A 57,671-nucleotide genomic window follows, 5' to 3' on the forward strand; every position below is an offset into this window, starting at 1 on the left:
TGGAAATACCGGAAGTGTAGCGCTTTGTCCCATGTTCGTGGGGAGTTTGAACGTACAATGCGCTCTATGACTACACCTGAAATTAACCTCGCTACGACAGAGGGTATATCCGCTGGCGCTTTAGACAGTGCCGCTCCGGATTCGTCGCCCCACGCATTTGCAGGCTTGACGCCGGAATGTGTGCTGGACGCGATGCATGAAGCGGGTTTTCACTGCGATGGCCGTTTATTGGCGCTGAACAGCTATGAGAACCGTGTCTATCAGCTTGGCATGGACGACGGCCCGCCGGTGATCGCCAAATTTTACCGGCCGCATCGCTGGACGGATGAGGCGATTCTTGAGGAGCATGCCTTCGTAAGTGAGTTGCATGCGCTGGAGATCCCGGTGGTTCCCGCCTTGGTCTCTGCGGAAGGTCGCAGCCTGCTGGCGCATCAGGGCTTTCGCTTTGCGGTTTTCCCAAGGCAGGGTGGCCGTGCGCCGGAGCTTGATCAGGCCGATACCCGTGAATGGCTGGGGCGTTTTATCGGTCGCATTCATGCGGCAGGTGCACAACAGAGTTACCCGCACCGGGGCAATCTCGATCTCCATAGCTTCGGGCATGAGCCGCGTGCGTATTTGCTGGCGCAGCAGTGTATTCCGACGGATCTGGTGGCGGCTTATACAAGTGTCAGTGGTCTGGTGTTGGATGGTGTGGCACGTTGCTACGAGCGCGCAGGCGAGGTGGCGATGATTCGTTTGCATGGCGATTGCCATCTGGGGAATGTGTTGTGGACCGACGCCGGTCCGCATTTTGTCGATTTTGACGATAGTCGTATGGGGCCGGCGATTCAGGATTTATGGTTGCTGCTGTCTGGTACACGCGCCGAGATGACTGCGCAGTTCAGCGATATTTTGTTTGGTTACGAAGATTTTGCCGAGTTTCAGCCGCGTCAGTTGCATCTGATCGAGGCTCTGCGCAGCTTGCGTATGTTGCATTATTCCGCCTGGCTGGCACAGCGCTGGGATGACCCTGCATTCAAGCAAGCATTCCCGTGGTTTAACACCCAGCGTTACTGGCAAGACCGGATATTGGAACTGCGAGAGCAGGTCGCCTTGATGGATGAGCCGCCATTGGTGGTTTGAGGCGGATATCGAGGGATTGTGCAGATTTTCTGCCAGCTTATGGTAATCACCAGAGTGTGATCCGTTAAAATGCTGCCATTCCCTTACTTTTGAAATGCGCATCATGACTCAGGACGAACTCAAACTAGCCGTTGCCCAAGCCGCCATTCATTACGTTGTCGAAGGCAGCATTGTCGGCGTCGGCACTGGCTCTACCGCCAATTTTTTCATCGATGAACTGGCCAGTATCAAACACAAGATTAAAGGTGCTGTCGCCTCCTCAGAAGCTACCGCAGCACGCCTGCGCGCTCATGGAATCAGCGTATTCGATCTGAATGAGGTTAGTTCAATGCCTGTATATATCGATGGCGCAGACGAAATCACGCCGCAAGGTGCCATGATCAAAGGCGGTGGCGCAGCGCTCACCCGTGAAAAAATCGTGGCGTCGGTCGCTGATAAGTTTATCTGTATTGCCGACGGGTCGAAACTGGTTGATCTGCTGGGTAAATTCCCCTTGCCGGTTGAGGTCATCCCGATGGCGCAAGCCGTCGTTATGCGCAAACTGAATGCCATTGGTGGCGAAGCGCGTTTGCGCTCAAAAGATGGCCTGCCTTTATTGACAGATAACGGCAATGTGATCATCGATGTGCATGGACTGCACATTGCCGATCCAGTCGTGATGGAAGCTGAGATGAACAATATTGTCGGTGTGGTGACGGTGGGGCTGTTTGCGAAGCAAGGGGCGAATGTGTGTTTGCTGGGGACTTCTGAGGGCGTCAAGTCGCTTACTTTTTAGTCGCTCAAAATGGTATTGAGAGACATTGAAATGCGTTGAGATGCATTGGGAATAATTTGCCAATAAAAAAAGCCCCGCCGAAGCGGGGCTTTTTATCAAAAGCTTAATCAGTGAGATTAAGGATTTTGGATGTTGGAAGCTTGCTTGCCTTTAGGGCCTTGCGTGACTTCGAACTGTACTTTTTGACCTTCTTTGAGGGTCTTGAAGCCGTTCATTTGGATTGCGGAAAAGTGGGCGAACAAATCCTCACCGCCGTCATCCGGAGTGATAAAGCCGAAGCCTTTGGAATCATTGAACCACTTGACGGTACCTGTTGCCATAATGCATCTTTCAAATATAAACTAATCACACGAGCCGTAAAAGCAAGAAACCTAGCGTAACGCCGCCTCCTCCTAAACTTGCTCACTTCTATTGACTAATTACTACGTTGTCTTGTCAATAAATATCATTCTTGGCGGAAAAAAAAGTAAAGTCAAGAGATTTTGTTGCTATATGTAACACTGTTGTTTTTTTATTTAATGACAATAATCCGAGGCAATCTCTGGTTTGCATAAGCTTGCTGTAAAAAGCTACAAAAATTGACAGTATTTTAATAAATTTACCCTGTCAAAGAGTGCGGCGCAGCAAAATGCTCGGACTTCGCCCGAAAAAGGTAGGCTTTTTTTTCGGGTCAATGAATTACGATATAACTCGGGCTTGAGTAATTGATTTTAGGCACCATCTGCGAAAAACACTGAAAACGCGTAACATCTGAGAAGAGTCAGACTTAATCATGTCTCATTGATCAATTAAGCCTCTTTTTATTCGTTTATTATTTGACTCTCGACCAGATCAACGTACTAGAATAGACGTATGGGAAACAAGCAAGGAAACGGTACTTTATTGGAGAAGCAGGAGCAAAAGCTCAAGCCGCCCTCCATGTACCAGGTAACACTGCTCAATGATGACTACACGCCAATGGAATTTGTCGTGGCCATCATTCAGGAGTACTTTAATAAAGACCGCGAAACCGCGATGCAGATCATGCTCAAGGTACATCGAGATGGTAAAGGGATATGCGGAGTGTATTCGAAGGATATCGCTTTAACCAAAGTGGAACTCGTGTTAACGCACGCTCGTAAGGCAGGGCACCCCCTGCAATGTGTGATGGAGGAAGTATGATTGCGCAAGAACTGGAAGTCAGCCTGCACATGGCGTTTGTAGAAGCCAGGCAGGCTCGTTATGAGTTCATCACGGTGGAGCACCTGTTGCTTGCCTTGCTGGATAATCCTTCCGCTGCCGAAGTAATGCGAGCTTGTGCCGTGAATATTGAAGATCTGCGCAAATCTCTCAGCAACTTTATCAGCGATAACACGCCGACCGTGCCTGGCACGAGCGAGGTGGACACGCAGCCTACCCTGGGTTTTCAGCGTGTGATTCAACGTGCGATTATGCATGTTCAGTCTGCGTCCAATGGCAAAAAAGAAGTGACTGGCGCAAATGTCCTTGTCGCTATTTTTGGCGAGAAGGATTCGCATGCCGTGTACTACCTGCATCAGCAGGGCGTAACACGTCTGGACGTCGTCAATTTCATTTCCCACGGAGTGCGCAAGGATCAGCAGGCTGAGCCGCAAAAAGCGCCAGAGGGCAGTGAAGAGGCGCAAGCAGAAGGTCAGCCAAAAGAAAATCCTCTCGATCAGTTTACTCAGAATTTGAACAAAGCGGCAGCTGAAGGTCGCATCGATCCTCTGATCGGTCGCGACAGCGAAGTTGAGCGTGTCATTCAGATCTTGTGCCGTCGCCGTAAAAATAATCCTTTGCTGGTCGGTGAGGCTGGCGTGGGTAAAACAGCGATTGCTGAAGGCCTGGCATGGCGCATTACGCAAAGCGATGTTCCTGACGTGTTACAAAATGCTGTTGTGTACTCGCTTGATATGGGGGCGTTGCTAGCCGGTACCAAATACCGTGGAGATTTTGAGTTGCGTCTCAAAGGGGTGCTCAAACAGTTGAAAGATACGCCTAACGGCATTCTCTTCATCGACGAGATTCACACCATTATTGGGGCAGGCTCTGCTTCTGGCGGTACCTTAGACGCGTCCAATTTACTAAAACCGGCCTTGTCGAACGGCCAGTTGAAATGTATCGGTGCGACCACATACACAGAATATCGCGGTGTCTTTGAAAAAGACCACGCACTATCGCGTCGCTTCCAGAAAATCGATGTCAATGAACCGACGGTGGAGCAAACCGTGCAGATCTTGCGCGGCCTCAAATCGAAGTTCGAAGAACATCACAACGTTAAATATTCAGCATCCGCACTGACAACGGCAGCAGAATTGTCAGCACGCTTTATCAATGATCGTCATTTGCCCGATAAAGCAATTGACGTGATTGATGAAGCAGGTGCAGCGCAGCGCATATTGCCAAAATCGAAGCAAAAGAAAACGATCGGCAAGGCTGATATCGAAGACATCATTGCCAAGATCGCCCGTATCCCGCCACAAACGGTGAATCAGGATGATCGCAGCAAATTGCAGACGATTGACCGTGACCTGAAAAATGTTGTATTCGGCCAGGAGCCTGCGATCGATGCCTTGTCGTCAGCGATCAAGATGGCACGTGCGGGTCTGGGTAAAACAGATAAACCAATTGGCTCCTTCTTGTTCTCTGGTCCGACTGGTGTCGGTAAAACAGAGGTCGCCAAGCAACTGGCATTCACGCTTGGTATTGAACTGATCCGTTTCGACATGTCGGAATACATGGAGCGCCACGCAGTCAGCCGTTTGATCGGCGCGCCGCCGGGTTATGTCGGTTTTGATCAGGGTGGCCTGCTGACTGAGGCGATCAATAAAAAACCGCACTCCGTTCTGTTGCTCGACGAGATTGAGAAAGCGCATCCGGATGTATTCAACATCCTGTTGCAGGTCATGGATCACGGTACTCTGACCGATAACAATGGTCGTAAGGCAGACTTCCGCAATGTGATCATTATCATGACCACCAATGCGGGTGCGGAGAGCTTGCAGAAGCGTTCTATCGGCTTCAACGACAGCAAAGAAGCTGGCGATGAGATGGCCGATATCAAACGTATGTTCACGCCAGAGTTCCGTAATCGGTTGGATGCGATCATCAGCTTCCGTGCACTCGATGAAGAAATCATCCTGCGTGTCGTCGATAAGTTCCTGATGCAGTTGGAAGAGCAATTGCATGAGAAAAAAGTCGAAGCAACTTTCACCGAGAATTTACGTAAATTCCTTGGTAAAAAAGGATTTGACCCATTGATGGGTGCAAGACCAATGGCACGTTTGATACAGGATATGATACGTAAGGCGTTGGCGGACGAGTTATTGTTTGGTAAGCTCGTCAGTGGCGGTCGTGTTATCGTTGATCTGGATGATAAAGATCAGATCAAACTTGAATTTTCAGAAGGCGATGCAACTCCACCTGCAGCATCTCAGGAAGTGGTAGAAGTCGAATAGCTTAGTTTTTGTTGTATGTTCCGGCAGTGAGATTTACCTGGTTTTGGTGTAGCAACAATTAAAATTATTTGTGCTAAGGAGAAAAATATGGGCGGTCTCACGCTACCAACGTACGTACTGGAATATACAGCGAAGACAATAGATTCGGTACTGTCACAAGCTGCGTTAGAGGGCAGTCAGGTTGAAGTCGATGTCTATGAGCGACATGATGTGTCTAAGAAGCACGTTGCTTTGGGACAGAGACTCAAAGATGAGGATGATACTTTCAGGGTGAGTGTTAACACCGATTCAGGCTTGCATAACGATGAATGGAATTACACCATATTGCGTGAATCTGCTGGCCGCAGTCGTAAGATGAAGAAATAGTAGCTTTGGTTGTAAGCAGCCAGCAATAAAAAAAGCCTTTGAATGTGAATTCAGAGGCTTTATTTTTTAGTATGAAGCAACAGTTTATGTAGCTGTTACCTTACTCTGTCTTCATTGAGTTAAATCTGAATAAGCAACTGTCTTCCCCGTGAATTTTTATGTCAGTAGACTCGACTACATATCCCAGAAATTGAGTTAAGATTTTGCGCCAGAATTTTTCTGCTATCGCATTTTGACGGAGGGAGTAAATTTCCCAATTACCTTTAAACTGATTCAATAGTAATTCGATAGCAGCTTGCGCTATGCCTTTGCCACGATAGCGTCGTAAGATGAAAAAATAGTCAAGATTGTAATTGCTACTGTCATGGGTGAGCTCATCATCTATCACCGCAAATCCAGCCAGCTTGTCATTCATTTTGATTAGAAATGGCTTTACATTAGATTGGCTCCAGTATGCTTCTTTGGGTTGTAGCCGAAAGAGTCCTGTCTCACTTAAATCAATGTCATGCCATTCGCTAAAATCATAGTTGTAGAACTGCATCATGTTCTCTATACGATACAGATCTGCTTTGGTGGCAACGCATATGGCAACCTGATTGTCAGTGAAGATCATTACGCTTTTTTCATCTGAGCGCTGGTAATGCCAAGGCTTAATGTTTCCCCGTACTGCCAAACCCACCTTCGCCACGCTCGCTGTCGCCGAACTCTTCGACAATATTGAAGCCGACTTGTAATACCGGAACGATGATCAGTTGCGCGAGTCTTTCCATTGGTTGCAAGGTGAATTCATGTTGTCCGCGATTCCAGGTTGATACCATGAGTTGTCCCTGATAATCAGAATCGATCAGACCGACCAGATTGCCCAGTACGATGCCGTTTTTGTGGCCCATTCCGCTGCGTGGCAATATCATTGCTGCGTAGCCGGGATCGCCAATATGGATCGCCAGACCAGTTGGAATTAATACGGTCTCGCCTGGTTTAATCGTGACGGGGGCATCGATGCAGGCGCGCAGGTCGAGGCCAGCGCTGCCAGGTGTGCCATAAGCTGGCAATTGGTCTTTCATGCGGGCGTCGAGAACTTTGAGGTCGATATTTTTCATTCTGTTATTTCTGCGTAAAGTGTTTGTTTGATTTGAGCGTTCAGATATTGCGATTTACTTCGATATTCTTTGAGTGATTTCTTGAATTAACTGAATCGCGAGAGTGTGCTTATCCGCACGTGGTAAGGCTTTGTGGCCGTTTACGTCGAATAAAACTAATTCATTTTCATCTTTGCCGAACGTGTGATGACCAATATTGCCGACTAGCAGCGGTACGTTTTTCTTTGCCCGCTTTACTGCGCCATATTCCAGCAGATTTTCTGATTCTGCTGCAAAGCCGACACAATAGGGCGGTTCAGCGAGGGCGGCGACGCTGGCGAGAATATCGGGATTTTGTGCGAATTGTAGTTGCGGCGTATCGCTGTCACTGGTTTTTTTAATTTTTTGAGAGCTGGCATTGGCTACTCGCCAGTCGGCGACGGCGGCAACGGCAATGAACACGTGCTGGTGATGCGCCGCAAGCTCGACCATCACAGCGTCATGCATTTGCTGCGCAGTCTGTGTCTGCACCTTGCGCACGCCATACGGCGCATCTAAGGCAGTCGGCCCAGAGATTAACGTGACGTCAGCGCCAGCCTCCCACGCAGCCTGTGCAATCGCGTAACCCATTTTCCCCGAAGATAGATTAGTGATCCCTCTCACTGGATCAATCGGTTCAAATGTAGGCCCCGCAGTGATCAGAACAGATTTTCCTGCCAATGTTTTGGCTTGAAACGATGCAATAATTTCAGTCAGCAGTTGATCTGCCTCCAGCATGCGTCCCATGCCGACTTCGCCACAGGCTTGCTCACCGGCGGCTGGTCCCAGCACCTTGATGCCGTCAGCTTTGACTTGCGTGACATTGCGCTGGGTTGCCGGATTGAGCCACATTTCTACGTTCATTGCTGGCGCAATCAGGAGGGGAACATGATGTGGTCTGGCGACACACAAGGTGGACAGCAAATCGTCGCATGCACCGTGCGCCAGCTTCGCAATAAAATTTGTACTACAGGGTGCAATCACAATCGCATCAGCACCGCGTGTCAGGTCGATATGCGGCATATTGTTAGGGATGCGTGCATCCCATTGGTCGGTATAGACGGTATTGCCGGACAGGGCCTGCATCGTTACCGGCGTAATAAATTGTGTGGCGCTCTGTGTCATGACGATGTGCACGGATGCGCCAGCCTTGGTAAGGCCACGCGTCAGCTCTGCGACTTTGTAGCAGGCAATACCGCCGGTTAAGCCTAGGACAATTTTTTTGCCAGCGAGTCGCATGATGGTTCCTTATTTTTTGACGCGGCGTAATTCATCGAGAATAAACAAGGCAGCACCGATACAGATAGCACTGTCCGCAATATTAAAAGCAGGGAAGTGATAAATTTCTTTGTAGTGAAAGTCAAGAAAATCAATCACATGACCATACATCAAGCGGTCGATCACATTGCCCAGTGCACCACCCATAATCAATGACAGTGCCCAGCAAAATAAACGTTGTCCCGCATTTTGTCTGATTAGATAAGTAATCACCAGAGCTGCAACGACTCCGATCGCCGTGAACAGGTAGCGCTGCCAGCCAGATTCAGCAGCCAGAAAGCTGAATGCAGCCCCTTTGTTATAAGCAAGCACCAGATTAAAAAAAGAAGTCAGCGGCAGCGCTTCGCCCAAAGTAAATAACTTGGTGATCGTAATTTTGCTGAGTTGATCAAGCAAGATAATGATGCTTGCCAGGCCGAGCCACGGCACTAGTGAGCTGCCAGAAGATTTGGAGACGGTAGAAAACGAATTACGTTTTTTAGTTGCCATAGAGTGAGATGAAATGTATTCCGGTAAGGGAAATGCGCAGACATGTTGTCACGTAATTCCCTTATCCCAGCCCTCTGTCGCTGTTGCGAAAGAGGGAGCTAAAAACCTTGAAGCGACGATCTTGAAACAGTAATCTCGCAGTATCACGCAAATTGACGTGCTTCGCCTGTACCGAACAAATTACTGACACAGCGACCGCACAAGCCTGTGTGCTCCGCATGCGTGCCAACGTCCGCACGATAGTGCCAGCAGCGTTCACATTTTTGATTTGCTGATGGAGTCACGATCACGGCTTCTTCTGCCTCTGACGCGACCTGCTCTACCGTTGCAGCCGAGGTAATCAACACGAAGCGCAGGTCATCTGCAAAGCTTTGTAGCAAATCGAATTTTGCACCGCTTGCTTTAATCGTCACCTCCGCTTGCAGCGAGGCACCGATGCCACCGGCAACACGAACCTCTTCCAATTGTTTGGTGACGTCTGTACGTATCGTACGCAAGGCTGTATATTTTTCCATCAGTGCAGCCGCATTATCGATCACGGGCAGAGCGTAATACAGTTGCGTGAAGATAGTTTCATCACTGTCTGTATAGGCTTCTTTACTCGCAAAACTTGCCCAGGCCTCTTCGGCCGTGAAAGATAAAGTAGGCGCCATCAGACGCAGCAAACTTTGCGTGATATGCCAGATCGCGGTCTGTGCAGAGCGGCGTGCGGCAGATGTCGTTCCGCTTGTGTACAGACGGTCTTTCAGGATGTCGAGATAGAAACCTCCCAGATCTTCCGAGCAGAATGACTGCAATTTTGCGACCACCGGATGGAATTCAAACTGCTCATAATGCGCGAGGATATCGGCTTGCAAAGCAGCCATATTTGCGATCGCATAACGGTCGATTTCCAGCATCTCGTTCAATGCCACTGCATCCGTTGCAGGATTGAAGTCAGACGTGTTTGCCAGCAGGAAGCGCAGGGTGTTGCGGATACGGCGATAAGATTCCGTTACACGTTTCAAGATCTCGTCAGAGATAGAGAGCTCGCCGGAATAATCGGTTGCAGCGACCCATAAACGCAAGATATCTGCACCCAAGGTGTCCGAAATTTTTTGTGGCGCGACAACGTTACCTTTGGACTTAGACATTTTCTTGCCTTCGCCATCGACGACAAAACCGTGTGTCAGCAAGGCTTTATATGGCGCACGACCATCCAGCATCGATGCTGTCAGCAAAGACGAATGGAACCAGCCGCGATGCTGATCTGAACCTTCCAGATACAAGTCGGCAGGGAACTGTGATTGTTCTTTGTGCGAACCGCGCAAGACTGTGTAATGCGTCGTGCCGGAATCAAACCAGACATCCAGCGTATCGCGGTTTTTGACATACATATCGGCTTCGTCACCAAGCAAATCGGCGACTTCGATTTTTTGCCAGGCTTCGATGCCTTCCGTTTCTACGCGCTTGGCGATTTGCTCCAATAATTCGGGTGTACGCGGATGCAATTGGCCAGTTTCTTTATGCAAGAAAAACGCCATCGGCACGCCCCATTGACGCTGACGTGACAGTGTCCAGTCCGGACGATTGGCAATCATGCCATGCAGACGCGCTTTGCCCCATGCCGGGAAAAATGCGGTCTCGTCGATTGCTTTCAATGCAGTTTGACGCAGGCTGTTGCCACCATCTTTCGGCGTATTGTCCATGCTCGCAAACCACTGCGATGTGGCGCGGTAGATGATTGGCGTTTTATGACGCCAGCAGTGCATGTAGCTGTGATCAAACATCTTTAGCGAGAACAAGGCACCCGCCTCTTTGAGTTTGTCACAGATCGGTTTGGACGCTTCCCAGATGGTCATGCCTGCAAAATGAGGTAACCACGAAGCGAATTTACCGTCGCCCATCACTGGGGCGATGATTGCATCATCCTTCATGCCGTGCGCTTTGCAGGATTGGAAATCTTCGATACCGTAAGCGGGTGCTGAATGGACAACACCAGTTCCACTGTCAATTGTTACGTACTCGCCAAGATAAACTGGAGAATTTCTGTTGTAAGAATCGCCTAAACCAATATCCAAGTCGGCAAAGGGATGTCTAAAGTTGATTTCGGATAAATCAGCGCCGAGACAGGTTGCGATGACTTTACCCTCAAGACCGTAATTGCTCAGCGATGCTTCCACCAGGTCGTTGGCCAGAATCAGCAAGGTCGGTTCGCCCTCACGTACGGTCTCGACTAATGCGTAAGTGATTTCCGGATGCATGTTCAATGCTTGATTGGATGGGATGGTCCACGGCGTCGTGGTCCAGATCACGCAATAGCCTTTGTCGACAGGCAGCTTGGCGAGTTTAAACGCTGCAGCAATCTTATCGTGCTCCGCAAATGGGAAGCCGACGTCGATGGACGGATCGCGTTTGTTTTCGTATTCGACTTCTGCTTCGGCCAGTGCGGAGCCGCAATCAAAACACCAGTTGACTGGTTTCAGGCCGCGATACACGTAACCTTTTTCAAGTAATTTGCCGAGTGCACGGATTTCGTCGGCTTCATTGCCGAAATTCATAGTTTTGTAAGGATTATCCCATTCACCCAGAACGCCGAGACGGATAAAGTCTACTTTTTGGCGTTCGATCTGTTCATTTGCATACGCACGGGCTTTGGCCTGTACTTCGGCGACGGGCAGATTTTTACCGTACAGTTTTTCGATCTGGATTTCGATTGGCATGCCGTGGCAATCCCAGCCCGGTACGTACTGTGCGTCAAAGCCCGCCATATTGCGTGCTTTGACGATCATGTCTTTCAGGATCTTGTTGACGGCGTGACCGATGTGGATGTCACCGTTGGCATACGGCGGGCCGTCATGCAGGATAAATTTTGGACGGTTAACCGACGCCTTGCGGATACGCTGATAGATTTTTTTGTCTTGCCATTGCTTGACCCATTGGGGCTCGCGTTTGGCGAGATCGCCGCGCATCGGGAACGAGGTTTCCGTCATATTGACTGGGTACTTGCTGGCGACTTTTGCTGACTTTTCGTTAGACATAATTTTCTTTAAGTTGGATATTCTTTGAGTATTTTTTTGACTATGTTGTAAAGACTACGCAATGCCAATCAATTCAATTACAGATGAATCGAATGGCGGGACGTGATCTTCAAATTCGGTCGGTAGCAGAGATGGCGCCCGTGGCGCGATTGCGAAAATAGGCTCTGGCTTGTTCGGCATCACGTTCGATGGCTTCGGTCAGAGTCGGCAGATCGATATATTTTTCTTCGTCACGCAGCTTTTGCAGGAACTCGATCTGAACTACTTTGCCATAGGCATTGCCGCTGTAATCAAAGACATGGGTTTCCAGCAGTACGCGGCCACTGTCGTCGACAGTAGGACGCACGCCGAGGCTGGCGACGGCTGGCAACGCTTGCTCAGACAGACCATGTACCTGAACGATAAAGATACCTTGCAAAGCAGGGCGGTGATGCGCAATCCGTACATTTAAGGTAGGGAAGCCAATTGTTCGGCCTAGCTTTTGCCCATGCACGACATGGCCTGAGATACGGTAAGGACGGCCGAGCAGATGTGTTGATTCCGCAAAGTTCCCTGCCGCCAGCGCAGCACGTACGGCGGAGGAGGAAATGCGCTCCCCCTTGTGTTGCACCGCGGGCAGTGTGACGACTTCAAAGCCGTGTAGTTTGCCCGCCTCAATGAGCATGTCGATATCGCCTGCACGTCTGGCGCCGTAACGAAAATCTTCGCCTACCATGAGCCATTTGACATGCAGGCCTTGCACCAGAATTTTTTCAATAAAATCCTGCGGTGACAAAGATGCGAAGTGGGCATTGAAATGTTCCACAATCACGCGATCAATGCCGGCGGCGTCCAGTGACGCCATGTTGTCGCGCAGATTGGCGATGCGCGTTGGCGCTTTGCTCAGGTCGCCGGACAGTTGCGCAAAAAAAGCGCGCGGGTGCGGTTCAAACGTCATGACCGCCGCATCGACCTTGAGGCGTGTAGCGGCCGCGCGCAAATGGGACAACAAAACTTGATGTCCAAGATGCACGCCATCAAAGTTGCCTATCGCCAGTGCGCAGGGTGCACGTGAGGCAGCATTGGGGAGTCCGCGAAATACCTTCATATTGTTTGAGGAAAACTGCTGCAAAAACCTTCGATTATAAATGCTTTCTCAAATGGTTTTGCCTTATGGCTGAGGAAACAAGGGCTTTCAGTACCGAATAGTTAGTAAGATGCGCAAAAAATCGTCCAAAACCAGAGGCGAGGCGATCACTAAGCCATTAGTGGTTGGCATACAGGGGACTTCCATATCTTTACTGCGCGGCAGGGTAGAGTCATGTTACTGACACTGAAAAATGACGTCGGCATCACGGAATATGGAGACAATTGAGCGTGTTTTACAAAAAACATCAGCAGATTTGCTGCATTTTTTTGCACTTATCTATTGCTTATTTGTTACTTATTCGTTACTTATTCTGTGCATAATTCGTACCAAATTATGCAAGCTGGTCCGTATTACTCTTTAATTGCCTCGACACTGAAATACAAAGTCACCTCATCACTGACGAATGGGACATAACGACCCACGTTGAAATCGCTGCGGAGGATTTTGGTAGAGCCATTTGCGCCACAGGCTGATTTTAGATACAGGACCATAAAGCGGCAATTGAATTGCGTCAGCTCGAATTTAGCGGGACGGGTCACGCCTTTGATGGTGAGCTCGCCATCGATGCTAGTCAGCTTGGCATTGTCGTCAAACCGCAAGCTGGTAGATTTGAAAGCAATCGTCGGAAACTGCGCTGCATCGAAAAAACTCGCTGAGCGCAGATTGTTGTCGAACACGGCAACGCCGGTACTGACAGAGCTGGCATCAATATCGATTTGTACAGAGCCGGTTTTATTCGCCAAATCGAGTTCAATTACACCGCTGTTTTTGTCAAATCGCCCGCGCTGCAAGGACAAACCCCAGTGACTGTATTCAAAGACTGAAAAAGTATGTTCGGGATCGATGACATAGCGGTCTGCGGCGAAGGAGCTAGCCGAAACGAGTGAGCTGATTGCGATCGCCCAAGCAACCAGGTGATACACCAGCAGACTGAAGAAAGCACGTCGCATCTTGAATCCGGTAGGGTAGTGCGACAAGCTGTTGAGTGCAAACTGCTTGCCGTGAATGATATTGATTATATGTAGCAGTTTCACTTTATCTTATTTTGATACTTTTGTTTTTAAACGCCACAACGAGGTGACCTCAGCAGAGCGCGCCGCGTGCAAAGGATCGGTGGGGTCGGTGGCTTTGCCGTGCCGTGGTTTGATGTCCATTTTACCGGCGACTTCTAGGCCACCGGCATCTATCCATGACCACAACTCTGCAGACGTGCGTAATCCCAGATGCTCCGCCAGATCGGACATGATCAGCCAGGCTTCTCCGCCAGGTTCCAGATGTTCTGCGGCACCAGATAAAAAGCCGCGCAACATGCTGCTGTCCTGATCGTAAACAGCGTGTTCTATCGGCGAATTAGGGCGTGCGGGAACCCATGGTGGATTGCAGACGACCAGTGCTGCGCGGCCCGGTGGGAATAAATTGGTTTTGATCACTTCAACCCGATCGGACATGCCTAAGCGTTGCAGATTGTCGCGGGCGCAACTGAGTGCACGATCGTCCTGGTCGGTAGCGACGATGCGTTGCACACCACGTTGTGCAAGCACAGCTGAGATGACGCCGGTGCCGGTGCCGATATCAAATGCCAGTGCTTTACCAGGTAGTGGTGCTTTGGCTAGCAGGTCCAGATATTCGCCTCGTACAGGGGAGAAGACGCCGTAATAAGGGTGGATGCGCTGACCTAATGCGGGTATGTCGACACCATTTTTTCGCCATTCGTGTGCACCGACGAGTCCCAGTAATTCTCTGAGAGATGCAACGAATGCGGTGCTGTCATGATCTGCCGGGCCATAAGCTTCACTACATGCCAGACTGACATCGGGCGCACGCCGCAATGGAATGCTGTAGTCGGCATTGAACGGAATCAGTAGCATCGCCAGTACGCGAGCGCGCTGCGATTGTGACTGACGATGTAAATGAAATGCCTCGGTCAGCGTCGCAGGTGTTTTCTCGGTTTTGCGTGATTTAGCGGGTTTTTTATCGATCCGGCGTGCCAGCGCTTGCAGCAGTTGTCGTGCATTTTGGTAGTCGCCACGCCAGAGCAATCCGGTACCTTCGCAAGCAAGTCTGTAGGCCGATTCGGCAGTCATGCGGTCGTCGGCGATCTGTACGCGTTTTGGTGCAGGAGCACCGCTTTCGGAATGCCAGCGAGCCTGATGGGGCTGATCGTTTTCAATCCAGCTAATTACGGGGAAGTCACTCATGGCCAGCTCACTTGCAATAAAGCGCAGAGTGTAACCGAGATTGCCTGCGGCCTCTATGGATTGTGACGAGCCGGTGCGGTGTGAAGCTGTGTTGTGCGTAGCTTACGGCGGCTGACTGTGCTGACGGAGATTCTGCTTAAGATAAATGAAAATAAAGGGGAGTATATTTAAATCACCTTGTAATCATTGCGGATTAAGGTATGAAAATACATGTACTCCCATCTAGTATATGGATAGCGCCTGAGGGAATTGAATGTGATTATGAATGTAGTTATAAATGTGATTGCGGCCGGACGATGGTGACTCTGTAACAGTCACCCGGGTCGCAAGTACTTTGTTAGCGGAAAGGCGATGCCAGATAAGCGTTTATCCGGCATCGTAAAGTATTAGTTTGAAGTATTAGTTTTTGTTCAGGAAGGCGCCGGATACTTGTTGCAGGATACTACCCAGATCACCAAAGCCTGATTCAGAGACTTCACCGTGCGGAGTCAGTTTGTCGACCAGACCCGGCAAGATTTCTGCCAGATGTCCGGCGGCACCATCTTGCGATAATCCTGCCGCTGCCGCCAGATGCGCTAGCTGACCGCCACCGAGTGCGCTTTGAATCTGCTCTGCTGAAATCGGCAAATTATGTCCGGTGCTGACCCATGAATTGACGATGTCACTCATGCCCGAATTTTGAAAGGCGCTAATCAGACTAGTCAGGCCGCCTGTTCCTCCTGAGCCTCCCGATTGATTATTGGTCAGCATGCCTAGCGCTGCTTGTATCAACATGGCTTTAGGATCATTGCCTTGATCCGCGTTGCCGCCCAACATACCTAATGCTGCGTCTAGAAGTCCCATACAATCCCTTTCTGAGGTGGTGGATGAATCACATTACAACAGTAATAGCCACCATATTAATACTAAAAGATTAATGTAATTGTGAACTTTGTATGAATAGTGCTAACGGGTATTTTTCGTTTGCACCGTTAGTGACAAAAGTCCGGGCGCTTGCGTTAAGCGATATTTTTTCATGGAATAAACGAGCTGAAATACTTGGTAAGAGCAGTTAGTCTTGTTATTCACCTTGCCTATTATGTTTGTGTAATGAGAGGCAATTTTGCAACGCTATCTGTGGTACTAGCAGCCTGCTCTCTGCTACATTTGCAGCATGAAAAAAATAAAAACAATGAGTTCAAAAATAGGTTCAAGTTTATTTGCTCTGATATTTGCAGTCAGCTTTACGGCGGGTGGGATAGGAGTAGGTGTGATGCCTCTGGTGAAGCAGATCATGGGCTACTGGAAGGCGCAGAGTCTGGTGGCAGTGCAGGCGCATATCGAAAAACTCACGCTAGATGAACATGATGGTGAGACCAGGACATATCAGGTAAAAGCAGAATTTAGTTATAGCTATAACGCTCTGGACCATCGCAGCCAGCGCATTAATATCGGCGGCGATACCAGCGATAATATTGGTGACTACCAACGAGATATTTACCGAGAGTTGCTGCGCGCCAAAGACCAGGAGCAGTCCGTCACGCTTTGGGTCGATCCCGGTGATCCTGATTTTGCCGTCTATGACCGCACAATACGCTGGATGCGGCTATTGTTTCTGTTGCCGTTCGCCTCGCTATTTCCGGCGGTCGGGATCGGCGCTTGCTGGGCACTCTGGCAGATCTGGCGGCCATCAGCAGAGCCTGCGACTTCTGCGACCCCCGCTGTTACCGCTGAATTTGCTCAGCACTATCAAGTGCCGCTTTCCCACCTGATTATCGAGCCGCAACAAAGTGGTGCGTTATCGCTGGGTATTTTTGCTGTGTTCTGGAATTTACTCGCCTGGCCGATTTCTGGCGTGGCATTGTTCTCTTCTCATATTGGCAAGAATCCACTAGTTCTTATCGTCGTTATCTTCCCTCTGATTGGTGTCGTATTGACGGTTTTTGCGCTGAAATTATGGTTGACCAGAAAACGTATTGGTAAGCCAGTGTTAGTCATGGCCAGAGCGCCGCAAATCGGGTTGAGTGAGTGGGCGGGCAGCGTACGTTTTATCCCTCCGCTTGGGGCGCGTACTGGTCTTTCAGGTACGCCGCAACCTGCCTATCCGGTAAGAATTGAATGTCAATGCGATTATGAGGACAGTAGTGGCGAAGATACCAGCACCACCACTCTGTGGTCGTGCCTTGTGAGCGATTTACAACTTGCTCATGCGACTGTGCAGACCAGTTTTGTCATTAATTTTCCAGCGGATTTGCCGGTATCGGGTGATGCTGATGGTAAGAATAAAAAAATTATCTGGAAACTGGTTGTCAAGGTAATGGGCGATGAGGTGGTTTTTCTTTTGCCCGTCGGTTCTGCGTTGGTCGCGTCTACGTCGATCGCGTCTGCAAAGATTGACTGGCAAGTGCTGCTGCATAAACCCAAACGCTTACATCAGCTCGATCTGACGGAGTTGGCAAAATCAACGTCTGTTCCAACGGTGATCGAACGTAAAAAATCCTGGCTAGGCCTCGTCGTTTTACTCTCTTTCCTTGTGGTTGCCGGATGGGGCACAATCGTCTTTTTTGTGTTGCCGATGTTTGATTCTGCCAATCACGAAGCACTCTCAATACTTTCAGAAAGAGCTCTTGTGCCAGTCGAGACGTATGCACAGCTGCAGGCGCAGCTAGCTGCCGGTGGGGATCCCAATCAACGTGATGAAGATGGGTTGACCCGCTTGATGCGCGCAGCGAAGGAGGCGGACGTAGGTAAGGTGCAATTATTGCTGGCGAGTGGGGCACGGGTTGACGATGTGACGCCTGTTATCGTTGATGCCGCAGGTTATCGACTGGGAAACCGCAGCGCCTTATTTGATGCAATTAATAAGGACGCGGTTGATGTGGTCCGTGCCTTGCTCGACGCTGGTGCTGATATGCGAATAGCCAGTAATCAGGTCTGGACGCCCATGCATTACGCTGCCTTTGTCGGCGCGGTGCGCAGTATGCGTGTAATGCGAGAACATGGCGCCGAGATTGATGCGCCGTTTAGCGAAGCGCGTGGTTCAACCCCGCTGATGGTCGCCGCACAATATGATCAGTTGCTATCAATCCGGTTTTTGCTGGAATCTGGTGCAGATCAAGCGAAACTAGATTTGTACGGAGAAAATGCATGCGGCTACGCGCGTTTTTTCAAAAAAACGGCAGCGGCAAAAGCGCTGGCTTGTGATTAAGCTGATTTGAAATTAATTAAATCGCTAATTGCAGACTGAGGCTAAGTTCATTTTCAGGGAAAACAAATCCCAACCCGTCGATCTACATGCCGCCCCATGCGGCGTTCAGAGTCGCGATGGCTGCGAGACCCGCAGTCTCCGTGCGCAAGATGCGCGGCCCCATGCTCAGGGTCAATACACCTTGTCTGATCGCGAGCATTTCTTCCTCTTCAGAAAATCCTCCCTCAGGACCGATCATCAGACTGACTGATTGCGCAGGGTGATGACGAGCCCAGTCTGCAAGCGATTGATTTGCCCTTGGCGAAAGTAAGATACGTTTATGAATGTCTTGTTGTGCCAGCCATTTAGGCAAATCCATGACCGGCGACAAATGAGCGAGACGATTGCGTCCGCATTGCTCGGCTGCGGCGATGATGATGCCTTGCCAGTGCGCGAGTTTTTTTTCAGCACGTTCGGCAGATAAACGGACCACGCATCGTTGTGACGAAAGTGGTTGTATCGTCGTGACACCAAGCTCAATCGCTTTTTCAATGATCCAGTCCATCTTGGATGCCTCCGGCAAGGCCTGTGCCAGCGTCAGGGCATACGGTAATTCGCATTCTTCCGGCAAAAATACTTTGACATCTGCGCTAACGTTTTTCTTCGCAACCGACGTCAGCGTCGCAATATAGCTCCCGCCTTCACCATTGAAGATACAAATATGATCGTTCGCCATCAGTCGTAAAACAAAAACGTGATGAGCGACGTCAGACGGCAAATCAATAGAAGCGCCAACAGCGAGCGGAAGATGGCAATAGAAACGTGGCATATCGTATGTGCAGAGGAGAATTGATGCGTAGCTCACATTGTCGCAGAACTAGGATGATGCGAGGATTATAAATATGACTTGCGATACAGAATAAGCGGAATGTGAGCCGGACGCACTTGTAATGAGTGCATCGTTCATCATCAACACCTCAATATGTTAAACAAGCCGCATTTAATAAACCTAGACCCAGACTAACTGCGCCGAGAAATATACCCGATGCGATTTTGTTGTCTGGTATGTCTGCGACCAGACCCGGGAGCAGCAGGCGGACCACGCCAAACGCGAGCAATTGTACTGCCAGTGCGATGGCACCCCAGCACAGCATGTCGATGAGGTTGATGCTATTGGCAATGGCGGAAGCCAGGGCGACACAATAGCCAAGTACCGCGCCGGACAAGCTTGCAGCGGCTGCGTGATTGCCAGCGCGGATTAGCTGGATCTCCCGGTAGGGTGTGATGGCTACATAGCAGGCGATGAAACTTGCCAGTAATAATAGCGACAAACCAAAATGACTGAGGAAGGCGGGGATGCCGGTGTTCATAATGTGCTCGCTCATAGGGATCCTTTTTGTTTTTTTTGGTGCTGTTGGTGTTTGTTGGTGTTTGTCGGTTTGTTTTTTGTTGGTATCGATATTACTCAAAGTAATGCGGTATGAAGCGGCTGGTATTTTTTGTAATCAGACTCTCGTCTTCACGTATGCCTATGCCTGCAGCATCATCGCCGATGACCCAGGAGCCGATTGAAGTAAATGCGGGCGTAATGCCGTCATCAAATTTCGGTTGTGGTGCATAGGCCTGATAGATAAAACCCTCTGCGCCGTATTGTCCGGGTGTATGCAGTACCGTTCCGTTTGCATAGATGGAGATATTTTCTCCTTCGCGTGAATACAGAGGTTTTTTGACGAAATCGCCTTGTATTCGCCATGCATCAAAAAACGCTGGCAAGAGGTTCGGATGATGTGGAAATAATTCCCACATCACAGGCAGAATGGCTTTATTAGATAAAATCATTTTCCATGCGGGCTCGATGATGCGCATCGGCTTGGCTAATAAGTGATTGGCAAACGTTTCGCGGGATAACCATTCCCATGGATAAAGTTTAAACACATTATCGATACGGACATCCATTGCGTCGACAAAGGCAGCTTGCGAAGGATCCCAGCCGATATCTTCGATCGCACATTGTTTGGTGGCGCAGCCGGCCTGGATTGCCGTGTCGCGCAGATACGATAAATTACCTTCGTCCTCCTCATTGCCATCGGCGCATACAAAATGCAGCATGCCTTTGGCTGGATACGTTTTCCACTGGGCGACGAGTTTTTCGTGCAGTGAATTAAATTGATCTGCATGGGGTAATACGTCTTGCAGCCAGTACCATTGCGCTACGCTGGATTCGACTAATCCTGTCGGCGTATCAGCGTTATATTCCAGCATTTTCGGGTGACCGGTTCCATCCCAGCTCAGATCAAAGCGTCCGTACAAAGAAAATTCTTTATCATGCCAACTTTGCTCTACAAGAGGCCAAAAACTCTGAGGGATCGCAAACTGTGCCAGCCGCTCATGACGAATGACATGATCTACCGCCTGCAACGCCATTTGATGAAGGTCAATCGTTGCCTGTTCTAGCGTGTCGATCTGATCGCTGCTAAAACGGTAAGCGTAACGTTCATCCCAATACAGGCCATCGATCGAATGGTAGTTAAACCCAAGCGCTTCAAACTGAGCTTGCCAGTTGTCGCGTGGACGGTGTGATTCCCGTATCATTAACCGCCTCCGGAAAAACCGTGTGCTGTCCCGCCAAAGCCACCACGGCTCACGGACCTGCCGCCTGAGCGGCTGACCGAGCGTCCGATAGCATGATCGTTGCTGGTATTAGTGCCATTAGCGCTGTTAGTACTGTTGAAATTGCTGGTGCCAACGCCAGCGGTGGTATTGTTATTATTGCTGGAGAAGATGTTCGGGTTGTAGCCCCGTTGCGCCTGCTCACGGTTGCCTTCAGCGTAGGATGGGCCAAAATAGTGACCGGTGTAGGTGCTGCCATGGCCGCTGCCTAGTAGGGTGTTTCCTTGCTGTGCGACTTCCGGACTGCATGGGTCTATGCTGCCCCAATCCTTGGTGCAGTCTTCGAGATTTTTATATTCATCTCTGAGTGACGTCGTTTCTTGTGCGTTGTCGCCGCACGCTGTAACCGCGGCGGCGGTGGCAAAAACGAGGGGAACGGTACGGCTCCTGCGAATTTTTTTGAGCGTCGTCATTGGATCTCCTTGGTCACTATATTTTGCACGAAGGTGGGCAATGCGAACAGTGCATGATGGATGTCGGTGTTGTAATACTGCAGATCCGTTAGCTTTCTTTGCGCCATGCGATCATCAATTTCTTGCTTTGTCATTGCAATGGGATCCAGATTATCGCTTGCAATCGCCATACCCCATAACGCTCCATATAATGGTATGAATACCGTATAGGGCCGCACGGTAGTAAAAATTTTCGCTAGTGTTGCATAGGTATCTGCAACCCGTTGCGGATGGTAGAAAGGGCTCCCGAGATGCATCACCAGCGCACCATTTTTTGCAAGACGACGCTTGCATGCGACGAAAAAATCGGCAGTCATACAACTGGCTGCCAGTTCCGTGCCGTTCGGGCTGATTGGATCAGTTAAATCCAGAAAAATCACATCGTATTGACGCTCGGCGTTTTTGATAAAAGCAAAACCGTCTTCATGGATATGTTTGACGCGAGAATCGTCAAGTGCACCGCGGTGTATCGGCTTGAGATGCGCGCGCGCCAGTTCGATGACGCTGGCATCAATTTCACACAAGTCTATGTGCTGGATACCCGGATGTTTTAAGAGTTCCTCAGTCGATCCGCCGTCACCGCCGCCGATGATCAGTGCGGACTGTGGAGCCGGGTGAGCAATGGCAACAGGATGTACCAGGCATTCATGATAAAAGAATTCATCTTTTTCTGAAGTCATGTACGCGCCGTCAATACGCATCATCTTGCCAAAATCCGGGCTATGCAAGATCTCAATTTGCTGAAATGCGCTTTGTACACTGGCAATCGTCACGCCGAGACGGGTGCCGTACACTGTATCAGGCGTTAAATATTCGATTGCTATGTTGCCTGTTGTGTCGCCTGCTGTGCCGGTTACAGTTTCAGTCAGTTCCGGTGCGCCTCTCATCAGTTCTTGCCTGTTTGAATTTTTAGGCCGGAATTGAGTGATCAGCCTATCCATCAACCTGCGCGCTTTCATACTGTTGTTCGCATTGAAGTTGCAGACGTAGACATCCAGCGTAACGGCGTTACGCTCTGGCCATGTGTGGATAGCCAGATGGGATTCAGCTAACAGTAAAGTGCCGGTAATGCCGGCTGGATCACCAGTTTGTGTAGAGAAGGCATGGAATTTTTCTCCAACAATGCTGAGTCCGGCTTGTTCAGTTGCTTTGATAGCGTTTGAGCGAAGATACTGTATATCTAGCATCAAGGCAGACGGGCATTGGCAATCAAAGCAATCTGCGGTCAGGTGTAAACCTTCCATATTCTGTGTTATCTGCCAAGACTTGCTTGAGCGAATTATTGAAATTATCGCAATTGTATCGCTTGGGATTGACGGAGTGTCGTCCAGAAAGAAACTTGATGAATCATTTTCTATTTATCACCAGGAAAATCTCCTTTTGCCATGAAAATAAGCGGAAATTGCCTTCTCGTGCGGTAAAAAGCGCTAAAGTTTTACGCATCACTTAGTCGTGACCGGGTGTTCTGTTGTCACGCTCTGGTAAAATAACGGACTTTGCAGAACTTGATGTCCGGTACATCGTTGCTGCCTTGCTTCACCGACCAGCTTTTCTCAGACTACATTTGCCTAATCAGCCCAAATAGACGCTATGACTTCTTCCCTCCAGCCAGCAACAATCACCAAAATGGCCAATGCGATCCGCGCTTTGTCCATGGATGCCGTTCAAAAAGCTAACTCCGGTCACCCGGGCGCTCCTATGGGGATGGCCGATATTGCCGTGGCTTTGTGGAAAACACATTATCGCCATAATCCGGGCAATCCTCAGTGGATTAACCGTGACCGCTTCGTTTTGTCGAATGGCCATGGATCGATGTTGCACTATTCCTTGCTGCATCTGACCGGTTACGACTTGTCGATGGATGAAATCCGTAACTTCCGTCAAATGCACTCCAAGACCGCCGGTCATCCTGAAGTGCACGTCACACCCGGCGTTGAAACTACGACAGGTCCATTGGGTCAGGGCATCACGAACGCAGTCGGCATGGCACTGGCAGAAAAACTGCTCGCCGCCGAATTTAATCAGCCTGGTTTGAACGTGGTTGATCATCACACCTACGCATTCATGGGCGACGGCTGCTTGATGGAAGGTATTTCGCATGAAGCTTGCTCACTGGCTGGCACATTGCAACTGAATAAGCTGATTGCGTTCTGGGATGACAACGGCATCTCGATTGATGGCCATGTTGAAGGTTGGTTCACTGACGATACGCCAAAACGTTTTGAAGCCTATGGCTGGAATGTGATTCGCGCTGTTGACGGCCATGACGCTGCCGCGGTATCCAAGGCGATTGAGTCAGCCAAGACATCAAGCAAGCCAACGTTGATCTGTTGTAAAACCGTGATCGGTAAAGGTTCGCCGAATATGGAGGGCACCCACAATGTTCACGGCGCAGCGCTCGGTGATAAAGAAATTGCCGCGGTTCGTGCCAATATCGGTTGGGACTATGCGCCTTTTGAAATTCCTGCTGATGTCTACGCCGCATGGGATGCGAAGGCCGATGGTGCGAAAGCTGAAGCGGAGTGGAATACTCAATTCGCCACGTATGCTGCCCAGTATCCTGCCAAGGCTGCCGAGCTGACACGTCGTATGAAAGGCGATCTTCCGGCGAATTTTGACGAAGTGGTTGCCAGCGCGATTGCCGCTTGCGTAGAGAAAAAAGAAAACATCGCTACGCGTAAAGCGAGTCAGAATGCGATTCAGGCATTTGCTCCGTCACTGCCGGAATTTCTCGGCGGTTCCGCGGATTTGACCGGTTCCAATCTGACGAACTGGAAAGAATGCGTCGCTGTACGTGGCAATCAGGCCGGTAATCATATCAACTATGGTGTGCGTGAATTTGGTATGAGCGCTATGATGAATGGTATCGCTCTGCATGGCGGCTACATTCCTTTCGGCGCAACCTTCCTGACTTTCTCTGACTACAGCCGTAATGCCATTCGCATGGCTGCGCTGATGAAGATCCGTACTCTGTTTGTATTTACACACGACTCGATCGGTCTGGGTGAGGACGGTCCTACCCATCAATCCGTCGAGCACGTCTCCAGCATGCGCCTGATTCCTAATCTGGATAACTGGCGTCCTTGTGATACGGTTGAATCCGCGGCCGCATGGGCATTTGCAGTCAAGCGTCATGATGGTCCGTCGACCCTGATTTTCTCGCGTCAGAATTTGCCTTATCAAGAGCGTACTGCACAACAGATCACGGATATTTCGCGAGGTGGTTATGTATTGCAAGATGTCACCGACGCAAAAGCCGTATTGATTGCAACAGGTTCTGAGATTGAACTAGCAGTGAAATCTGCAGCAGCCCTAGCTGAACAGGGTATCGCGGTGCGTGTTGTGTCTATGCCTTCGACCGATGTATTTGATCGCCAGGATGCCGCATACAAAGCAGCAGTATTGGGCAAAGGCCTGCCACGTATAGCGATCGAAGCCGGTGTAACCGACTTCTGGTACAAATACGTGGGGCTGGAAGGCGCCGTTGTCGGTATCGATACTTTCGGCGAGTCCGCTCCTGCTGGCGTCCTATTCAAACACTTTGGCTTTACGGTAGATAACGTTATTGCCAAAGTAAAAGCGACTCTGGCATGAGCGTAATCAAAGAAATTAGTTTGCGTCGTGCTACTGTCGCAGATGCGCAGGCGATTGCTGCCGTGCGCATCGAAAGCTGGCGCACTACGTATCGCGGCATCATGCCCGATGCGTATCTCGATGAAATGAAGCTTGATGACAGTGCGGCGATCTGGACTCGCATATTGACGGCAGACAATCCTGCTGTCTGCGTTTTTGTTGCGATTGCGGACGATGAAATTATCGGTTTTGCATCTGGCATGCTGCTGAAGGAAGAGAAGCAGGGGATGCACTCGGAATTGACTGCGATTTACTTACGTCCGGCATTTCAGAACTCTGGTATCGGTCAGCGTATGTTGCAAAAAGTCGCCCGTACTTTGCAGGCGATGGGTGCCAGTAATATGTTGGTCTGGGTCCTGACGGGCAATAAGGCAGCACGCCAGTTTTATGAAAATTTTGGCGGACAGTTTTTGATCGAACAGGATTTCATTTGGGATGAGCTCGAATTGCAAGAAGTCGCTTACGGCTGGCCGGATCTGAACGAGCTGACGGAGTTGCATTTGACATCAGCAGAGAGTGCACCAACCTTGCATTAGTTTTGTATTAAGCCTCTGAGCCAGGATGTAAGCGTGAAGAAGGAATTCAGTTTAAGAATAGCTTGTGCAGGTTAAGAGTTATAAAGATTTTTCACTGTTTTTATTGGAGATAAAACCATGACGATTCGCGTCGCAATCAACGGCTATGGCCGTATCGGTCGTAATATTCTGCGTGCCCACTACGAAGGCGGCAAATTCAAAAACGACATCCAGATCGTTGCCATCAACGACCTCGGTAATGCAGAGTCCAACGCTCACCTGACGCGTTACGACACTGCCCACGGTAAGTTCCCTGGTACTGTATCCGTTGAAGGCGACACCATGATCGTCAACGGCGACAAGATCAAAGTCTTCGCAGAACGTAATCCGGCGAATATTCCTTGGGGTGAATTGAATGTAGACGTCGTTCTGGAATGCACAGGCTTCTTTACTACAAAAGAAAAAGCCTCGGCTCACTTGGCTGGTGGCGCGAAAAAGGTCATCATCTCCGCGCCAGGCGGCAAGGATGTTGATGCAACAATCGTCTACGGTGTGAACCATAACGTATTGAAATCCACAGACACCGTTATTTCCAACGCTTCTTGCACAACGAATTGCCTGGCACCACTGGCAAAACCATTGAACGACGCGATCGGTATCGAAAGCGGTTTGATGACGACGATCCACGCCTACACAAATGACCAAGTATTGACAGACGTCATGCACGAAGACTTGCGTCGTGCTCGTTCAGCTACCATGAGCATGATCCCGACTAAAACTGGCGCAGCAGCGGCAGTTGGCCTCGTCTTGCCAGAACTGAACGGCAAACTTGATGGCTATGCAATGCGTGTTCCAACCATCAATGTGTCGGTTGTTGACCTGACTTTTATTGCATCTCGCGATACGACTGTTGAAGAAATCAACAAAGTATTGAAGACCGCTTCAGAAGGCGCATTGAAAGGCATTCTGGATTACAACACAGCACCGCTGGTCTCCGTTGACTTCAACCACAACCCGGCATCATCGACTTACGATGAAACGCTGACTAAGGTCAATGGCGGCCGACTGGTAAAAGTATCCAGTTGGTACGACAACGAATGGGGTTTCTCCAATCGTATGCTGGACACGACGATGGCACTGATGAGCGCAAAATAATTGAGAAACCCCGGGGTGAGTTGCTGCAAGGCTGTATGTTATGCAACTCACTTCATCGCGGATTCTTGAGAGCGCTTCTCAAAATAAGTTTTCAAAATAAGCCGGTTTTATCTACTGGTAAAAAATACCCCGAACTTTCGGGGTATTTTTTTGTCTAGTACTTAGTACTAACCACTAGACTCAGGCCTGGGATTACCCGGCCCAGGTTCTTTCTTCGATAGATGCTCTTGAATTATCCTGAAATCACACAAGATCTGGCGAAGGCTTGCACTAGAGTTTCAGCTAACCGTATTTGGAGAATGTCATCATGTTTAGCCCTAAGAAATTAATTGCTGAGAACAAGGGCTTTATCTTGTTTATGTTCGGCATGGTATTGGTCCGTAGCGCATTGGCTGATTTTTATCTGGTGCCATCGAGTTCCATGTATCCGACCTTAGTCGAGGGGGATAGGGTGATCTGCAACCGACTTGCTTATGATGTCAAACTTCCTTTTACTGATGTGATCTTGTCTCATGTGGCAGATCCTGCGCGTGGAGACATCGTGACGTTCAGCTCGCCGGAAGATGGTACTCGCCTGGTCAAACGCCTGATCGCAGTGCCAGGTGATGTGGTCGAAATGCATGATGAACAATTGGTGATTAATGGTGTGCCATCAGATTATCAGGAGGCTTTTGATAATCCCGCCAATCACTTGACGCCACGCCGCGAATATCAGGGCAAACAACTCGTCTATCAAGAGACCTTAGGGACAAAACAGCATGGCATTATCGTGATGCCAGAACGTCAGGCAATGCGCTCATTTGGCCCCGTCACCGTACCGGCAGGCCAGTATCTGATGTTGGGCGATAACCGTGATAACAGTAAAGACTCTCGCTATATCGGTTTCGTCAAACGCGAACTGATTACCGGACGCGTCAACCGTTTGCTGTATTCACTGGACGGAGATAATTATTATCTACCAAGACTTGAACGTATCGCGGCAAAGACCTAAAAGAGATTGATTGGTCGCTCCTAAAAACCGAGGACATGAAATAAAATTCATGTCCTTTTTCATTTTCTTCAAAAGAATACGTCAATACGTAAAAAACCTCAGGTAACTCATACTTTACAAATCTTTACTCTACGCTACACATCATCTTGACGCGCTTCTCTGAGACTTGGTACGGGGCTTTCCCATAATTTTTTCAGGAGAAGAATCGTGCGTAATTTCATAGTCAATCAACGTCGGTCAGTCGTCTGGATTATTGCTGGCATGTTTGCGTTGCTACTGCTTGGTGTGGCCGGATTGAAGGTGCATGCAGGTAATATGCATGATCAGCATGAGGCTTCCGGCGCAGGTGTTTTGCTGATGGGGCTGAGTAGTCCAGCGTCATTTGCAACTGGTTTAACTGGCTTGCCAGCGCATATCGATGCGATTGCCAGCTTGAGTGAGCAGCAAAAAACGCAGACAATGGAAAAAGTGAACCAGACAAATGCCGAACTGAGTGCATTGCAGCAGCGGTATCAAGAGAGGAACAACAAGATGTTGAGCTTATTGACCCAGGAAAAAATAGACGAACAGGCGATTGAACGTTTGCGTAGCGAGCAGTTATCGACTGCGGACCAGGGATCGCGCCGTGTCACGCAGTTGATGATAGATTTGAGTAAGTTGTTAACACCCGATCAGCGCCAGCGTTTCAGTAAAGCGTCCAGCCATCATGGTAGCCATGGTTGAACTGCATCATGCTCATATCACGAGAGGCAGATACTGGACATGAATTCACGGATTCTGCTCGTTGAGGACGACGTTCGTCTGGCTGAAATGCTCTGTGAGTATTTGGGGGAGATGCATTTCCAGGTTGATGTCGCCGGTACCGGAGCAGAGGCATTGACGCGGCTAGCCAAAGAGTCATTTGACCTGGTTGTGCTTGATCTGATGTTGCCTGATCTGGATGGTCTTGAGGTCTGTCGTCGCTTACGTCGTTATAGCGATGTACCGCTTATTATGCTGACCGCTCGTGGCGACGCTACTGATCGTATCGTTGGACTGGAGCTTGGAGCTGATGACTACCTACCTAAGCCGTTTGAACCCCGTGAATTACTTGCCAGACTATCGGCTATTCTGAGGCGACAGCGGCGGGTGGCTGAGACGCTATATTCCAAAGATGGTAGGGATACCTCGATTGATGTGAATTTATCGAAAAAATCAGATTTCCCTTGGCACTTTGGCTGCCTGGAAATTGATCCTGACGCGCGTTGCCTGAAAAAGCAAGGCAATATACAAGCGCTCACCTCGTATCAATTTGATTTGCTCTTGGTATTGGCTGAAAACGCTGGTCGTGTATTAACGCGTGACTTCTTGCTGGATCGTGTTAAAGGTGAAAAATTAGAGGCCTTTGATCGTTCGATTGATGTCCATATTTCTCGTATTCGCATGGCAATTGAGGATGATACGAAGTATCCGCGACGGATTATCACGGTCAGAGGTGCGGGCTATGTATTTGCAAAGGTACAGGAATGAAATCACGTCTTTATCTCCGCTTTTATCTTACCCTGCTTGCATGCCTGGCGGTCTATACCGTTAGTGGGATGGCGCTACGTCATGGCATTGATAATGGCCTTCCGCTTTATGCTTGGTCGTTTGTATTTGGCGGCCTGGCATTGATCGTCAGTATTGGTGCGTATCCTTTTTTCAGACGCCTGACATTGCGGCTTGAGCGATTGCAACAAGGTGTGGAATCCCTGGGTGAGGGTGATTTGACCGCACGTGTGATAGTCGAGGGTAGTGATGAGGTTGCACAACTTGCTCATTCGTTCAATCGCGCCGCAGAAAAAATAGAATCCCTAGTCGTAGCACATAAATCCTTGTTGTCTAACGCGTCGCATGAATTACGTACACCATTGACGCGAATTCGTTTGACGGTGACCTTGATGAAAGAAAGTGCCGAGCCGAAGCGGCGTGCGGAGCTGGAGCAAGACATTGCCGAGTTAGATGCGTTGCTGGATGAGATTCTGTTGGCAAGCCGCCTGGAAGTGCCGATTGAGCCGGATAAGATGGAAGAAGTTGATTTGCTGGGACTAATGGCTGAAGAGTGTGCGCGCTATGACGATGTTGAACTCGATGGCAGTTCTTTTGTCTTGCAAGGGCATTCGCGCTTATTGCGGCGCTTAATCCGTAATTTATTAGAGAACGCCAGACGCTATGGCAAGCCACCGACGAATGTCATGTTACGCGGCATGGATGAAGGTGCAGAATTGATCGTAAGCGATCATGGACCAGGTGTCTCGGCAGAACATCTTGAGCGTGTTTTTGAGCCGTTTTTCCGTAGTCCACATATTTTGACGAATACCGGCTTTGGTCTTGGATTGGCCTTGGTAAGGCAAATTGCCAGGCGTCACGGCGGGGAGGCGCGTTGTGAGCTGACGGCGAATGGTGGTAGTCAGTTTGTAGTACGTCTGGCTCGCCTTTAAATTTCAATATTCAGGCTTCACTAAGTCGCGATTAAATCTGAGTTATCTAAGGCTGTATCCTTACAAAGAGGCTGCCGCTCAGGACGGCACATAGCCCAAGGTTTCGGATATCTGTTCTGCCGTAGAGATCAGATCCTCCAGCCATTCTTCTTGCAAGCGATCTGCTGGCGCTGAAATCGATAAACCGGCAATCATCTTGCCGCTGTCATCGCGTATGCCAGCCGCCATGCAACGGACGCCGAGTTCTAGCTCCTCGTTATCGCGTGCAAAGCCATGTTCACGGACGTCGGCGAGTTCTTTTTCCAGTTTATGCAGATCGGTGATCGAATTTTTATTGTGGCCTGCCAGCCCTGTGCGGGTGGCATAAGCGCGGATCGCTTTTGGCTCATCGAGCGACAAAAATAATTTGCCGGTCGAGGTCAGGTGTAAAGGCGCACGGCCACCAATCGCCCGTACGACTTGCATGCCTGAGCGCTCTGAAAAAGCCCGGTCAATATACACAATTTCATCGCCCTGACGCACCGATAAATTAATGGTCTGGTGAGTCTGACGATGCAGGGTGCGCATGAATTCCAGCGCGGCCTCGCGCACATTCAGGCGACTTTTGACAATATTTCCCAGCTCCAGCAAGCGCATACCTAACCGGTAAGAGCCAGCCTCGGCACGGTCAACAAAGCGGGTTGTAACCAGGTCGTTCAGGATGCGGTGCGCAGTGGATGGGTGCAGTCCCGTCACGATGGCGAGTTCTTTCAAGCTGACGGGATCCTGATAGCGTGACAGGGCATCTAGCAGGGAAACCAGTCGTTCGATTACCTGTATGGAGGTTTTGTCGGCATTCGTGGTGTCGTTTTTCATAGGATGGTTGGTGCATTGCAATATCTTCTTTATACCACAATGTGAAACGCACGTCAGCTTGTTGGTGACAGAAATAGAGCTAAATTGATCATCATGCTGAAATTAACCAGCACTTGCAGCGCCGTTCTGTTTTCTTGTTTTTGTTTGGCGCAGCTTCTGAAGAGTTATCCCTGAGTTCTAGTAGGAAAATAAGATATAAATTAATTTAAGCGCGCACCTTGAGTTTTTCCGTGACTTGTTGCGGCATCGTATTGACGATCTTTCTGGTTATATTCCTTGAGTATTTGCATGCCAGTCTTGTTTGCCTGCGATTCAAGCTGCTCGCAGTTTGGCGTGCTGGGTAAATGGAGTATCGCTTGCTCTACCGCGTTGGCAGCCTGTTTCCCATTATTGTAGTGTCCAAGTTCATGTATTTTGAGCGCCGCAGCATATTGATCAAATTGCGATTGCTGGGCGCTGGAAGGCGTGCCAACTAATTTGGGCAGAGTAATCGTTGCTGATAAATCGACTTTCACCCTGCTCATGGTGCATTCGCCATTCGCAGTTTTTTGCCACCAGAAATGCCACTGCACCCACCACTTGGTATAGCCATGAAAGACATTGCCGTTTTCTCGTATAGGAGAGGCTTTATTTAAAATCACATTGAGTGGAGTTTGAGCATCGACTGTCGCCGGATAATCAATATAGTCGAGACGTTCTGTCACTTCAGCATACGTTGTGCTCGCTACCGACAGAATGAGAAGGCAAAATACTAATTTATTCATGGGCTAGTGACTTTAAAATTGGAAGATATCGCGAAGCCAATCCACAGTGTTGCGCGGTGTTGTGATGACGTAGTGCCGTAACTTTATTGTCAAGCCAGGGACGTTCTATGTTGTTGAGCATATTGCTCGCATAGATTATCGCTGAGTTGGTCGCGAAATTAAGCGCAGAATTATTGCTTATCCTGTTCCAAGTCATATATTTGTGACTCGGGACTGTTAAAATCGGCGCCATTATGAGTTTATCAGCGTCCTTACAAGTAATTTATCCAATGCCTATTTCAGGAATACCACATGAGTGATCAGGAACAAGCTGTCAGCGAGTTTAAAAGTAAGAGTGGTGTTAAGCGTATTTTTTCTGCGTTTTTTTATTCGATTGATGGTTTTAAATCTGCATGGAAAAACGAACACGCTTTTCGGCAGGAGTTAATTTTAGTCGTGATCGGAGTCATTGCCGCATTGGCCTTGCCTGTGTCGTCTTTCGAAAAACTGATGATGATTGCCAGCTTGTTGCTGATTCTGGTTGTGGAGCTGATTAACTCGGCAATCGAAGCGGTTGTCGACAGGGTCTCGCTTGAGCGTCATAGCTTATCAAAAAATGCGAAAGATTTCGGGAGTGCTGCGGTGTTGTTGACGTTGCTGATTTCGCTGGCAACCTGGGGCGTGATTTTATTTAACCGTTTCTATTATTGAGGGTAATTTCCGGCACTGCGTTAGCGCAGACCGGCTGAGTTGCAGGTAGTGGTAAATTGCCTGCATCGATATATACTCCCCACTATTTTTTATAAAAAGCATCTAGTCCGCAATGTTGATGCGGTACTTATATTTATACTGGGGTAGAGTATTTGTATTTTAGCTTGAAATTGAATGTTGTTTGAATACTGATGCAATACCCATAGTTGAGTGAGCATAGCGATCAGTTAATACAAAAAAATCACCGGAAAACTATCGCGCATGGTGGTGATTTTCGGTGAAAAATGAGAGGCGCTTTCCTTTGCTTGCTGTAACGACGGCGAGTAACTTGTGACGCTGAGACATGTTTAGATGTAAGGTGTCACCGCACACTCACCGCACCAGAGATTTTTTCTAAATAGTAAACACGACCGATATTTTTTATCGTAGTACAAGCATCACGATGCTTCTCTATTCTCTTATTTTCCTAATTTCTTTCATATCATGACGACACCAGTTTCCGTTGCCCCCTTTATTGCGCCCACCTTTGACGCTGTTTTATCCGATGTGCTGACTGCTTGCGTCAATAACAAAACTAAACCTCTGGGGAGTCTCGGCTCATTGGAGGGTATCGCGAAACAAATTGGTCTGATCCAGCGTACCACTAAGCCCGTGCTGAATCAGCCGGCGATCATGGTCTTTGCCGGTGATCACGGCGTGGTTGCTGAGGGTATATCTGCTTATCCACAAGATGTCACCTGGCAGATGGTAGAAAATTTTCTGGCCGAAGGCGCTGCGATCAATGTGTTTGCCCGTCAAAATGGCTTGGCATTACACATTGTTGATGCTGGCGTAAATCATGATTTTGGTGTGCGTGATGGTTTGCTCGACCGTAAAATTGCAGGTAGTACCCGTAATTTTGCAAAGGAACCGGCGATGTCGGCAGCGCAGTGTGAGGCGGCAGTACAAAACGGCAAAGATTTGATGGCGACTCTGCCCGGCAATGTGCTCGGCTTCGGTGAAATGGGTATCGGCAACACGACGTCCGCCGCCGCATTGATGCACAAATTAACCGGGGTCGCCGTGGCCGATTGCGTTGGTGCTGGCACAGGTCTGGATGCCGCCGGTGTCCGGCATAAGCAAAAAGTGATTGAAGGTGCGGTGAGTCTGCATGCCACGGTCAGCGACCCGCTGGCCGTCTTAGCCTGCTTTGGCGGTTTTGAAATCGCGACCATGGTTGGTGCGATGCTGGCGGCTGCCGAGCGTCGTATGGTGTTATTGATTGATGGATTTATCGTGACCAGCGCCTTACTGGTAGCGGCAAAATTGCAGCCGTCAATTCTTGACTATTGCATTTTCGCGCATCGCTCGGACGAGAGCGGTCACGCAAAGATGCTGACGGCTCTGGGCGCCCGTCCTGTGCTGCAATTGGATTTACGTTTGGGTGAGGGTACTGGCGCTGCGCTGGTATATCCGCTTGTACAGGCCGCGGTGAATTTTATGACTCAGATGGCGACATTTGAGTCAGCACAGGTTAGTGAGAAATCCTAGGGCACTGATGATGGTGAACATCATGATGCACATCACTGCAATTTAATTTTGATTGAATTTGATTGAATCCGCCTGCCATTTTTTCGACTATTTTGACCAAAATTTATGCACCAGATCCGCTTGTTTTTTATCGCATTGCAGTTTTTTACGCGTGTCCCTATTCCATCTTGGGTCGGGTTCGAGGCGGCATGGTTGCATCAGGCATCGCGTTATTTTCCTGCGGTTGGCTGGGTCGTCGCACTGGTGGTGGCGCTTGTTTTTGGGCTGACACATCTGGTGTTACCGCAAGCGGTGGCGATGATCTTGTCGACCGCGGCAGGGATTTATCTGACCGGCGCATTTCATGAAGATGGCTTCGCTGATGTCTGTGACGGTTTTGGTGGTGGCATGACTCCGGAACGAGTGCTGGATATCATGAAGGACTCGCGGGTTGGTGCGTATGGCGCAATCGGCATTAGTCTCATGTTGCTGGCTAAGCTAACGGTGCTGGCGAGTATGCCGGTGCAATATGTGGTTCCGGCTTTATTGATGGCGCATCCTTTGTCGAGACTGGCTTCTTGCAGCCTGATTTATGCCCTCGACTACGCCCGTCTTGAAGGCAAGGCGAAACCTCTGGCGCAACACATGTCAGGTGCTGAACTCCTGATTGCGGGCTTGACCGTGTTGGTGCCTGTCGCAGGGCTGATGTACTGCGGACTGGTGCCGCTCAATAATTTTATTCTCGCTGCCATCTTGCTGGCTCTTGCGAGCTGGTGGCTGGCGAGGATGTTTGTGCGCAGGATTGGTGGTTATACCGGGGATTGTCTGGGTGCTGTGCAGCAGTTATCCGAGCTTGCGTTCTATATCGGTTTATGCAGCTCTATCTGATCCGTCACCCTAGACCTGAGATTGCACAGGGGATTTGTTACGGACAATCCGACGTGCCGAGTAGTGAGGCGCAATGCCAGCTGGTACTGCCCTCCTTGTTGCTCGCATTGAGCAATATATTGCCAGCGAATCAGATTACGCAGACCGCTATTTATTCCAGTCCACTCCAACGCTGTCGCCTGCTCGCAGCGCATCTTGCTACCGGTCTGCAAGCGCAAACGCAATTTGATCCCCGGTTAATGGAAATGAATTTTGGTCGCTGGGAATTGCAGAGCTGGGATCAGATTCCACGTGCCGAGATCGACGCCTGGGCCGCTGATGTCAGTGGATATCGTCCCGGTGGCGCTGAAAATGTCCTCGATATGGCAGCGCGGATTATCGAATTTTTAGAAGAGCTTGTTACGCAGGGCGATAAAAAAAAGAATGTAATGATCGTCAGTCATGCTGGCTCGATGCGTCTGATGCTTGCCTATCAAGCAGGGATCAGCCCCGACGCAATGGCGCGCACAGTGATTGCCGATCATCAGGTGATTGGTTTTGGTGAATGCAGGCAGTTGCAATTATAAATATAGCAATGTTACTATTGTCGAAGAGGTAATTTTCAGAGGCGCAGCAGAACTGAGAGAGCATGCCTATGATAGAACTAAGAAAAAGTCCGCGTATTCAGGTGATCTGGCGTGCGGCAGTCAAACTCAGCGACGGTAGTCTGGTCGCAACCAAAATTGTTAATCTGTCTGTCGGTGGCGTGCTCATGCACTGTCCGCAGAGTCTGGAAGTCAATCGGGAATATCAGATCATGATGGAGGTGCCTGGCATTGTGGGAGGCGCTGATCAGCAATTCAAAGTGGCATGTAAAGCCTTTGTTCAGCACTGCATACTGGCAGAAGAGCATTATCGGATCGGCGTGAAATTTCATGGCCTCTCAGATCTGCATCAAAATTTAATCGATGCCTGGATCTCCAAAGCGAGCAAAGCAGATCAAGCCGCGTAGATGCTATGCAGCGGAAACGAACACAGATGAAACACAGACAAGGTTTTTTCATTGCAGACTATTCATGATGTAGAGTTTCAAGCCCACGAGGCCTGGGAACGCGGTGACCTCCAGCGTGCTTTTTATTGTTTTTTAGCCGGTGCCGAACTGGATCTGCCGGGATGTATGACAAACCTGGGATATTTTTATGACGCAGGCTTGGCAATGCGTGCCGATAAGTCAAAGGCAATGTATTGGTACAAAAGAGCGTATCGCCTGGGATCGGCTTCTGCTGCTGCAAACCTTGCCATGCTTCATCGCGAGCGTCGCCGATTTCGCTTAATGTGTCGATGCCTATATTTGTCGGCAGCGCTGGGAGATGGTGACGCTCAGCTTGATTTAGGAAAATGCTATCTGACAGGGCAGGGTGTCAGCAAGTCACGACAAATGGCGCATCGCTGTTTTCTCCGGGCACTCAAATCACATCAGATCACTCCAGCAGGGCGTGCTGACGCACAGAAATTATTACGCAGAATGCGTTGATCCTTGCTTGCCTAATATGGGCGTCGTATTCATTTCTTATTAGCCTCGAATTCATTTTCAACATCAGTCTAGTCCCGCTGATCCAAGGACGTGCCCGGGTTTAACTTGCTGCAAAGCGTCTCTGGCTTTAGAATGGCGGAGTTTTGGTGCTCGTGGACATGTTCATGTCTGCGGTTAAACGGGAAACACCAGGTGAAATAGATTCGTTTCGCAAAGGTGTGCTGCCCCCGCAACGGTGTACAAGCGCGGTAGAGAGTGAGTCTGCAAAGATCATATCGCTGCTGCAGTTTTCTGCAAATACCACTATGTCTTCAGACATGGGAAGGTCGGAAAATGACGCTTGTCAGCCCGGATACCGGCCAGAATAAGTGAAGTGCTACCGACACCCTCAGGGGATATTTTCATTGGCGGTCAATTCAGGTGTTATCTGTGTCCTGCACACGATAGCGGTGTAATTGATGTGTTTGTGTGTAATAAAGTTGTGGTGGCACTTTGTATTCATGCAGCCTGCGGGGACGTTGGCTGCTTGCCCCTTTTTCATTGTGATCATGACTTTTTCATTCAAACCGCTTGCCATCAGCGTCGCTGTGGCTGCTATTTTCCCCTCTGTTTCTGCTTTCGCTCAAACGGCTGTAACTCCATCTGGTGCGCAAAACGTCGTCATTACTGCTGGTCGTCAGGTGCAGGCCGCCAAAGATGTGCTGGCAGATAACGTTGTCATTACCGCCGACGACATCGCTAAATCTGGTGCGGCCTCGATCGTCGATCTGTTGCAGCAACAGCGCGGTATCGAGATTGCACGTAATGGTGGTCCAGGCTCCAATGCGTCGGTATTTATCCGCGGCGGCTCTAATGCCCAAAACGTTGTACTGGTTGATGGTATCCGGATTGGTTCCTCGACCTCAGGCGGTGCTACCTGGGCAACTGTTCCTCTGGCTCAGATTGAACGCATCGAAATCGTCTACGGCCCTCTGAGCAGTTTATATGGCGCGGACGCAGTCGGTGGCGTGGTACAGATTTTTACTAAAAAAGGTAGTGGCGTCATCACTCCGATGGCATCCGTTGGTCTGGGTAGCTATGGCTTGCGCAAAATTGCCGCCGGTGTTTCCGGCTCGACAGATGGTAGCTTCAGCTTTGCGCTGAATGCTGGTCACGAAGAAGCTGACGGCTTCTCTGCGACGCGTCCGACTGCCGGCCCCTACTCATACAATGCCGACAAAGATGGCTACACGCTGGATAGCGTCAGTGGTCGCTTTGGCTACGAAATTGCCAAAGGTCATGATCTTGGCGTCAGCTTTTTGCAAAGCCGTTTGAATGCCCAGTTTGACGCAGGTCCTGGCTACGACGACCGCAATATCCAGAAGCTGGAAACGCTGGCGATCTTTAGCAAAAACCGCTTTGCCAGCAACTGGCTCAGCACAGTGCAAATTGCAGAAACCGCTGATAAAGGTTTTTCTGATGCATCCTACGGCAAGAGCCAATTCGACACCAAACAGACTAGCCTGAACTGGCAGAATGATATCAGCCTCGGCAAAGATGTTTTGCAATTGGTGTACGAGCATCGCGAAGAAAAAGTCGAATCGACGACGAAAGAATTGATTGGCAAACGTACGACCAATTCCCTGGCAGGTTCTTATATCTTCAAACAAGACGCACATCTGGCCAGCGCCAGTGCCCGTTATGACGACAGCTCACAGTATGGCTCTAAGGTAACTGGCAGTGTCGCTTATGGCTATCGCCTGAGCGATGCCTTGCGCGTCAATGCCAGCTACGGTACCAGCTTCCGTGCGCCGACTTTCAATGAGTTGTACTACCCGAGTTACGGCATTTCTACCAATAAGCCAGAGAAGGCAAAGAATGCTGAAATCGGTATCTACTACGAAGATGGCGTGAGTCAGTTGAGTGCGGTGTACTACTCAAACAAGGCAACGGATTTGCTGGTCACGGCGAATGTCTGCCCGGTAGAGCAGGCTAGTCATAAGTACGGTTGCGCTTATAACGTCAACAAGGCGACCTTGTCCGGACTGACGCTTGGTGGCTCTACCCATTTGGGTGATCTGACTTTGCGCGGTTCTCTGGATATTCAGGATCCGAAAGATGATACGACCGGTTTGCGTCTGGCACGTCGTAGCAAGCAACACGGTAGCCTGGCTGCAGAGTACGCGATTGCCAAAGCTAAAGTCGGCGTAGAAACAGTATTCTCCGGTGATCGTTTTGATGATGTCACTAACAAAAAATCCTTGGGTGGCTATAGCTTATTGAATCTGTATACGACTTATGATGTTGCCGCGAACTGGTCAGTAATCGGTCGCTGGAACAATGCCTTGAACAAGGACTATGAGCTTGCAAAGAACTATACAACGATGGGGTCGAATGTCTTCGTTGGTTTGAATTACGGTTTTAAATAAGTTGGTGATATTCCGTCAGCTATTAACTAATCCTTGCCCGTCACTCAAGATGCGTCAAGTTTAGATTTTAGTTCCTCAGCCCTCTCCCGCTCGCGGGAGAGGGAAATAATGGGAAAATTGATGACGTCGCGACTTCAATTAACATCAGCTTTTTATTTGACCGAATTCGTTTTGCATAGGACTTACGCAAAAAACCAAGATCTCTCACCACAGACACACGGAGACAGGGAGAACAGGCAGGAGTAAGCGACTCATGGAATCTCAATAAAGCTTGTGAGACGCTCCCTCTAACGACTCCGCAAGCTGTATGCGCCTGCTGGCACGAAATGTCCTTGAAAGCCGCGTCCAGCCTGCGGGTTCGGGGTGAGATTGTTTTGCGTAAGTCTTGTTACATCAGTTTTGTCTTAGTTTTATTAATTAGTGAATTCAGATGTTCTGATTTCTTTTCTAACGGATTCATATCCAGTGATCAAGGATACGACAAGGATATGAATCCGTTAGAAAAGAAATGACAGCGCATCTCTGTCGAATTTTTTCATAAGGCGGATCGTGTCTTTAGCTACTTCCTCAGGCTCCGGTATCACCGCTACGGCGCTGGTTAGCAGGCACCGTTCCCTGCGTGCGTCTCGCATCATTCTTGTATTAATCCTCGCCTCATTCGGCAGTATTGCGATTGCCTGTTTAACAGGATCGGTATCACTGTCATTCGCCGAATTATTTCATGGTCTGCTTGAGTTATTGCATGGCAAGCCTTCGACGCTGGCTGCGACCTTGCTTGAGCTGCGTTTAGGTCGCGCCTTACTAGGTTTCGTCACGGGGGCAACGCTGGCTCTGGCGGGTGTCATGATGCAGGCTTTATTACGCAATCCTCTGGCGGATCCTTATGTGCTGGGTATTTCTGGCGGTGCCTCGGTCGGTGCTCTGGCGGTGATTTTACTGGTCGGTATGGGCTGGCTGGTAGATCTGGCCGCGTTTGGCGGCGCTATTGTGGTTGCCACTTTGCTGTTCGCTCTGGCGTATCGCGATTTTCGCGGTAGTGGCAGCTCGGATGGCAGCGCACCACTTTTATTATTGACCGGTGTCATTGTGCAGGCAGGCTGCGGTGCCCTGATCACACTCATGTTGTCGATTGCTCCTGATAGCCGTTTGCGCGGCATGGTGTTCTGGATGATCGGTGATTTATCGAATGCAGATTCTCGTGTACTGCCCTGGATACTATGGAGCATCATTCTGGTGTTGGCATTACGTATGGCGCGATCCATCAATGTCGCTGCCATGCATGCCGATAACGCACTCAGCCTGGGCGTGAATATCGGTCGGTTACGACAAACCTTATTTATCTGCTCGGCTTTATTGACGGCGAGTGCAGTCAGCAGTGCTGGCAGTATCGGTTTTGTCGGACTGATTATTCCGCATGCCTGCCGCTTTGCCTGGGGTCCGGATCATCGCTTGCTGATTCCTGCGGCGACTCTCGCCGGAGGCAGTTTTCTGGTCCTGGCGGACACGCTGGCGCGCACGGTAGTCGCGCCACAGCAATTACCGGTTGGTGTAATTACGGCGATGATTGGCGTCCCTTTATTTCTGCTGCAATTGCATCAGTTGAGAAAGCAGGGGCGGTGATGAACATACCTGCACAGAATGAATTACACGTCAGCTTATCCAGCACCGACCTGACAGATTCCACCTTGGTTGGCTCAGACTTAGTGTGCTCCAATTTAGTGAGTTCCAATTTAGTGAACTCTCATTTACTGCGTATCAGCGACCTGAATTTATCCGTTGGCAAAAGAGTTTTGCTCGCTGCCTTGCAATGGCAAGTCCATCCCGGTGAGTGCTGGTGTGTGATCGGTCGCAATGGCGCTGGCAAGAGCACCTTGCTGCGTACTCTGGCAGGGATGCGTCCCGTCGAGAGCGGCACGATTATGATCAGGGACAAAAAACTTCAGCAATGGTCACTTGGCGAACTGGCCAGAGAGCGCTCTTTTTTACCGCAGGGCAGAGTGGATGCCTTCGGTTACCGTGCGATTGAAACGGTGTTGAGTGCGCGTCACCCTTATCACGATACGCATTACTGGGAATCATCAGACGACCTGGAACTGGCGTATGCGGCTTTACGAGAATTAGATGTTACGGAGATGGCCGAGCGTGATGTGCGCAGTCTGTCCGGTGGTGAGCGCCAGCGTGTAGCGATTGCGGCTTTGCTGGCACAGGATGCTGCGCTGATGTTGCTGGACGAACCTGCCAATGCACTCGATCTCGCGCATCAGGTCAGTGTGATGCAACTGTTCTCCCGTTTATGTCGTGACCACAACAAAGCTGTGGTGATGGTCAGTCACGACCTCAATCTCACCCATCGTATTGCTACCCATGCCTTGCTCCTGATGGGAGATGGTCGCTGGGAGGCCGGGCCAGTTGATCAGGTCATGACAGCGGACAAACTCAGCCTCTGTCTGGGACATCCATTGGAACTGATACGACATGACGGGCAAACTCTTTTTTTACCAGGACACTAAAACGTGAATACACCGATAGACACCACTCCGGCCGAGCCGCTCATTGAAGACAACATCAATACGCGCCATCAACGCCGCATGCAGCGTAAAAAAGAATTGATGGACCAGAAGATCGAGGCTGCTCAGCGCAAGACGGGTGTCCTGGTCATCAACGCCGGTAACGGCAAGGGCAAAAGCTCTAGTGGTTTCGGAATGGTGATGCGGGCAATGGGGCATGGCATGCAAGTCGGTGTGGTGCAATTCATTAAAGGAGCGATGTCTACTGGCGAAGAGATTTTTTTGCGCCGTTTTCCTGATGAAGTCAGCTTTCATGCCATGGGTGAGGGCTATACCTGGGAAACCCAGAATCGTGAACGTGATATTGAAAAAGCACAGCTAGCCTGGCAAAAAGCCAAAGAATTTTTAAGCGACTCCAAGATCGGCATGGTCTTGCTCGATGAGCTGAATATTGCGCTCAAATATCACTATCTTGACGTACAGCAGGTGATTGCAGACCTTGATGCACGGCCAGAGATGCAGCACGTGATCATCACCGGACGCGGTGCTTTGCCTGAGTTGATCGAGGTCGCTGATACTGTGACGGAGATGCAGGTCGTCAAGCACGCCTTTAAAGACGGCATCGTTGCACAAGCCGGGATCGAATGGTAATGCGACCATCAGCCGCCCGCGTTGTACTGATTTCTGCGATCGCATCAGGTCAGGGAAAAACCACCGTAACAGCCGCATTGGCACGCAAACTGACTACACTAGGGCAGCGTGTTCGGGTATTCAAAACAGGTCCTGATTTTATTGATCCCATGATGCTAGAACGTGCCAGCGGTGCACCCGTATTGTCGCTGGATTTATGGATGGTTGGTCTGGAGGCGTCACGTGCTCTGCTGGCACAAGCTGCGGCTGACGTTGATGTGATTTTGATTGAAGGCGTGATGGGTTTGTATGATGGCAATCCCTCATCTGCCGATCTGGCACGGGCTTTTGGTGTGCCGGTACTGGCGGTAGTCGATGCATCTGCAATGGCACAAACCGTCGGTGCGGTCGTCACCGGTTTACGTGATTTTGGTCCGGTCTCAATGGCAGGCGTTATCGCGAACCGGATTGCCTCAGCAGGTCATGCGCGTATGGTCGCTGATGCCATGCAAAAAGTACCGCTCAATCCCATTCCCTTGCTGGCGAGTTTGCCTCGACAGGAACAAGGTTTGCCTGAGCGTCATCTGGGCTTGGTATTGCCGGACGAGGTCGTGCAGATAGAGCATATCCTGACTACGCAGGCCGAGCAGTTAGCGCTGGACATGGATGCATGGAACACCTTGCCACTGACGCAATTTGAGTCAGCAGAAAATACAAGGGAAAAAATACCGGCGCTATTGAAAGACAAGATGATTGCGATTGCCCGTGATGCCGCGTTCGCTTTTATCTACCCTGCGAATATCGCGTGCCTGAAAGGACTTGGTGCGCAGATCGAATTTTTTTCTCCGCTGGCAGATGAACCTGTACCGGACCAGGCTGACGCCGTGTATTTGCCGGGCGGGTATCCTGAGTTGCATGCCGAGATTCTTAGCCAGGCGCAGCAATGGCAAACATCGATACGCGCCGTGCATGCGCGCGGTTTGCCTATCCTCGCTGAATGCGGTGGCATGATGGCGCTGACCGATAGTCTGATCGATCAGCAAGAAGCCAGCTGGCCGATGGCAGGTATTTTGCCGGGCCGTGTGATCATGCAAAAACGTCTGGCGGCTCTGGGCGGACAAGCATGGTCGGGTAATGCAGGTGAGCTGCGTGGACATACTTTTCATTACTCCCGTTTTGAGACCAGCTTAACGCCGCATCACCATACGTACAAACATACTCAAAATCAGGCAGCGCATAACGCAACCGACGAGCAGGGTGAAGCAATTTACCGCGATGGTAAATTACATGCTTCGTATTTTCATGCGTACTTTCCATCGAATCCTGTGGCGGTCGCCCGCTTGTTTTCAGGAGAGGCGCCATGACACGCACTTTGGTGTTTGGCGGCGCCCGTTCCGGTAAAAGTGCTTATGCCGAACGCCTTGCTATCGCGTCCGGCAAGCCGGTGATTTATCTTGCGACAGCGCAGGCCGGAGATGCTGAGATGCGCAGTCGTATTGCGCATCATCAGACCCGGCGTCCCGCAGAATGGCTGACGGTTGAGCAACCATTGGCGCTGGCGGATGCTATCGCACAATACAGCGGGCCGGACAATTTGATTCTGCTTGATTGCCTGACTTTGTGGCTGTCGAATTTGCTGTTTTCTGAACAGATAGAGATGCCGGATATCGGCGCGATTACACCGCCTGCCTTATTCACAGAGCAGCGCAATTTATTGTTGCAGGCGCTGGCATCTTGTCGCGGCGATCTCGTGATGGTGTCTAACGAAGTGGGTATGGGCATCATTCCGCAGGGGGCGATTTCGCGCTGGTTTGTCGATGAAGCCGGACGTCTGAATCAGGCTGTCGCGGCGCAGTGCGAGCAAGTCGTCTGGGTCGCGGCAGGATTACCTTTGTATTTGAAATCACCTGCCTCGCTCTCTTGATCGGAAGTGCATGACGTTCTCATTGCCGGTACCTTTATGTTGATACTGACTCCCGCTCTGGTACTGCTCTGCGTTGTACTTGGCCTGGTGTGGGATCGCGGTTTTGGCGAAGTGCGTCGCTGGCACCCTTTAGTTGGTGTCGGCTGGCTGGCAAACCGCATCGAAAGCAGCCTGAATCACGGTCGTCATCATGATCATCATACTCAGCATGATCTTGAGCGTGAGCATGATTCTACCCGTCGTATGAGTTACCTGAAGGGCTTGCTCGCGTGGTGTGCCGTGGTTTTGCCGGTCGTCGTACTGACACAGATAATGCTGATCTGGTGTGCGTATGTGAATATCTGGCTGGCGGTTTTTGTGCATGTTGGTTTGCTGTATTTTTGTCTGGGTTTGCAAAGTCTGCGTGAGCATGCCGAGCCTATTTTTCGGGCATTGGAGCGCGGCGATCTGGCGGAGGCGCGACGTCGTACTTCGTATATTGTCAGTCGCGATACTGCTCAGGCGAGTGAGCAGGATTTATCGAAAGCCGCAGTGGAATCCGTTCTGGAAAATGGATGCGATGCGGTATTCGCCGCATTGTTCTGGTTTGTTTTGCTGGGTGGTGCTGGCGCTGTGCTATATCGCTTGTCAAACACACTGGATGCGATGTGGGGCTATCGCTCACCGCGGTTTTTGTACTTTGGCCGCGTTGCCGCACGGGTTGATGATGGGTTGAACTGGGTGCCGGCGCGACTGACGGCGATCTCTTATGCCGTCCTGGGCAATACACGCCTGGCTTGGCGATGCTGGCGTCAACAGGCACCGGCGTGGCCTAGTCCTAATGCAGGTCCGGTGATGGCTGCCGGTGCCGGTGCGCTGGAACTTTCTTTGGGCGGTGTCGCCGTGTATGACGGTGTTGCAGAGCAGCGCCCGACATTGGGGGCAGGACCGTCACCTGTTGCCAGAGATATACAAAGAGCATGGCGTCTGGTGCGGAATGCCAGCTTGTTATGGTTAGGTTGTCTGGCGATCATGGTGATTCCCTTTATGTAGGATTTGCAAAAATTGGAAAGTGGTTTGTGGTTATTCATGGGGAGTTTCTAAAAATCTCTAAATTGAAAAATCACATCGACGGACTTACCCAAAAAAACAAGACCTCTCACCACAGAGACACAGAGACACGGAAACACCGAGACACTGAGGAAAGGGAGGGATAGCAGGGGTAGGTACTTCCATGAGATATCGATTTAAGGATTTTTAGAAATTTCCAATATCAAATCCGCAGGCTGAGTGCGGCTTTTAAAGGCATTTCGTTCCAAGAGGCGCATGGATATTGCGGATTCGGTTTGATATTGATATTCCAACGAGCGGTTGACTCTTGCTTTTTCTCTGTGCCTCTGTGTTCAGGTATCTTGGTTTTTGCGTAAGGCTTGTGACCTGATGATGTAAAAATCGAGTACGTATTGGCCGACAGTTAGTGTGTAATTAGGGTGATAAAAAAACGGAGTTCTGTATGCTTGAGCATGGTGGTAATTTACGTGATGCGCTGGTGCGCTATGGTCGTCCCGCCGCAGACTGGCTGGATTTATCGACAGGGATTAATCCCCATTTTTATACCGTCTCGCCAGATTTTTTGCAGCCGAATGCCTGGCATCGTCTGCCGGAAAAATCATTTGCCTTAAGCCAGGCGGCACAGGATTTTTATGGTGCGCCAACGATGCTAGCTGTGGCAGGTACACAAGCGGCAATTCAGACTTTGCCGTGTTTGCGTCCCACCTCAAAAGTCGTGGTGTCCGCCCCCTCGTATGCCGAGCATGCCTATCAGTGGCGGCAGCATCAGCACCAGGTCCGTGAAGTCGCCTATGACGCATTGGCAAGCGCGATACCAGGCGCCGATGTGGTGGTGGTCTGCAATCCGAATAATCCTACCGGCGCGCTCGTCGAGCCGGATGTGTTGCTGAATTGGGCCGCACAACTTGCGCGCAGAGATGGCTGGTTGATTGTCGATGAAGCCTTTGCCGATACCATGACTGAACTGAGTGTTGCAGCATATACCAATCGTCCTGGCCTGATCGTCTTGCGTTCGGTCGGGAAGTTTTTTGGACTGGCAGGTCTGCGTCTGGGATTTGTCGCAGCTCAGGCTGAGTTACTGGAACGTCTGGAAATTCATCTGGGTCCGTGGACCATCAGCGGTCCGGCGCAGCAAATTGCGACTAAGGCGCTCATGGACCTAGACTGGCAGCAGGCTATGCGCGTCGAGCTGGCAGGGCAGGGGGAACGCTTGCGACAACTTTTGCTGGAGCATGGACTCGGTAGTTCAGGTACGAATTTATTTCAGTGGTGCAGCGAGCAGGACTTGCACGCTGATGCTGAACTGTTCTGGCGGCACATGGCGGAGCAAGGTATCTGGCTGCGGCTATTTCGTCAGGCCGCGCGTGGTGTGCGCTTTGGTTTGCCACCGGATGAGACGGGCTGGCAAAAACTGACACAGGCATTGACGCTATGGCGTGTTCGTCAGTGCATCCTGGCGGCGGCTTAGGTTCGGTTCGCTTTGCTTTGTGTATTTGATGTGCTTTAGTACTCCTTCCTTTCATTTGATAAATCTGCGATGACTTTATTACGTATTTCACATTGGACCGTGCTGGCAGTCACAGCAATGCTGTCACTGACCGTTACCATCATCACCCCAGCTCAGGCCGCCATCAGCGTGACGGATGATCTGGGTAACATCATTACACTGGCTCGTCCGGCGCAACGTATTATCAGCTTGTCGCCGCATGTCACTGAGCTGGTGTTCGCCGCTGGTGCCGGTGAGCAGTTGATCGGTACCGTTAAATATAGCGATTACCCCGCTGCGGCCAAGGCCATCCCGCGTGTCGGAGATAACCGGCAATTAGATATAGAACGCATCATTGCCATGAAGCCTGACTTGTTGGTGGTGTGGATGCATGGCGCATTCGAACGTCAACTGGAGCCGTTGCGCAAATCCGGTATTCCGTATTACTTTAGTGAGCCACATAAGCTCGAAGAAATCCCCACGACATTGCTCAAGCTTGGTCAGTTATTTGGCACTGAAAAACAGGCGCACATCGCTGCGGATGAGTTTCGTCAGCAGCTCCAGCAATTGACTGTGCGTTATCAGAATAAGCCAGTCGTCAGAACCTTTTATCAAGTCTGGGGTAAGCCGATTTACACCTTGAACGATAAGAGCATTGTCAGCGATGCGATCCGTATTTGTGGCGGCGAAAACATTTTTGGACGATTATCTCCGGCCGCGCCGGTGGTCGGGCTGGAATCGGTGATTCAGGAAAACCCCGAAGTGATTTTGACTGGTGACAGCAAGACGCAAGCGACCAGCGGTATTGAACAGTGGAAGGGCATCAGTAATCTGCTAGCGGTAAAAAATAATAATCTGATCGTGATCGACGGTGATCAGTTAAATCGTGCCGGACCGCGGATTATCGAAGGCGCGAAGGCTGTGTGCGAAGCGCTGGATCAAGCCAGAAACAGGCGGGGAGGCAAGTCATGAGTCTTTATCAGCGTATTGCCTGCCTCTCTACCGAGGCGGTAGAAACTTTATATGCGCTAGGTGCCGAAGACTGTATCGCTGGTATTTCTGGTTACACCACGCGACCAGCACGGGCGCGCGAAGAGAAAATTAAGATCAGTGGATTTTCCTCTGCAAAAATAGATCGTATTCTCGCAGTACAGCCTGATCTGGTGATTGGCTATTCGAATATGCAGGCGGAGATGTGTCGCGAATTAATTTCAGCCGGTATTGAGGTGCATGTCTTTAATCAGCATACGCTTGCAGGTATCTTGCGCATGATTGCCGTACTTGCCAACCTCGTCGATAAACAGGAGCAAGGTGCTCAACTGATTGCGACATTGCAGGCGCAGATTGATCAGGTTCAGCAGCAGGCAGCACAATGGACACGCAGACCCAAAGTCTATTTTGAAGAATGGAACGAGCCGCTGATGTCGGGTATCGGCTGGGTTTCGGAATTGATTTATCTGGCAGGTGGCGACGATGTATTTAGTGAACTTGCTCAGCATCACAGCGCAAGACAAAGGATTATCGCCGACCCGGTCGAGGTGATCCGTCGTGCCCCGGACATCATAATCGGATCGTGGTGCGGAAAAAAATTCAGACCAGAAACGGTATTGGAGCGTGATGGCTGGCGACAAATTCCTGCTTGCCAACATGCCATGGTCACCGAGATTAAATCAGCAGATATTCTATCGCCGGGGCCGTCGGCGATTCTGCATGGTTTGCCCCAGCTACACCAATTGATTGGGATATGGCAAAGCAAATACGCAGACGGTTTGTTGTCATCCGGGGTGTCTTGATCCGTAGAATGCAGCATCATCAACACTTGCTACAGCTGAGTACAAAACGCGGAGCAGCATTGTTTGTCGTTGATATCCATATCCGGTTTTGTGTGGAGAAGTTGATATACTCCCCCTGATTTTTTAAAAAATCCCCTTATTCCGCACATTAATAGTAGGGGTTGTAGTAATACTGCTACCAGTATCTTATTTTAGTAAGCTAATCTCATGAAAATCACGACTTTAATGGTGCAGGGCACGACCTCGGATGCGGGTAAAAGTACCGTGGTTGCCGCCCTATGCCGCCTGCTCAAAAGACAAGGCGTGGCAGTCGTGCCGATGAAGCCGCAAAACATGGCGCTGAATAGTGCCGTGACGATAGACGGTGGCGAAATCGGACGCGCTCAGGCCTTGCAGGCGGTCGCTGCGGGTTTGCCTGCACACACCGATATGAATCCAGTCTTGTTGAAACCGTCGTCGGACACTGGCGCACAGATCATCATCCATGGCAAAGTGCGTGCCGATATGAATGCGCGTGATTACGATCAATATAAAACTGTTGCTATGCAAGCCGTACTGGAATCGTATGTTCGTCTGCAGCAGCAATACGAGAGCATCATTGTTGAAGGAGCAGGCAGCCCGGCAGAAGTGAATCTGCGTGAACGGGATATTGCGAATATGGGATTTGCCGAGGCAGTCGATTGCCCTGTGATTCTGGTAGCCGATATTGATCGCGGCGGGGTGTTTGCCCACTTTCTTGGTACGCTGGCCTGTTTATCAGAGTCAGAGCAAAACCGTATAGTTGGCTTTGTCATCAATCGTTTTCGAGGGGATATTAGCCTGCTGGAACCTGGTCTCCGCTGGCTGGAAGAAAAAACCGGCAAGCCCGTGCTCGCCGTTGTGCCATATCTGCACGGCCTGATGCTGGATGCTGAAGACGCAATCCAATCGAGTCAATCCGGCCAGGGTAAATTCCGCATTATTGTTCCTGCGATTCCCCGTATTTCTAACCACACCGATTTTGATGCTCTGCGCGCCCACCCTGAGGTCGATATGCAATTCATCGGACCTGGCAGGGCGATTCCTCCGGCTGATCTGATTATTCTGCCTGGCAGCAAAAATACCCGCGCTGATCTGGCGTTTTTAATAGAACAAGGCTGGCAGCCAGTCCTAGAAAAACACCTGCGCTACGGCGGCAAGATTATCGGCATTTGTGGTGGCTATCAGATGCTGGGACATGTCGTCAGCGATCCTCACGGTGTTGAAGGTGCGCCGGGTGATTCAGCCGGGCTTGGTTTACTGGATATTACGACTGAGCTGACACAAGATAAACGCCTGCAACAGGTAACGGGGCGCTGCCTGTTCAGCAATGATGGCGCGGCAGCCAAGGTCAGTGGCTACGAAATTCATATGGGTATCACTTACGCAAGTAATGAGACGCAAGCCGTTTTTGAACTTGATAACGATAGCAAGGAGCTGGAAGGAAGTCGCTCGCCAGACGATCTGATTCTGGGCTCCTATCTGCACGGCTTGTTCGACCATCCGGAGGCTTGCGCCGCCTTATTGGCCTGGGCAGGTTTGCGCAGTGAGGTCAAGGTCGATCTGGCAGCACTGCGTGAACATAGTATCGACCGTGTTGCTGATGCTTGTGAGCCCTTGCTGGTTGCTTTGCAGGCTCTCTAGAAAGAGAGAGGAGGAGGGGACTTAGAACAAGAGCGGTTCGTTCATCAATTTAGCGGGACAAAAAATGCGGCGAAAAAAGCTGAAACAGTATGAAACAGTTTGAGAAAGGATGAAATAAGCCTAATCAGGCTTAATGAGATAATGGGAACTTGTAGTGTAGCTATCTTGTCCAAGCAGCGACCTGATTAGTAACCCATTATTTACTCACCTTAGCGATCTCATGCCCTCAAATCCGTTCTCGTTTCGCCTTGCCATTTTGCCCTTAGCCGTATTTTTGGCCTATAGCCCGATCAGCTACGCACAACAGGCTGTTCCTGCTGACGTTGATAAAACTCCTCCTGTACCAGCTAAGCCCCTTCCAGCTAAATCTCAAGCCGCTCCGGTTGCTCCAGCAGTGCCAACAGCAGGTGAAAAGCTACAAAAAGTAGAAATCAGCGGCGCGAAAGGCTATGACGAGCGTCGTCAGGATACCGCGACCAAGATTGTGGTTACACAAGAAGACATCGTGCGTTATGGCGACTCCACCGTCGCCGACGTATTGAAGCGTCTGCCAGGCGTGACGATTGGCGGCGTACAAGGACGCGGTGGCGATATCCGTATGCGCGGCCTAGGTTCTGGTTATACGCAGATTCTGTTGAACGGCGAACCTAGCCCACCGGGGTTTTCTCTGGATTCTATTTCACCGGATCTGATTGAGCGGATCGAGGTCATCCGTGCGGCGACCGCTGAATTTAGTACGCAGGCCATCGCCGGCGCGATTAACATTGTATTGAAACGAACAGTACAGACCGCACAACGAGAACTTAAAATCGGCGCACAGGAGGATGGCGGTAAATTCGGCGAAAACCTCAATTATCAAATATCCGACAAAGCTGGCAAAATTTCTTATTCAATTTCCGGCTCAATCAACCACGGTCAATATGAGCGCCCGTCCTGGATGGATGAAGTCGGCACCGATGCCAATGGCAAAGTGAATTTGCTGCGACGCACGGACTCGCTGAACTGGGGAACGTTTAACGGCATAGGATTTTCGCCTCGCATCAATGTCAACCTGGAAAATGGCGATACATTGACGACCCAGAGTTTTGTCAATGCAAACCGGTTTTCTGGTCACAGCAACGACCATGCAAGCGCGCCGTTGGTAAGTTATCTTCCGACTTATGCGAGTGACCTGACGCAAATTAACTCTGAGTTTGGCATGATTCGTACTAATCTGAACTGGATTCACAAATTAGCCGACAGCGCCAAACTCGATATTAAACTTGGTGCCAATTACAACCGCCGTAGCTCAGATGTAAATACGCAAGGGTATGACGCTAACAATAATCAAACGCTGGATCGTAAAAATAGCTCAGGTGCCAGCGATAAAGGCTTAACATGGGGTGGTAAATATACCGCACCCTTTATCGAAGACCACGCACTGGCGATTGGCTGGGATGGCGCTTACAGCAAGCGTAATGAGAGTCGCAAGCAGACTGATATCGTTACGGCAAATCTGTGTACAACGCCACCGGATCTGAGCAGCACTACCTGTATCAAACCAATCAATTTGAATGAAGATTTTGATGCGACTGTCAGTCGTCTGGCATTGTTTGTTCAGGATGAATGGAATGTCACGAAACGATGGTCAGTCTATGCCGGTATGCGCTGGGAAGGGCTGGATACGCGCAGTGAGGGCAATACTTATGACAAAGTGCATAATCGTTCCAGTGTCTGGAGTCCGATTCTGCAAACTTTGTGGAAGCTGCCGGATAGTAAAAACGATCAGGTTCGCCTTGGTCTGACCCGTACCTACAAAGCGCCGGATACCAGCAGTCTGATTCCTCGCCGGTTTGTCTCCAACAACAATAGTCCTACCAGCCCGGATAGCATCGGTAATCCTAACCTGAAACCTGAACTGGCATGGGGATTAGACGCTGCATTTGAGCACTACCTTAACGATGGCGGCATGATGAGTATCAGCGTTTTTATGCGTCGTATTGACGATATTACGCGTACGGATTTGTCGCTGATCAATGGCCGTTGGACTAATATGCCAATCAATGCGGGACAGGCAACGACACGCGGTATTGAGATGGAAGCGAAGTTCCCGCTGCGTTCGGTCATGAAAGACGCGCCAGCGATTGATTTCCGTGCGAACGCCTCATTCAACTGGTCGAATCTGGAAACCGTACCCGGGCCGAATAACCGCCTGGATTCGCAAACACCAATCAGTGCTAATCTCGGCCTCGATTACAAACTCGATAAAATTCCGCTGACGTTTGGCGGCAACATGAGTTTTCAGGACGGCGGTCCAGTGACCTTGTCGGCAAATAAGACAGCGTATTCTGTACCGAAACGTCAGTTGGACATTTACGGTTTATGGAAATTCAACCCGAAGACCAATCTGCGCGTTTCGCTGGCGAATACGCTGCATCAGGATAATATCTCTGCATCGACCTATACCGATGCAACAGGCTCCCTGAAACAGACTACAACGACGCCAACGACGGTTGCGGTACGTGCGATGCTGGAGATGAAAATTTAAGTGAGTTTTAGCGGCAATGCGATGAGTGCCAAGATATTAGCCTTAACGCGATAAAAAAAGCGGACTGGATATTTAGATTCAGTCCGCTTTTTTGTTCAACGACCTTTGCCAGGATAATTTTTTCTTGTTTCAGAAAAGAAAAAATCAGCTTCAATCTAAGGTCTTAGTGCCAAATAAAAACGAACCAGACTGGATTTTGCCATTTACAACCTGATAGATCGCAACTAGACGGATGGTGCCAGTACCCTCAGGAAAGGTACGGGTCACTTCTTCATGATCGATCACCATATTCTCCATCACACTGCGCTGAATCAGACGGGCATGCAAATTTGGTTCTTCGAAACGCAGCCTGCTGCGTTCACGAATTTCGGCCTTGCCGCTGGCGACTAATTTGCCGGGATGTTCGAACTGCTGCGCGTCGTCTGCATAGGTCGCCAGCCATGTTTCAAGATCACGTGCGTTATACGCATCAAGCTGTTGCTGAACAATTGCTTCCGGCGATAAATTTTGGTTCATCTGTATGTCAATCCTCTAAAAAAATACCGTCATAGCAGAGTCTGAGATGCGCCATCTCCAATCGCAATATCGGTGAACTGAAAAGGATCGACTCCCTCAATGCACGCCACATTAAAACCGAATTGCGTGGGATTACTACGCCGCTGATGATGTGTATAGATACCGCATACTTTACAAAAATAATGCTTTGCCGTATTCGTATTCCATTGATATAGCGTCAGCATGTCTGCACCTTTGATAATGCGCAAACTTTCGATGGGGACGCTGGCGATAATGGATCCTTTACGACGGCATAATGAACAATTACAGCGTCGCAGATTTTCCAGCCCATTCGCCAGATCAACTTCAAATTCCACGGCACCGCAATGGCAATGTTCTTTTTTAGTTTCCATGTATTTTCTGAATAAATTGATGAGGCGTTCATTAAATTATCTCTTAATCCTTAAGCTAACTTAAGGAAAATTACATAGTTGCAGGATACACTGGCTTATTGCAATTTTGCGGTAGGCGATTCAGAAAAATCGATGTCAGATAGAGACAGTGGAACTGTACCGCGGCACAAGAGCAGCATATTTGAAGGACTCACATGAGGGACACAATAATGAACCAGGTTTACGACAAAAAAACAATACGATTGCATTGGATCAGTGCGGCACTGGTAATCGGTCTGTGGATAGCAGGACAGTGCATAGATTTTTTTCCTAAAGGGACGCCGCGTATTACCGTGCGTAGTCTGCATATCTGTTTTGGGGTTTTACTGGCCGTGATACTGGCTGTGCGTCTATCCTGGCGGTTTGGTGCCGGAGTTAAATTGCCCGCAGCTGATACTGGGCTAATGGGACGTGCAGCGATTGGTGTGCACCACTTGCTCTATCTTTTGCTCGTTGCGATTGTGCTTGTCGGCGCTGCTTGTGTATGGTTGAGAGGCGACAATATATTCAACTTATTTACTGTTCCCGCATTTGATGTCGCCGATAAATCACTGCGCCATGACGCAGTGGAGTTACATGGCTTGATCGCGAACATCTTGCTTGCGGTCGCTGGCTTACACGCCCTTGCTGCCATTTTTCATCATGTCGTTTTAAAAGATGAGGTATTGGTTAGAATGTTACCGCGTTTGTCTGATAAATCGAGGTCTGATCAGACATAAACTTGGCTGAATTTAGTTATCCAGCGATCAGCTGGATGGCATAAAACCCGGAACTGATCGCAATAGGCTCGTCTGTTCTCAGTATGGAATTTCGCGGTCACCGCCTAGACTACTCCTGATATGGTTGCGCATGTTGGCGCAGACCACGTGAGGAATTATGTCTATATCATCCCGAAGGCACTACCTTGACCCCCGATATAATTACGGCGTGCCGGGGATTATTTGCGTATTTCAAAATAATGCTTTACGCGATAACTTGTTCAAATTGGGTACAACAAGAGCCTCTGGCTGGTCGAAAGTTCTTGAGTTCAATCGCGATCCCGACAATACCGTTCCCGGTAAATTTGAGTGTATTTTTGAGATATCTACCAACGACTGCGGACGTGCTTTCGAGCGTATCCAGCAATCATTGCAAGAGTATCGTTATGGTCGCAATGATCTGGCGTATTTTGATATGGAATTTTCAGAATTAAAACGACAAATACAACTGATATGCGAGGACGTAGAGAGAAAAACGATAGGTCGATTAGATAGCATTCAGTTAGCGCCCGCAGATGAAGTGATTGAACAGAGTAGTCACGATAATGAAACTCATGCGATATCTGAGTTAAGAACCTCGAATTGGCTTACAACGAAATTTGTATCGCTGAGTGCGCTTGTTGTTTTTAGCGTCGTTAGTCTGGGATTATTGCTTGCACCTATGTGGACTGATGCGCCTGCTCAGATTGAGCGCGTTACATCACTTACTTCAACAAAAAACAAAACAATCAAAGCATCACCGGTATCGTCCAATTTATCTGCGATGAAACTGAGTTTGCATGACAGTAAATTGAGCGCATCAGAAAAAACAGTGCTGGGATTATCCTGTATCGCGTCAGAAAATTCCAAAGATCCAGATGCATTCAACCGTTGTGTTGACGATCAGTTGCGCGATGCCAGTGCGGACAAATCGGCGGTAGATTTAGCGTTTTTGACGGAGTCACAAAAGCATAAAGTAGAAAACGACTGCGTCAAAAATGCCGCCAGAGCTGGTCTTGTTGCTTACCGATCCTGTCTGCAACAAGCGGTTAACAAAATGGTGGTAGAGCTACAAAAATTTAGCCTTGTGAATAGTATTTCCAAAAGCTGAGATCGAAGAAGTTACAGTTTATTCGCTCTAACAAAATCGATCGATTCGCTATGATTTGATATGGTCTTAAGGTATTCGCAGCAAATCGCAGTCATCTACTATTTACCATCTATCACCTGCCTCGCACCAGAGGCAAGCTATCAAATGATGGTTTTAAAGACGCACTGACTGCTGACGGTATCACTAAACTTTTTTAGTTTGCCCGTTCTTCATTCTTCTTATCTCGTCCTCGTTCTGGTGACTCAGGTCTATTCTCTTTACCATGCTCTGTTGAGGGTGCTCTGACATCGCGTTCTGCAGCACGCTGTTCGAGTTGCGAGTGTTGAGCCTGCGTGTTTTGTGGCGTTTGTCCGGGAGCTGGTTGAGGCATAACTCTGGGCTGTCCCGGAATTTGTCTTGGCATTTCGGGTATTGCCGTATTCGGATTAGGCCTTTGTTGTTCAGGAATGTGAACTTGCTGACCAGGTATGGCTTTGGGTTGACCGGGAATTTGTTTAGGTAATTCGGGGTGCGAATTATTATTGTCTATTCTTTGCTGATTCTGGTGCTGTCCCTGCGTATTACTGGTAGGCCTCACTGGTTCCTGATATCGATCTTTATCAGTATTTTTATCATCATTATTTGTACGAATGATTTGTTTGCTGATGGTTTCCGTTGGACGGTGTCGATAATTCTCTGACTGAATTTGTTTTTGCTGATCGATGGTGCCTGGATAGCGATTGCCAGAATATTGTTGCTGATAGCTTGGCAATGGTGCCGCTTTGGGATGGGATTGATGATTCCATTTATCCCATCCTCTGCGTTGTATAAGCCAATTATTTCCCCAATGCTCTCCCCAGCGTGGCGGTGCCTCGGGTAGCCAGCCTAGAAAATAGCGTGGTGGCTGACGGTAATAACGAACTGGTACGCGTAGCATATAGAGTGGCACGTTGTCTGGAGAGACTAACTGCCATGGGCCGTCGTACCAGCTACTGGTATACCAGTCGTTACCTTGAAGTACCCAATACAGCCCGTCATAAAAGAAGTAATTCGCATTGGCCTGCGGTGCGTAATACACGGGATACCCGGGTATCTGTACCAGATCTGGGTAAGACTGCATATTGATGCCGATAGAGATACCGGGCATGCCAAGGCCAATATTGATCTGCGCTTGTGGACTGGCGATGGCTGCAAGCAATAGCACCGTTGCCGCGATTGGATAGCGTAGTTTCATTTTTCATCTTTCATCGTGATATCAAATCAAGTGTGCGCGCAGTTCACCGTGCTTACGGTGCGGTAGCGCACGCTATAAAGACAAATACGGATTGCTTACTGAACCTGCTTATTGAACTTGTTTATGGAATCTGTTTCTTGAGTTGATTGCTAGCATGACGTCAGCACGATGCCGTTGTGACAGAGCGATGGTGATCAGTGATAATGCTGATCTCGCTACAAAAGGTTTTTTACCGGTATGTTTTTATGAACGATCCTATCCCTTTACTCGGCTTCAGTACGACGCTCCTGGAGCTAATTTCTTTTATCCTTGCAGTGCTGACTGTTGCATTAAATATCCGTCAAATCCACTGGGCATGGTTCTTTTCCATCGTCTCCTCCGCTTTGTACGGCATTGTATTTTTTGATGCCAAGCTGTATGGCGATATGAGCTTGCAACTGGTATTTGTACTGGTGTCGATCTGGGGATGGGCGCAATGGTTGCAGAAAGGCGATGCAGGCGGCAGCGTGCTGCAGGTTTCGCGATTGACAACAGCGCAACGGAGCGTATCGGTCATCGGCTGGCTAGCAGGATTTGTCGTGTTGTCGGTATTTTTAAAAAGTTATACGGACACGGATGTGGCGTACGCCGATGGTTTTTTGACGGCGGGTAGTTTGCTGGGACAACTTTTACTCTCCCGTAAAAAATGGGAAAACTGGCATGTCTGGATTATTGTTGATGTTTTATACGTCGGCCTGTATGTCTATAAAGGACTGATGCTGACGGCTATTTTGTATGCCATTTTTGTTCTGATGGCGATCATAGGCCTGCGTGCCTGGAGTAAAAGCGATGTCTGAATCAACTGTAGCCGTGCACCGTATGGCGATTCTCGGAGCAGAGTCTTCAGGTAAATCTTTGTTGGCAGAGGCGCTGGCAAGACGCTATCAAAGTGTTTGGGTGCCCGAATACCTGCGTGAGTTTGTCGATACCCATCAGCGCGTGCCGACAGAAGCAGAGCAAATCCTGATTGCGCGTACTCAGGTTGAGCGTGAGCTTGCGTTATTCGCGGAGGCAAAAGACTGGTTATTTTGCGATACGTCTCCGCTCATGACGGCGCTGTATAGTCGTCATTATTTCGGCAGGGTAGATACAGAATTGGAGGCCCTCGAAAAGCAACACCATTATGATTTTATCGTGGTCACGGCGCCTGATTTTCCATGGACACCAGATGGCTTGCAACGCGAGTCGCCTGCTGTGCGTCAGCAGATACACGAGCAATTGCTGGATTTGCTGGATGAGCGGGAAATTCCCTTTTTGATGGTCACTGGTAGCTTGCCGGACAGAGTAGAGCAGGTAGATTTTGCCCTATCTTTTTTACTGAGCTAGTCAGCTGAGATGGATGGTTTCATACAACAGCGATCAACTCAGCAAGTTTGGTCAGGTCTTTAGTAGAGAGGGACAGTAATCTTCTGATCATCAGGAGG

55 protein-coding genes and 1 riboswitch are annotated in these 57,671 nt (G+C 49.7%); of the genes, 35 read left to right on the forward strand and 20 right to left on the reverse strand.

The window, feature by feature from the left end:
• Window positions 1–81 precede the first annotated feature (81 nt).
• Window positions 82–1,122 (forward strand): serine/threonine protein kinase, encoded by a 1,041-nt coding sequence (locus ACO0K3_RS07810; RefSeq protein ID WP_422984035.1) that lies wholly within the window; start codon window positions 82–84, stop codon window positions 1,120–1,122.
• Between the two features lie 103 nt (window positions 1,123–1,225).
• Window positions 1,226–1,897: a ribose-5-phosphate isomerase RpiA gene (gene rpiA / locus ACO0K3_RS07815; RefSeq protein ID WP_422983434.1), complete on the forward strand. Its 672-nt coding sequence runs from the start codon at window positions 1,226–1,228 to the stop codon at window positions 1,895–1,897.
• Window positions 1,898–2,013: 116 nt separating this feature from the next.
• On the opposite strand, the gene cspE is transcribed toward rpiA, so the two are convergent.
• The gene (gene cspE, locus ACO0K3_RS07820; RefSeq protein WP_126129050.1) at window positions 2,014–2,217 is read right to left on the reverse strand and encodes a transcription antiterminator/RNA stability regulator CspE; all 204 of its coding nucleotides are present in this window, start codon (window positions 2,215–2,217) and stop codon (window positions 2,014–2,016) included.
• 532 nt (window positions 2,218–2,749) lie between these two features.
• Here cspE and clpS point away from each other — a divergent pair.
• From clpS to ACO0K3_RS07835, 3 genes are all read left to right on the forward strand, one after another.
• The gene (clpS, locus tag ACO0K3_RS07825) at window positions 2,750–3,058 is read left to right on the forward strand and encodes an ATP-dependent Clp protease adapter ClpS (protein ID WP_262835813.1); all 309 of its coding nucleotides are present in this window, start codon (window positions 2,750–2,752) and stop codon (window positions 3,056–3,058) included.
• Window positions 3,055–5,355, forward strand: a complete 2,301-nt coding sequence (gene clpA, locus ACO0K3_RS07830) for an ATP-dependent Clp protease ATP-binding subunit ClpA (protein ID WP_422956127.1) — start codon at window positions 3,055–3,057, stop codon at window positions 5,353–5,355. Before clpS ends, clpA begins: the two co-directional genes overlap by 4 nt.
• An 87-nt stretch (window positions 5,356–5,442) precedes the next feature.
• Window positions 5,443–5,721, forward strand: a complete 279-nt coding sequence (locus ACO0K3_RS07835) for a hypothetical protein (RefSeq protein WP_422983436.1) — start codon at window positions 5,443–5,445, stop codon at window positions 5,719–5,721.
• A gap of 100 nt (window positions 5,722–5,821) precedes the next feature.
• Here the strand turns inward: ACO0K3_RS07835 and ACO0K3_RS07840 are convergent, their stop codons facing one another.
• From ACO0K3_RS07840 to ACO0K3_RS07880, 9 genes are all read right to left on the reverse strand, one after another.
• Entirely contained in the window at window positions 5,822–6,334 is a 513-nt protein-coding gene (locus tag ACO0K3_RS07840; RefSeq protein ID WP_422983438.1) for a GNAT family N-acetyltransferase, read from the reverse strand.
• A 37-nt stretch (window positions 6,335–6,371) separates the two neighbouring features.
• Entirely contained in the window at window positions 6,372–6,821 is a 450-nt protein-coding gene (gene dut, locus ACO0K3_RS07845) for a dUTP diphosphatase (protein WP_422983440.1), read from the reverse strand.
• Between the two features lie 54 nt (window positions 6,822–6,875).
• Entirely contained in the window at window positions 6,876–8,078 is a 1,203-nt protein-coding gene (gene coaBC, locus ACO0K3_RS07850; protein WP_422983442.1) for a bifunctional phosphopantothenoylcysteine decarboxylase/phosphopantothenate--cysteine ligase CoaBC, read from the reverse strand.
• Between the two features lie 9 nt (window positions 8,079–8,087).
• Window positions 8,088–8,606, reverse strand: coding sequence for a signal peptidase II (gene lspA / locus ACO0K3_RS07855; RefSeq protein ID WP_422983443.1), 519 nt, complete (start codon window positions 8,604–8,606; stop codon window positions 8,088–8,090).
• 143 nt (window positions 8,607–8,749) lie between these two features.
• Window positions 8,750–11,626 carry an isoleucine--tRNA ligase gene (gene ileS / locus ACO0K3_RS07860; RefSeq protein WP_422983445.1) on the reverse strand — a complete coding sequence of 959 codons (2,877 nt, stop codon included), beginning with the start codon at window positions 11,624–11,626 and terminating at the stop codon, window positions 8,750–8,752.
• A 109-nt stretch (window positions 11,627–11,735) separates the two neighbouring features.
• Complete coding sequence (locus ACO0K3_RS07865; protein ID WP_422983447.1) at window positions 11,736–12,713, reverse strand: bifunctional riboflavin kinase/FAD synthetase; 978 nt, start codon at window positions 12,711–12,713, stop codon at window positions 11,736–11,738.
• 392 nt (window positions 12,714–13,105) lie between these two features.
• Window positions 13,106–13,705, reverse strand: a complete 600-nt coding sequence (locus ACO0K3_RS07870) for a YceI family protein (RefSeq protein WP_422983449.1) — start codon at window positions 13,703–13,705, stop codon at window positions 13,106–13,108.
• A gap of 90 nt (window positions 13,706–13,795) precedes the next feature.
• Window positions 13,796–14,953, reverse strand: coding sequence for a methyltransferase (locus ACO0K3_RS07875; protein WP_422983451.1), 1,158 nt, complete (start codon window positions 14,951–14,953; stop codon window positions 13,796–13,798).
• A 399-nt stretch (window positions 14,954–15,352) separates the two neighbouring features.
• Window positions 15,353–15,796: a YidB family protein gene (locus ACO0K3_RS07880; protein ID WP_422983453.1), complete on the reverse strand. Its 444-nt coding sequence runs from the start codon at window positions 15,794–15,796 to the stop codon at window positions 15,353–15,355.
• A 328-nt stretch (window positions 15,797–16,124) separates the two neighbouring features.
• Between ACO0K3_RS07880 and ACO0K3_RS07885 the strand changes: the two genes are divergently transcribed.
• On the forward strand, window positions 16,125–18,140 hold the full coding sequence (locus ACO0K3_RS07885; RefSeq protein ID WP_422983455.1) for an ankyrin repeat domain-containing protein: 2,016 nt from the start codon (window positions 16,125–16,127) through the stop codon (window positions 18,138–18,140).
• 82 nt (window positions 18,141–18,222) lie between these two features.
• Here ACO0K3_RS07885 and ACO0K3_RS07890 read toward each other — a convergent pair whose 3' ends face one another.
• The 5 genes from ACO0K3_RS07890 to speE all read right to left on the reverse strand — a co-directional run bounded on the left by ACO0K3_RS07890 (window position 18,223) and on the right by speE (window position 22,485).
• The gene (locus tag ACO0K3_RS07890; protein WP_422983457.1) at window positions 18,223–18,948 is read right to left on the reverse strand and encodes a 16S rRNA (uracil(1498)-N(3))-methyltransferase; all 726 of its coding nucleotides are present in this window, start codon (window positions 18,946–18,948) and stop codon (window positions 18,223–18,225) included.
• Window positions 18,949–19,096: 148 nt separating this feature from the next.
• Window positions 19,097–19,504: a DUF350 domain-containing protein gene (locus ACO0K3_RS07895; RefSeq protein ID WP_422983459.1), complete on the reverse strand. Its 408-nt coding sequence runs from the start codon at window positions 19,502–19,504 to the stop codon at window positions 19,097–19,099.
• 76 nt (window positions 19,505–19,580) lie between these two features.
• Window positions 19,581–20,711: a glutathionylspermidine synthase family protein gene (locus ACO0K3_RS07900; RefSeq protein ID WP_422983460.1), complete on the reverse strand. Its 1,131-nt coding sequence runs from the start codon at window positions 20,709–20,711 to the stop codon at window positions 19,581–19,583.
• Entirely contained in the window at window positions 20,711–21,202 is a 492-nt protein-coding gene (locus ACO0K3_RS07905; RefSeq protein ID WP_422983462.1) for a DUF1190 domain-containing protein, read from the reverse strand. The genes ACO0K3_RS07900 and ACO0K3_RS07905 overlap by 1 nt, the downstream gene beginning before the upstream one ends.
• Window positions 21,199–22,485: a polyamine aminopropyltransferase gene (speE, locus tag ACO0K3_RS07910; RefSeq protein ID WP_422983464.1), complete on the reverse strand. Its 1,287-nt coding sequence runs from the start codon at window positions 22,483–22,485 to the stop codon at window positions 21,199–21,201. The genes ACO0K3_RS07905 and speE overlap by 4 nt, the downstream gene beginning before the upstream one ends.
• Window positions 22,486–22,831: 346 nt before the next feature.
• Here speE and tkt point away from each other — a divergent pair, with 346 nt between their 5' ends.
• From tkt to ACO0K3_RS07945, 7 genes are all read left to right on the forward strand, one after another.
• Window positions 22,832–24,835: a transketolase gene (gene tkt / locus ACO0K3_RS07915; RefSeq protein ID WP_422983466.1), complete on the forward strand. Its 2,004-nt coding sequence runs from the start codon at window positions 22,832–22,834 to the stop codon at window positions 24,833–24,835.
• Window positions 24,832–25,410 carry a GNAT family N-acetyltransferase gene (locus ACO0K3_RS07920; RefSeq protein WP_422983468.1) on the forward strand — a complete coding sequence of 193 codons (579 nt, stop codon included), beginning with the start codon at window positions 24,832–24,834 and terminating at the stop codon, window positions 25,408–25,410. Before tkt ends, ACO0K3_RS07920 begins: the two co-directional genes overlap by 4 nt.
• A 117-nt stretch (window positions 25,411–25,527) precedes the next feature.
• The gene (gene gap / locus ACO0K3_RS07925) at window positions 25,528–26,544 is read left to right on the forward strand and encodes a type I glyceraldehyde-3-phosphate dehydrogenase (RefSeq protein ID WP_422959755.1); all 1,017 of its coding nucleotides are present in this window, start codon (window positions 25,528–25,530) and stop codon (window positions 26,542–26,544) included.
• A 307-nt stretch (window positions 26,545–26,851) separates the two neighbouring features.
• Entirely contained in the window at window positions 26,852–27,535 is a 684-nt protein-coding gene (lepB, locus tag ACO0K3_RS07930) for a signal peptidase I (protein ID WP_422983470.1), read from the forward strand.
• A 207-nt stretch (window positions 27,536–27,742) separates the two neighbouring features.
• Complete coding sequence (locus ACO0K3_RS07935) at window positions 27,743–28,258, forward strand: Spy/CpxP family protein refolding chaperone (RefSeq protein ID WP_422983472.1); 516 nt, start codon at window positions 27,743–27,745, stop codon at window positions 28,256–28,258.
• 39 nt (window positions 28,259–28,297) lie between these two features.
• A complete protein-coding gene (locus ACO0K3_RS07940) occupies window positions 28,298–29,044 on the forward strand; it encodes a response regulator (protein WP_422983474.1) in 747 nt (248 codons plus the stop codon).
• Window positions 29,041–29,994 carry a sensor histidine kinase gene (locus tag ACO0K3_RS07945; RefSeq protein WP_422983476.1) on the forward strand — a complete coding sequence of 318 codons (954 nt, stop codon included), beginning with the start codon at window positions 29,041–29,043 and terminating at the stop codon, window positions 29,992–29,994. The genes ACO0K3_RS07940 and ACO0K3_RS07945 overlap by 4 nt, the downstream gene beginning before the upstream one ends.
• A 78-nt stretch (window positions 29,995–30,072) precedes the next feature.
• On the opposite strand, the gene ACO0K3_RS07950 is transcribed toward ACO0K3_RS07945, so the two are convergent.
• The gene (locus ACO0K3_RS07950) at window positions 30,073–30,849 is read right to left on the reverse strand and encodes an IclR family transcriptional regulator (protein ID WP_422961925.1); all 777 of its coding nucleotides are present in this window, start codon (window positions 30,847–30,849) and stop codon (window positions 30,073–30,075) included.
• Between the two features lie 200 nt (window positions 30,850–31,049).
• A complete protein-coding gene (locus ACO0K3_RS07955; RefSeq protein ID WP_422983477.1) occupies window positions 31,050–31,613 on the reverse strand; it encodes a DUF922 domain-containing Zn-dependent protease in 564 nt (187 codons plus the stop codon).
• 291 nt (window positions 31,614–31,904) lie between these two features.
• On the opposite strand from ACO0K3_RS07955, the gene ACO0K3_RS07960 reads away from it, so the two are divergent.
• From ACO0K3_RS07960 to ACO0K3_RS08045, 18 genes are all read left to right on the forward strand, one after another.
• Window positions 31,905–32,303, forward strand: coding sequence for a diacylglycerol kinase (locus ACO0K3_RS07960; protein WP_422983479.1), 399 nt, complete (start codon window positions 31,905–31,907; stop codon window positions 32,301–32,303).
• 483 nt (window positions 32,304–32,786) lie between these two features.
• The gene (gene cobT, locus ACO0K3_RS07965; RefSeq protein WP_422983481.1) at window positions 32,787–33,833 is read left to right on the forward strand and encodes a nicotinate-nucleotide--dimethylbenzimidazole phosphoribosyltransferase; all 1,047 of its coding nucleotides are present in this window, start codon (window positions 32,787–32,789) and stop codon (window positions 33,831–33,833) included.
• 105 nt (window positions 33,834–33,938) lie between these two features.
• Window positions 33,939–34,700, forward strand: a complete 762-nt coding sequence (locus ACO0K3_RS07970) for an adenosylcobinamide-GDP ribazoletransferase (protein ID WP_422983483.1) — start codon at window positions 33,939–33,941, stop codon at window positions 34,698–34,700.
• Complete coding sequence (gene cobC, locus ACO0K3_RS07975) at window positions 34,685–35,266, forward strand: alpha-ribazole phosphatase family protein (protein ID WP_422983485.1); 582 nt, start codon at window positions 34,685–34,687, stop codon at window positions 35,264–35,266. The genes ACO0K3_RS07970 and cobC overlap by 16 nt, the downstream gene beginning before the upstream one ends.
• A 62-nt stretch (window positions 35,267–35,328) precedes the next feature.
• Window positions 35,329–35,691: a PilZ domain-containing protein gene (locus ACO0K3_RS07980; RefSeq protein ID WP_422983487.1), complete on the forward strand. Its 363-nt coding sequence runs from the start codon at window positions 35,329–35,331 to the stop codon at window positions 35,689–35,691.
• 51 nt (window positions 35,692–35,742) lie between these two features.
• Window positions 35,743–36,213, forward strand: a complete 471-nt coding sequence (locus tag ACO0K3_RS07985; protein WP_422983489.1) for a tetratricopeptide repeat protein — start codon at window positions 35,743–35,745, stop codon at window positions 36,211–36,213.
• Between the two features lie 127 nt (window positions 36,214–36,340).
• Window positions 36,341–36,591, forward strand: a riboswitch (cobalamin riboswitch).
• Between the two features lie 170 nt (window positions 36,592–36,761).
• Complete coding sequence (locus tag ACO0K3_RS07990; RefSeq protein ID WP_422983491.1) at window positions 36,762–38,621, forward strand: TonB-dependent receptor domain-containing protein; 1,860 nt, start codon at window positions 36,762–36,764, stop codon at window positions 38,619–38,621.
• Window positions 38,622–39,170: 549 nt separating this feature from the next.
• Window positions 39,171–40,241 carry a FecCD family ABC transporter permease gene (locus tag ACO0K3_RS07995; RefSeq protein WP_422983493.1) on the forward strand — a complete coding sequence of 357 codons (1,071 nt, stop codon included), beginning with the start codon at window positions 39,171–39,173 and terminating at the stop codon, window positions 40,239–40,241.
• Complete coding sequence (locus ACO0K3_RS08000) at window positions 40,241–41,131, forward strand: ABC transporter ATP-binding protein (protein WP_422983495.1); 891 nt, start codon at window positions 40,241–40,243, stop codon at window positions 41,129–41,131. The genes ACO0K3_RS07995 and ACO0K3_RS08000 overlap by 1 nt, the downstream gene beginning before the upstream one ends.
• A gap of 3 nt (window positions 41,132–41,134) precedes the next feature.
• A complete protein-coding gene (gene cobO / locus ACO0K3_RS08005; protein ID WP_422983497.1) occupies window positions 41,135–41,779 on the forward strand; it encodes a cob(I)yrinic acid a,c-diamide adenosyltransferase in 645 nt (214 codons plus the stop codon).
• Complete coding sequence (locus ACO0K3_RS08010; RefSeq protein ID WP_422983499.1) at window positions 41,773–43,122, forward strand: cobyrinate a,c-diamide synthase; 1,350 nt, start codon at window positions 41,773–41,775, stop codon at window positions 43,120–43,122. The genes cobO and ACO0K3_RS08010 overlap by 7 nt, the downstream gene beginning before the upstream one ends.
• On the forward strand, window positions 43,119–43,682 hold the full coding sequence (gene cobU, locus ACO0K3_RS08015) for a bifunctional adenosylcobinamide kinase/adenosylcobinamide-phosphate guanylyltransferase (RefSeq protein WP_422983501.1): 564 nt from the start codon (window positions 43,119–43,121) through the stop codon (window positions 43,680–43,682). The genes ACO0K3_RS08010 and cobU overlap by 4 nt, the downstream gene beginning before the upstream one ends.
• Window positions 43,683–43,718: 36 nt before the next feature.
• On the forward strand, window positions 43,719–44,714 hold the full coding sequence (cbiB, locus tag ACO0K3_RS08020; RefSeq protein WP_422983503.1) for an adenosylcobinamide-phosphate synthase CbiB: 996 nt from the start codon (window positions 43,719–43,721) through the stop codon (window positions 44,712–44,714).
• Window positions 44,715–45,174: 460 nt separating this feature from the next.
• Complete coding sequence (gene cobD / locus ACO0K3_RS08025; RefSeq protein WP_422983505.1) at window positions 45,175–46,200, forward strand: threonine-phosphate decarboxylase CobD; 1,026 nt, start codon at window positions 45,175–45,177, stop codon at window positions 46,198–46,200.
• A 69-nt stretch (window positions 46,201–46,269) separates the two neighbouring features.
• The gene (locus ACO0K3_RS08030; RefSeq protein WP_422983507.1) at window positions 46,270–47,190 is read left to right on the forward strand and encodes a cobalamin-binding protein; all 921 of its coding nucleotides are present in this window, start codon (window positions 46,270–46,272) and stop codon (window positions 47,188–47,190) included.
• Window positions 47,187–48,011 (forward strand): ABC transporter substrate-binding protein, encoded by an 825-nt coding sequence (locus tag ACO0K3_RS08035; RefSeq protein WP_422983509.1) that lies wholly within the window; start codon window positions 47,187–47,189, stop codon window positions 48,009–48,011. Before ACO0K3_RS08030 ends, ACO0K3_RS08035 begins: the two co-directional genes overlap by 4 nt.
• A 225-nt stretch (window positions 48,012–48,236) precedes the next feature.
• Window positions 48,237–49,673 carry a cobyric acid synthase gene (locus tag ACO0K3_RS08040; protein ID WP_422984037.1) on the forward strand — a complete coding sequence of 479 codons (1,437 nt, stop codon included), beginning with the start codon at window positions 48,237–48,239 and terminating at the stop codon, window positions 49,671–49,673.
• A 220-nt stretch (window positions 49,674–49,893) separates the two neighbouring features.
• Window positions 49,894–52,200, forward strand: a complete 2,307-nt coding sequence (locus ACO0K3_RS08045) for a TonB-dependent receptor plug domain-containing protein (protein WP_422983511.1) — start codon at window positions 49,894–49,896, stop codon at window positions 52,198–52,200.
• 150 nt (window positions 52,201–52,350) lie between these two features.
• Here ACO0K3_RS08045 and ACO0K3_RS08050 read toward each other — a convergent pair whose 3' ends face one another.
• On the reverse strand, window positions 52,351–52,716 hold the full coding sequence (locus ACO0K3_RS08050; protein WP_422983513.1) for a nuclear transport factor 2 family protein: 366 nt from the start codon (window positions 52,714–52,716) through the stop codon (window positions 52,351–52,353).
• Window positions 52,717–52,745: 29 nt separating this feature from the next.
• Window positions 52,746–53,108, reverse strand: coding sequence for a GFA family protein (locus tag ACO0K3_RS08055; protein ID WP_422983515.1), 363 nt, complete (start codon window positions 53,106–53,108; stop codon window positions 52,746–52,748).
• 209 nt (window positions 53,109–53,317) lie between these two features.
• Here ACO0K3_RS08055 and ACO0K3_RS08060 point away from each other — a divergent pair, with 209 nt between their 5' ends.
• Together ACO0K3_RS08060 and ACO0K3_RS08065 are read left to right on the forward strand one after the other, a co-directional pair.
• Window positions 53,318–53,866: a cytochrome b gene (locus ACO0K3_RS08060; protein ID WP_422983517.1), complete on the forward strand. Its 549-nt coding sequence runs from the start codon at window positions 53,318–53,320 to the stop codon at window positions 53,864–53,866.
• Window positions 53,867–54,023: 157 nt separating this feature from the next.
• Window positions 54,024–54,995, forward strand: coding sequence for a GIY-YIG nuclease family protein (locus ACO0K3_RS08065; RefSeq protein ID WP_422983519.1), 972 nt, complete (start codon window positions 54,024–54,026; stop codon window positions 54,993–54,995).
• Window positions 54,996–55,188: 193 nt separating this feature from the next.
• Here the strand turns inward: ACO0K3_RS08065 and ACO0K3_RS08070 are convergent, their stop codons facing one another.
• Window positions 55,189–56,208 carry a hypothetical protein gene (locus ACO0K3_RS08070; RefSeq protein ID WP_422983521.1) on the reverse strand — a complete coding sequence of 340 codons (1,020 nt, stop codon included), beginning with the start codon at window positions 56,206–56,208 and terminating at the stop codon, window positions 55,189–55,191.
• 245 nt (window positions 56,209–56,453) lie between these two features.
• Here ACO0K3_RS08070 and pnuC point away from each other — a divergent pair, with 245 nt between their 5' ends.
• Together pnuC and ACO0K3_RS08080 are read left to right on the forward strand one after the other, a co-directional pair.
• The gene (gene pnuC / locus ACO0K3_RS08075; RefSeq protein WP_422983523.1) at window positions 56,454–57,044 is read left to right on the forward strand and encodes a nicotinamide riboside transporter PnuC; all 591 of its coding nucleotides are present in this window, start codon (window positions 56,454–56,456) and stop codon (window positions 57,042–57,044) included.
• Window positions 57,037–57,573 (forward strand): AAA family ATPase, encoded by a 537-nt coding sequence (locus ACO0K3_RS08080; RefSeq protein WP_422983525.1) that lies wholly within the window; start codon window positions 57,037–57,039, stop codon window positions 57,571–57,573. The genes pnuC and ACO0K3_RS08080 overlap by 8 nt, the downstream gene beginning before the upstream one ends.
• The last annotated feature ends 98 nt before the right edge of the window (window positions 57,574–57,671 follow it).

Origin of the sequence: Undibacterium sp. Rencai35W (assembly GCF_049340185.1) — a bacterium.
In the GTDB taxonomy this organism is placed as follows: domain Bacteria; phylum Pseudomonadota; class Gammaproteobacteria; order Burkholderiales; family Burkholderiaceae_D; genus Undibacterium.

Coding starts and splice junctions, on each gene's coding strand:
- coaBC (WP_422983442.1), bottom strand. CDS start 8,078: ATGCGACTCGCTGGCAAAAAAATTGTCCTAGGCTTAACCGGCGGTATT.
- ACO0K3_RS07865 (WP_422983447.1), bottom strand. CDS start 12,713: ATGAAGGTATTTCGCGGACTCCCCAATGCTGCCTCACGTGCACCCTGC.
- cobC (WP_422983485.1), top strand. CDS start 34,685: ATGCAGCTCTATCTGATCCGTCACCCTAGACCTGAGATTGCACAGGGG.
- ACO0K3_RS07980 (WP_422983487.1), top strand. CDS start 35,329: ATGCCTATGATAGAACTAAGAAAAAGTCCGCGTATTCAGGTGATCTGG.
- ACO0K3_RS07905 (WP_422983462.1), bottom strand. CDS start 21,202: ATGACGACGCTCAAAAAAATTCGCAGGAGCCGTACCGTTCCCCTCGTT.
- ACO0K3_RS08030 (WP_422983507.1), top strand. CDS start 46,270: ATGACTTTATTACGTATTTCACATTGGACCGTGCTGGCAGTCACAGCA.
- ACO0K3_RS07900 (WP_422983460.1), bottom strand. CDS start 20,711: ATGATACGGGAATCACACCGTCCACGCGACAACTGGCAAGCTCAGTTT.
- clpA (WP_422956127.1), top strand. CDS start 3,055: ATGATTGCGCAAGAACTGGAAGTCAGCCTGCACATGGCGTTTGTAGAA.
- ACO0K3_RS07945 (WP_422983476.1), top strand. CDS start 29,041: ATGAAATCACGTCTTTATCTCCGCTTTTATCTTACCCTGCTTGCATGC.
- ACO0K3_RS08065 (WP_422983519.1), top strand. CDS start 54,024: ATGTCTATATCATCCCGAAGGCACTACCTTGACCCCCGATATAATTAC.
- ACO0K3_RS07955 (WP_422983477.1), bottom strand. CDS start 31,613: ATGAATAAATTAGTATTTTGCCTTCTCATTCTGTCGGTAGCGAGCACA.
- lepB (WP_422983470.1), top strand. CDS start 26,852: ATGTTTAGCCCTAAGAAATTAATTGCTGAGAACAAGGGCTTTATCTTG.
- ACO0K3_RS08045 (WP_422983511.1), top strand. CDS start 49,894: ATGCCCTCAAATCCGTTCTCGTTTCGCCTTGCCATTTTGCCCTTAGCC.
- ACO0K3_RS08035 (WP_422983509.1), top strand. CDS start 47,187: ATGAGTCTTTATCAGCGTATTGCCTGCCTCTCTACCGAGGCGGTAGAA.
- tkt (WP_422983466.1), top strand. CDS start 22,832: ATGACTTCTTCCCTCCAGCCAGCAACAATCACCAAAATGGCCAATGCG.
- ACO0K3_RS08050 (WP_422983513.1), bottom strand. CDS start 52,716: ATGAACCAAAATTTATCGCCGGAAGCAATTGTTCAGCAACAGCTTGAT.
- ACO0K3_RS07875 (WP_422983451.1), bottom strand. CDS start 14,953: ATGAGTGACTTCCCCGTAATTAGCTGGATTGAAAACGATCAGCCCCAT.
- ACO0K3_RS07895 (WP_422983459.1), bottom strand. CDS start 19,504: ATGAGCGAGCACATTATGAACACCGGCATCCCCGCCTTCCTCAGTCAT.
- ACO0K3_RS07870 (WP_422983449.1), bottom strand. CDS start 13,705: ATGCGACGTGCTTTCTTCAGTCTGCTGGTGTATCACCTGGTTGCTTGG.
- dut (WP_422983440.1), bottom strand. CDS start 6,821: ATGAAAAATATCGACCTCAAAGTTCTCGACGCCCGCATGAAAGACCAA.
- ileS (WP_422983445.1), bottom strand. CDS start 11,626: ATGTCTAACGAAAAGTCAGCAAAAGTCGCCAGCAAGTACCCAGTCAAT.
- ACO0K3_RS07835 (WP_422983436.1), top strand. CDS start 5,443: ATGGGCGGTCTCACGCTACCAACGTACGTACTGGAATATACAGCGAAG.
- clpS (WP_262835813.1), top strand. CDS start 2,750: ATGGGAAACAAGCAAGGAAACGGTACTTTATTGGAGAAGCAGGAGCAA.
- ACO0K3_RS07885 (WP_422983455.1), top strand. CDS start 16,125: ATGAGTTCAAAAATAGGTTCAAGTTTATTTGCTCTGATATTTGCAGTC.
- ACO0K3_RS07940 (WP_422983474.1), top strand. CDS start 28,298: ATGAATTCACGGATTCTGCTCGTTGAGGACGACGTTCGTCTGGCTGAA.
- ACO0K3_RS07990 (WP_422983491.1), top strand. CDS start 36,762: ATGACTTTTTCATTCAAACCGCTTGCCATCAGCGTCGCTGTGGCTGCT.
- ACO0K3_RS07840 (WP_422983438.1), bottom strand. CDS start 6,334: ATGATCTTCACTGACAATCAGGTTGCCATATGCGTTGCCACCAAAGCA.
- rpiA (WP_422983434.1), top strand. CDS start 1,226: ATGACTCAGGACGAACTCAAACTAGCCGTTGCCCAAGCCGCCATTCAT.
- ACO0K3_RS07880 (WP_422983453.1), bottom strand. CDS start 15,796: ATGGGACTTCTAGACGCAGCATTAGGTATGTTGGGCGGCAACGCGGAT.
- ACO0K3_RS07960 (WP_422983479.1), top strand. CDS start 31,905: ATGAGTGATCAGGAACAAGCTGTCAGCGAGTTTAAAAGTAAGAGTGGT.
- ACO0K3_RS08010 (WP_422983499.1), top strand. CDS start 41,773: ATGGTAATGCGACCATCAGCCGCCCGCGTTGTACTGATTTCTGCGATC.
- ACO0K3_RS08055 (WP_422983515.1), bottom strand. CDS start 53,108: ATGGAAACTAAAAAAGAACATTGCCATTGCGGTGCCGTGGAATTTGAA.
- lspA (WP_422983443.1), bottom strand. CDS start 8,606: ATGGCAACTAAAAAACGTAATTCGTTTTCTACCGTCTCCAAATCTTCT.
- ACO0K3_RS08070 (WP_422983521.1), bottom strand. CDS start 56,208: ATGAAACTACGCTATCCAATCGCGGCAACGGTGCTATTGCTTGCAGCC.
- cspE (WP_126129050.1), bottom strand. CDS start 2,217: ATGGCAACAGGTACCGTCAAGTGGTTCAATGATTCCAAAGGCTTCGGC.
- speE (WP_422983464.1), bottom strand. CDS start 22,485: ATGGAAGGTTTACACCTGACCGCAGATTGCTTTGATTGCCAATGCCCG.
- gap (WP_422959755.1), top strand. CDS start 25,528: ATGACGATTCGCGTCGCAATCAACGGCTATGGCCGTATCGGTCGTAAT.
- cobU (WP_422983501.1), top strand. CDS start 43,119: ATGACACGCACTTTGGTGTTTGGCGGCGCCCGTTCCGGTAAAAGTGCT.
- cbiB (WP_422983503.1), top strand. CDS start 43,719: ATGTTGATACTGACTCCCGCTCTGGTACTGCTCTGCGTTGTACTTGGC.
- ACO0K3_RS08040 (WP_422984037.1), top strand. CDS start 48,237: ATGGTGCAGGGCACGACCTCGGATGCGGGTAAAAGTACCGTGGTTGCC.
- ACO0K3_RS08000 (WP_422983495.1), top strand. CDS start 40,241: ATGAACATACCTGCACAGAATGAATTACACGTCAGCTTATCCAGCACC.
- pnuC (WP_422983523.1), top strand. CDS start 56,454: ATGAACGATCCTATCCCTTTACTCGGCTTCAGTACGACGCTCCTGGAG.
- ACO0K3_RS07970 (WP_422983483.1), top strand. CDS start 33,939: ATGCACCAGATCCGCTTGTTTTTTATCGCATTGCAGTTTTTTACGCGT.
- ACO0K3_RS07950 (WP_422961925.1), bottom strand. CDS start 30,849: ATGAAAAACGACACCACGAATGCCGACAAAACCTCCATACAGGTAATC.
- cobD (WP_422983505.1), top strand. CDS start 45,175: ATGCTTGAGCATGGTGGTAATTTACGTGATGCGCTGGTGCGCTATGGT.
- ACO0K3_RS07920 (WP_422983468.1), top strand. CDS start 24,832: ATGAGCGTAATCAAAGAAATTAGTTTGCGTCGTGCTACTGTCGCAGAT.
- cobT (WP_422983481.1), top strand. CDS start 32,787: ATGACGACACCAGTTTCCGTTGCCCCCTTTATTGCGCCCACCTTTGAC.
- ACO0K3_RS08060 (WP_422983517.1), top strand. CDS start 53,318: ATGAACCAGGTTTACGACAAAAAAACAATACGATTGCATTGGATCAGT.
- ACO0K3_RS07890 (WP_422983457.1), bottom strand. CDS start 18,948: ATGCCACGTTTCTATTGCCATCTTCCGCTCGCTGTTGGCGCTTCTATT.
- ACO0K3_RS08080 (WP_422983525.1), top strand. CDS start 57,037: ATGTCTGAATCAACTGTAGCCGTGCACCGTATGGCGATTCTCGGAGCA.